Here is a 47229-nt window from a genome sequence, read left to right on the forward strand (position 1 = left end):
GACATCACCGGCGTCGGCCAGACCGAGGCTGCGCAGGATTTGTGCACAAGCCTGCCGGACACGATGCGGGCCCACCACCTGCAGGCGGGAGTGGGCCATTATGGCGTCTTCAACGGCTCGCGCTTCCGAAATGAAATTTTGCCCAAAGTCCGGACCTTTATGCGGGCCCACCAACCGCGAAAGAGCATGCTCAAACGCGTTTTGCAACGCGTTGTCTGAAGCACGGGCGCGCGTTCCCGCCTCTCTCTGTGCTAATCTGGTGCCCTTAGATTCGAGGGGCAATTGGGCCCATTGGCCGGGGACGCCACATGCTGAAGCGCCTGAATCTCGGACGCGTCGGGACGATGGAGGTCCAGATCAACAGTTTGGACGTGCCTCTGGTACTGCGCCGCAGCGCCCGGGCGAGGCGCTTTAGCCTCCAGGTCAGCGAAGCCCGCCGGAGCGCCGTGCTCACCGTGCCGGTCTATTCGAGCTTGGCCGATGCCGAGCAATTTCTGTCGCGCCATATGGACTGGCTCAAAGAGCGGCTCGCGGGGCTGTGCGAGCCGGTACCCTTTTCGGACGGCGCGGTGATCCCTTTGCGGGGCCTGGCCCATCGTCTCCATTATGCCGGTCCGGTCCGCCGCCGCGGGGTCGTCTGGGTCGAGGATTCGGAAGATGCGCCGCTCGCCCCTCTTTGGCCGGAGGGGCTGACCGATGCCGCTGGCCCACTGCCGCAGTTGCGCGTGGCGGGGGAGGCGGACCACGTGCCCCGCCGTCTGCTCGATTGGCTCAAGCGGCAGGCGCAAGCCGATCTCAGGCTGCGCGTGGACATTCACGCCAAGCGGCTCGGCCTCGCGCCCAAGCGGCTCAGTGTGCGCGACCAGACAACCCGATGGGGGTCGTGCTCCTCGACCGGCGCATTGTCCTTTTCTTGGCGTCTGATTCTCGCGCCGGCCTTCGTGCTGGACTATCTCGCCGCCCACGAGGTCGCACATTTGGAAGAAATGAATCACGGGCCGCAATTCTGGGCCCTGGTCGCGCGCACCATGCCGCGCCACGATGAAGCGCGGGACTGGCTCCATACGCACGGATCAAACCTTCATGCTTATGGAGCAGACGTGCCGCCGCGCTCCGAACGCGGGTCTTGAGCGAAGTCGCGATCTTTTGCGCGGTCTAGCCGCCGCCAAAAAAGCTGATCACACGCTTGTAGAAGGGCTGCGAGCTAGCGCCCTTGTTGTGGCCGTTGACGTTGAACGGAAAGTGTCCGGCGATCGCGCCCCGGCCCTGCCACGGCATGGTGGGGCCGCGACGACTCGGCAGCGCGGTCGGCCTTAGGCCCTTATGCGCGATGAGCATGAGGTCGTGCCAGAGTTCGGCGGGAAGCGAGCCGCCCGTCACCTTCCTCATCGGCGTGTTGTTGTCGTTGCCGATCCAGACACCGGCGACATAGTGTGCCGTGTACCCGACGAACCAGGCATCGCGCGAGTTCTGGGTGGTCCCGGTCTTTCCCCCTGCGGGATGCCGGGGAATGGCGGCGCGCCTGCCCGTACCCCGCCGGACCACCGAACTCATCATGTCGTTCATGGCCGCCACATGACGTGGTGCAACGACCTGACCCACGGCCGACCGTTGCCGCGTGTAGAGAACCTTGCCGTCCTCGCTGCGGATTCGGGTGATGACATGGGGCAGTACGCGCGCACCCCCATTGGCGAATGGGGCATAAGCGCCCGTCAGCTCGAGCAGCGTCACTTCGGACGTGCCGAGCGCGAGCGAGGGCCGCGCGTCGAGTTTCGAGCCGATGCCAAGACGTTGTGCGGTTTGCGCGACCCGGCTCGGTCCTAAATTCGCCGTCAGTTTCACGGCTACCGTATTGATGGAATGGGTCAGGGCATAGCGAAGAGAGACCCGGCCCTTATAGGTGTTCGTATAGTTCGACGGCTTCCAGCCGCGGATATTGACGGGTCCATCATTCGCGACCGACGTCGGCGTAAAACCCGCCTCTAGCGCCGCGAGATAGACAAAGGGCTTGAATGCCGAGCCCGGCTGCCGCCGCGCGTTGAGCGCGCGGTCATAAGGGCTGGTCTTGTAGGAGCGCCCGCCGACAAGCGCGCGCACCGCGCCGGACTTGGGGTCGAGCACTACTACAGCACCTTCACCCGCGCGGAGCTTCTGGCCCTTGCCATCGAGCAGCTTGCGCAAGCGCTCCTGCGACAGCCGCTGCAGTTTCGCATCAATCGTGGTTTGCACGACCAGAGCGTCATCGTGACGGCCCACATATTCGGGCAGCATCGCGGCGACCCAATCGACCGCATAAGGATAACCGGTGGCATCGCCCTTGGCCTGCAGTCTCAAAGGCTGCTGACCGGCTTTGCGTGCTTCGGCTGCCGAAATGAACCGCGCATCGACCATATTTTTGAGCACCACCGCGGCTCGGGCGCTCGCCGCCTTGACGCTGCGCGTCGGCGCATACCGTGATGGCGCCTTCAGGAGGCCCGCCAGCACCGCGGCCTGCGCCAGCGTGACGTCGCGGGCCGACCGGCCAAAATAGTGGCGCGCGGCCGCTTCGACGCCAAAAGTGCCGCCACCGAGATAAACCCGGTTCAGATAGAGTTCCAGAATTTCGTCCTTGGTGAAGCGACGTTCGAGCCAGACCGTGTAGATAAGCTCTTCGAGCTTGCGGATCACCGTTCGCTCGGGCTTCAGGAACAGGTTCTTTGCAAGCTGCTGCGTGATGGTCGAGCCGCCTTGCACGACGGTGCCGGCGCGAAAATTGCGATAGCTCGCCCGGATCAACCCGCCAATCGCGACGCCCCAATGGTCGTAGAAGCCGCGGTCTTCGGTCGCAAGAACCGCTTTGATGAGATGGTCGGGGAGCACGTCGACGCGAACATGCCCTCGGCGCAAGCCCCGCTCAGCGAGGACCGAGCCATCGACGGCGAGAACGGTCACATTCGGCGGCCGGTCGTCCAACGTCGCCAGGAGCGGATCGGGCACGCGCGAAATGAAAAAGAACACAGCGGCGGCCAGGATGATCGTACCCCAGAGTGAGGTGAAAAGACCGAAGCGGGCCGTCTTGAAAAGATAGAGATGCCGCTGAGACAGGCGCTTGTAACGCGTCCAAAGGCCCTTGCGCTTACCCCGCGTCCGGCGTGCGGCCGTCTTCGCCCCGGACGGCTTCGTTGCAGACGAACGGGGAAGAGCGCGCCTTTGGCCTGTGGTTCTAGGTTTGGGCCTGCGCTTCGCGCCGCTCATACTCACGCGCACTCCATGCGATGTATGGAAAATCGCCTTGCCGCCGCCACGGGAGGGCCATATGGGCCTTCAACCACGAGGACCCTAGGACACCCACGTTGCCATCCCGTTAAGGAAGATGGCTCGATAGTCGGGCTAAACGTCCAGATTGGCGACTTGGAGCGCGTTTTCCTGGATGAATTCGCGGCGCGGCTCGACCACGTCACCCATGAGCCGGGAGAAGATGTCGTCGGCGTCTTCGCCTTCCTTGATCTTCACCTGCAGAATGGTCCGCGAGTCAACATCGAGCGTCGTTTCCCAGAGCTGTTCCGGGTTCATTTCGCCGAGCCCCTTGTAGCGCTGGAGGGAAAGTCCCTTCTGCCCAGTTTCCATGACGGCGTCGAGGAGATCGGACGGCCCGTGAAGGGTGAGGCTCGTTTCCTTGCGCTTCAACACCGCGGGCTTCGCATAGACCTCCTGGAGATGCTCGGCGAACTGGTCGAGCTTCAGCGCGTCGGCGGAGGCGATGAAGGGCCCGTCGATGAGGTGTGATTCCATCACGCCCCGGAGCTCGCGCCAGAAACGCAGCCCGCCTTCGGCAAGCGCTTCGCCTTCCCAGCCCTGTTCGGTTTCGTCGGACTGAGCGTCCAACCGGCGTGCGATATAGTTGGCAGCCTCCCGAGCCTCTGCCGCATCCTTCAGCAATTTCGGGTTGAGCACCCCGGTGATGGCGGCCTGCTCGATGATGAAACGCGGATAGCGGCTATGCAGACCGCCCAGGATGGTTGTGATCTTGCGGGCCTTCTCGACGATGTCGCGCAGATCCGCGCCGCTTCTTGCTGCATCTTCGCCCGTCATCAGCACGGTATCCGCAAGGCCCTCGCCGATCAGGTAGTCCTGAAGACTGGGCTCGTCCTTGAGATAGCGCTCTTGGCTGCCCCGCTTCACCTTGTAGAGCGGCGGCTGGGCGATGAAGAGATGGCCGGCTTCGATAATCTCCGGCATCTGCCGGTAGAAGAAGGTCAGCAGCAGAGTTCGGATATGCGATCCGTCCACGTCCGCGTCCGTCATGATAATGATCTTGTGGTAGCGAAGCTTCGAGAGGTCGAATTCGTCCGAGATGCCCGTTCCAAGGGCGGTAATCAGTGTGCCGATCTCCGCGCTCGATAGCATCTTGTCGATTCGGGCACGCTCCACGTTCAAGATTTTGCCGCGCAACGGCAACACGGCTTGAAAGCCGCGTTCGCGCGCTTGTTTGGCACTGCCGCCGGCGGAGTCGCCCTCCACGAGGAAGATTTCGGACTTTGCCGGATCGCGCTCCTGACAATCGGCGAGCTTGCCGGGGAGGGACGCCATGTCCAGCGCGCCTTTGCGCCGTGTCAGCTCGCGGGCCTTGCGCGCCGCTTCGCGTGCGGTTGCGGCCTCCACGATCTTCTGCACGATGTTGCGGGCTTCGTTGGGATTTTCCTCGAACCATTGCGACAGCCGCTCGGACATGACGCTTTCCACCACGGGGCGCACTTCGGAGGATACGAGCTTCTCCTTTGTCTGGCTCGAGAATTTCGGATCCGGAACCTTCACCGAGAGCACGCAGGTTAGACCCTCGCGGGCATCGTCGCCCGTAAGCGATACCTTCTCCTTTTTGGCGATGCCGGATTCAGCCGCATAGGTATTGACCGTACGGGTGAGCGCCGCGCGGAAGCCGGCCAGATGTGTGCCGCCGTCGCGCTGAGGAATATTGTTCGTGAAACACAGGACGTTCTCATGGTAGCTGTCGTTCCACCACAGAGCCGCTTCCACGGTCATGCCGTCATGGGTCTTCTCCACCATAATCGGCTCGGTGATGAGGGCATGCTTTGTACGGTCGAGGTATCGAACAAAGGCGCGCAAGCCGCCTTCATAATACAGATCCTCTGACTTCGGCTCGACGCCGCGCAGGTCGGTCAGAACGATGCGCACACCTGAGTTCAGAAATGCGAGCTCGCGCAGGCGATGCTCCAGCGTGGCATAGTCGAAATCCGTCATGGTGAAGGTCTCGACCGACGGCACGAACGTAATCTGCGTGCCGGTCTTGCCGACCGCGTCGCCCGCGACGTCGAGAGGGCCTTGGCGTTCGCCATCGGCGAACCGCATCGAATATTCCTTACCGGCCCGCCAAATGGTCAGGTCCAGCCTGCTGGACAGAGCGTTCACCACGGAGACGCCCACGCCGTGCAGACCGCCGGAGACCTTGTAGGAGTTCTGGTCGAACTTTCCGCCCGCATGTAGCTGGGTCATGATGACCTCGGCAGCCGAGACTCCTTCGTCCTGATGAATCTCCGTGGGGATGCCCCGACCGTTATCGTTGACCGTGACCGACCCGTCGGCGTTGAGCGTCACGTTGATCAGGTCGCAATAACCTGCCAGCGACTCGTCGATCGCGTTGTCCACCACCTCATAGACCATGTGGTGCAAGCCCGATCCGTCATCGGTATCGCCGATATACATGCCCGGCCGCTTGCGCACGGCATCGAGGCCTTTCAGGACTTTGATGGATTCGGCGCCGTAATCGGCCGCGGCTTCAGCCTTGCGTTTGGCAGCTGGTGTCATGGTTCGCGAGGGTACTTTTAGAAGAGGTTTCGAGGGTCGTCGTGAGGCCAGGCTTCGGTGCCGGCGAATGCATCAATTATAGACCTATTATACCCCGATTCTCGTCCAAGATTTGAGCATCTTGTGCCAGGGGCGAAAAAAGTTCCTTGTCCGTTCCAGTCATCCAGGCCTGGACTCCAAGCCTTAAAATCTCGTTGAATAGTGCCCCGCGCCGCATGCTGTCCAAATGGGCGGCCACCTCGTCCAAAAGCACGAGTGGGGCGACCTCTTCCATGGTCTTGATCAGCTCAGCTTTGGCCAGAACGAGGCCCAGTAGCAGTGACTTTTGCTCACCCGACGAGCATATGGCGGCGGGGGCATTTTTCGGTCCATGGACCACGAGCAGGTCGCTCCGGTGAGGCCCCTCGAGGGTGCGGGCCGCCGCGCGGTCCTGCTCCCGGCCTTCTTCCAGAAGGATCCGAAAGGCATCTTCAGCCTCTGTCGCCGAGCGCTCCGCAAGGTCCGCCTCCACAGTGCCATGCAGCGACAGCACCGCGTGCGGGAAGGGCGTCTCGCCTTCCGCGGCAAGCCGGTCCTCGATGAGCGCGGAGAGCCGCTCGACCGCGTCAAGCCGCGCTGCGGCGATGGCGACGCCCGCTTCGGCCATCTGCTCCTCCAGACCCTCGAACAGGCCGGTCCCATACTCGCGCATCTGGAACAGACGATTGCGTTGACGCATGGCCCGGTCGTAGCGATTGAGTGAGGTCCGGATACCTGGCGCGATGGCGCCAACGAGACGGTCCAGAAAGCGGCGCCTGTCCGCGCCACCGCCCGTAAAGAGCCCATCCATGGCCGGGATCAGGAAAACCTGTTTGACATGCTCGCCGAGGGCGCCTGCGCTGCGGTCCTTGCCGGCGATGCGTACGGTCCGGCCCGCGCCTTCCGGGCTCGTGCCTGCGCTATAGCCCGTGCCGATATCCAGCTCGCCATGGCGTGTGCGAACGGTGGCGGCGATGGCAAAGCCGCTCGTGCCGTCCTTACGCGCGAGTTCCATATAGGGCCGGCCGCGCAGTCCGTGGCCCGGCCCCAGAAGCGATACCGCCTCGAGAAGATTGGTCTTGCCCGCCCCGTTCTCGCCGACGAGAACGACCGGGCGCGCGTCTAGGTCAAGACGTGCGGCCGCATAGTTGCGAAAGTCCGTGAGCTTCAGCGTGCGGATCGAAAGCGTCGCTGGGCCGGGCTTGGCCGTCTGTGTCTGGGTGAACTCGATGTCGTGTTCGTTTGTGCTCGCGGTCATACCCGCATCGGCATCAGCACGTAGAGGGTCGATGCATCCTTCATATCACGCACCATGGTCGGTGAGCCGGGATCAGCAAATAGGAACTCGGCCGTCTCGCTATCGAGCTGCTGCGCGATGTCGAGGAGGTAGCGGGCGTTGAAGCCGATCTCGAGCGGATCGGCGTCATAGCTGACCGGTAACTCCTCCGTGGCGCTGCCCGAATCTGGATTATTCACGGACAAGGTCAGCGTATCACCGGAAACGGCGAGCTTCACCGCGCGGCCCTTGTCGTTGGACAGCGTCGAGACCCGGTCCACGGCCTGCTCGAACGTGGTGTTGTCCAGTTCCAGGCGCTTGTCATTGCCTTGCGGGATCACGCGTTCATAGTCCGGGAACGTGCCGTCGATCAGCTTGGATGTCAGCACGACCTGACCCGACGAAACGCGGATCTTGGATGGCGACAGCTCGATACGGATTTCGTCCTCGTCAGTTTCCGTAAGCCGCAGCAGATCGGCTACGGTCTTGCGCGGCACGATCACGCCCGGCATGCCCTTGGCGCCCTCGGGGAGGGGTATCTCGACTTGGGCCAGCCGGTGTCCATCCGTAGCGACCGCGCGAAGGGTCTCCTTGCCGTCCGTTTCGGCCGCGTGCAGATAGATGCCGTTCAGATAATAGCGGGTCTCTTCCGTCGAGATGGCGAAGCGCGTCTTTTCGATGAGGCGCTTGAGGTCCCCCGCCGGCAGCGTGAAGGCATGGTCGAGATCCTCGACGGAAAGCGTCGGGAAATCGTCCGCGGGCAGGGTCTGAAGCGAGAATTGCGCGGGCCCCGACGTGATGGTGAGGCGCTCCTGTTTTTCATCGCGATCGATCCAGACGTCGGCGTCCGGGAGTTTGCGCACGATGTCGTTGAACATATGTGCTGGCACCGTCACGGCGCCCTCGGTCGAGATCGTGCTGTCGACCGTTTCCACGACTTCCATGTCGAGATCGGTGGCCGTCAGCCTCAGCTTGTTCGCGTCCGCTGTCAGCAGGACATTGGATAGAATCGGTATCGTATTCCGTCGCTCGACCACGCTCGCAACATGGGCGAGGGCTTTGGTGAGTTTCGGCTTTTCGATCGTTAGGCGCATGGTTGGAGAGTACCCCGAAAGCTGGCGTCTTTTTCGCTGATTGGTCCCCAATCCAACGCTCTCATTCAGGCTGATGCCTGGCTCCTGCTGGAGCCGCCGCTGTCCTGATGGAGCCTTGGCGAGGCGGGCGAAAAACCCGCTTCAAAAAACCCAACTGAACTTGCAGCGCTGTGGCAGAATTTGCAAGAGTGCCCAGCGCTCAAAGGGCGCCATCGCACCGGCTAACGGCACCGGGCCCGGATGCAGCGTTCTCAGTCGCGCAGGAGCCGCTTCAAGAGCTCGATCTCCTCGCGGAGCTGCGTGTCATCACCCATCAGCTGCTCGACCTTGCGGATCGCGTGCAGCACCGTGGTGTGGTCGCGGTTCCCGAACCGGCGGCCGATCTCAGGCAGCGACCGGGAGGTCAGCAGCTTGGCCAGATACATACCGATCTGCCGGGGCCGTACGATCGAGCGATTCCGCCGTCCAGAGAGAAGATCGCTACGATTGACGCCGTAATGCTTCGACACCGTCCTCAAGATATCGTCGATGCGGACACGGCGGGGCTCGGCGCCGCGCATGAGGTCGCGAACGATCTGTTCAGCTACGGCGATGGTAACCGGCTCGTCGGTGAGCTGATAACTCGCCCGTAGCCGGTGGACGGCTCCTTCTAGTTCGCGCCCGCTTTCCGTCAGGCGCTCCGCAAGGAACGCAATCACGGTGTCGGACACTTCAAGACCGTTCGTCTCCGCGCACGCCTCCTGCGCGCGCTTCTCGAGGATCTGATGGCGCAGGTCGTAGTCCATGGCCTTCATTTCGGCGACGAGCCCGCCGCCGAGGCGGGAACGCATCCGCATATCGAGCTTGTCCAGATGCGTCGGCGCACGATCCGCGGCGACCACGACTTGCCGCCCGCCATCAATTAGTGAGTTCAGCGTGTGGCAGAACTCCTGCTGGATCGTCGGCCCTTGCAGAAACTCCATGTCGTCGATCAGGAGAATGTCGATATTGCGTAACTTCTCCTTGAAGGCGAGGGCATCGCGTGCCCGTAAGGCCTGTACGAAGCCCGACATGAAGCGCTCGGCGGTGAGATACAGAACCTCGGCCTCCGGCTTCTGCCGCTTCACCTCCCAGGCGATTGCGTGCAGAAGATGAGTCTTGCCGAGACCTACATTACCGTGAAGAAACAATGGGTTAAAGGGCGACTGCGGACTCGCCGAGGAGCGCGCGACTTGATGCGCCGCCGCATGAGCCAGCTTGTTCGTGTCGCCGACCACGAAGCTTCCGAAACTTAAGCGGGGATCGAGCGGAGAGCCCTCGAACCCGTCATAGCCTGTGCGCAGCGGCATCGGCAGCGAGGGCCGCTGCGCCGCCAACTGGGGTGAGACCGGGCGCGGGATGGCAACGTCCTTTGGCGGTTCGACTGTGAAGTGCGGCTGCCGCACGGAGAACTCAAGGCGCTCCGTCTTCGGCCACTCGCCCTGCACCTGCCGCAGCACGGTGTCGTAGTAATGAGTCCTCAGCCAGTTGCGCAAGAAGCGCGTCGCCACTGTCAGATGGATGACGCCCCCGGCGATATCGCCCACCTCGACGCCGCGAAACCAGCTAGCATAAACGTCCTCTCCCAGCTCACCGCGTAGCCGGGATTTTACTCGCGTCCAGGCTTCGCCTGGCCCGCATGGATCCTCTTGATGGGCCACATGTTCGTGTGCCCGTGCCTGTGCCTCTGCCACGATTTTGTTCTTTCCCTAATCATTCTTTTGTCGCGCCAACACGCACCGTACGCAGATACCAAAGCGGCCAACAATTTGGACGCGGACCATCCCAAAAAGTCTCTATGACCGGCCCCCTAGCCTTGCAGCCAGGGAAGCCCAATCGCTTTCCAACCACACAGAGACCCGCGATGTCGGTCGTCATCGAGCGGGCCTTCGAAGCCCTCCGTGACGTTGTGACAAGCGCGATACCCTGCGGATGCCATTGCCCTGGCTGCGGCCAGGCTTCGGCTACCCGAACGGCAAATGAAGAAAAGATCGTCGTCTACTTGGACTCCGAGGGCTTGCAGTTCGTTCGCAAGTCGCTCGGCAAACCGCGGATCGACGGACTGGTCGGGAAACGTCTGCCACTCAACGAGGACAGTCCGTTTTCCAAGGGCCCCAAGATCCGGGATACCCACATAGGTCCATTCCGCGCGTGTACGCACATCGACTAATTGCGATCGAGGATTCCCCTGGAGAGCGCTCCAGGCCGACGCCACATCAACCTCTTCGATCGTGTAATTGTCCATGTGCGCGCCCAAAATCGAGCCTCCTCCTCATATTCATGAGCACGGTACAAGAACAGAATTCGTGCCACTCACTAACCGTGGTGATCTTGTGCGGTCTACGCACGCAATATTCACAACTTACGCATAAGCATTCCACAAGATGTTCATGGGCACTCACGCTTAAGACAAAGAAATCCTGTCTCGGCAACGGCCAAGATCAAGGTACTCAATTGTAAGGAGGGGACTTCCCCGTTCGGATAAGCAGACTATACACACGGTTTTCGCGCCGATCAAGCTGACGAGACTCGCGCGCAAACCAGTATTAGTCAGTAGACTTATCATTGATGGGCGCCTGCCAAACCCCTGTGGAGAAAGCCTGAATCAGCCGGGTTTAACTAACCGACGCCGCGCGGCCGGGCGTTCTAGCGCTTTTGAACGCCGAATTTTTTTTTTCGAAGTGCATTCAGTGGAAAAGTGCGGCGCTCGGGCAACAGTTTGGCCCCGCGTCCACATGACCAGGCCGTCAAGCAATTGATATCTCAGTGTCAAGCAATTGAGACATTTGTTCACATGGCGCAATACGCCGTGCACACAACACCTGCCGCTAGCCCAAACGCACCTTGCCGGGCCGAGGTTTCAAGACGTTGACGTGAGAGGTGAGGGACGACGTGCCGGTCTGCGCCTGTGGTTTCAGCGCGTGGACGACCGTGAGCGGGCGCGCACGATCGGGCACACTAGGCCTATCGCGAGCAGGCCGGCCGCCGGGGCCGACGGATCAGTCATTTAGTGAAATTAAGCAGCGGGGCAGCAAAGCAGCCGGGCTTCTACGCACCCATGGCGCCGACGCGCTTGGAGAGGCGCGAAACCTTCCGCGAGGCGGCGCGGCGGTGAAGGATGCCAAGCTGCGCCGTTCGGGCAAGAACCGGCTCGGCGACACGCAAGGCCGCCTGGGCAGCAACCTTATCGCCAGAAGCGATGGCTTCTTCGACCTTGCGCAGATGCGTGCGCATATTGCTCCGCCGCGTCTTATTTGTTTCGGTACGGCGGGTAATCTGGCGAACGGCTTTTTTCGCGGACTTGGTATTGGCCATGTTCAGGATCCTTGACGGCAGCTTTCGGTCCGCGCGCCGCGGCTCTCAAAAAGCGCCATAAATACGAATTTGGCATGCTCTATAGCGACCGGTCCCCAAAGCGTCAACTACGCGGCCTCAACTGGGTGCCCCAACGGGCTGGCCCTCCTCAAGCCTTCGCCTCGCCCCACAGCGTGATGTTGGGTGGTTCGGCCAGCAATTCGCGGGCCACGCCCCGGAAGGCGTCGATGTGGGGCGAGGCAAGGTGGTTGTCTAGATCCGCCTTGGTGGTCCAGTTCTCGTGGAAAACCAGCAGGCTCGGGTCGTCCGCCGAGACATGCAGATCGTAGTTGAGGCAGCCCTGCTCCTTTCGGGTCGGGCCGCACAATGCCAGCAAAGCCTGGCGCAAGGCGTCTTCCTTGCCGGGCTTGGCGCGATGGAATGCGATCACGGTGACTTTTCCAAGCATGGTTCGGCTCCTCCTGCCCCGAAGCTTGGAAGCCCGGGACAGGATTGGCAAGCTGGCGGGTCTATGCTCTGAAGGCGCTTGTATGAGTGCCAGCCGCCGCCAGCGAACCCTCAGCGGTCCTGGAAGTTGGGCTTCCGCTTCTCGATGAACGCGGCCATACCTTCCTTCTGATCTTCGGTGGCGAAGAGCGAGTAGAACTGGTTGCGCTCGAACCGGACGCCCTCGGTGAGCGTCGTGACAAAACCCCTGTTGATCGATTCCTTGATCATCATGACGGTGTGCGTGGGGAATTCGGCGATCTTGCCCGCGGTCTTCATAGCTTCGTCCCGCAGCGACTCGACCGGTACGACGCGGCTGACGAGGTTCGACCGCTCGGCTTCATCGGCGCGCATATGGCGCCCGGTCAAGCACAGCTCCATGGCCTTGGCCTTGCCCACGGCGCGGGTCAAGCGCTGCGTGCCGCCAGCACCCGGCATGATGCCGAGACCGATTTCGGGCTGACCAAAAACGGCGTTATCGGCCGCCAAGATTATGTCGCAGGACATTGCGAGCTCGCAGCCCCCGCCCAGCGCATAGCCCGCCACGGCAGCGATGATCGGCTTGCGCGTTGCGGCGATCGTATCGTAGGGCGCCAGAAACGCGGTGCTGTAGGCTTCCACGGAGGTCTTGCTCTGCATCTCCTTGATATCCGCACCGGCGGCGAACGCCTTCTTGCCGCCCGTAATGACGATGCAGCCGATGTCCGGGTCCTTGTCGAAGGTATTGAGGACTTCGCAGAGTTCGCCCACGAGCTGCGAGTTTAGAGCGTTGAGCGCCTTCGGGCGATTGAGGGTAATCAGCCCCACCTTGCCCTCGCGCGTCACAATGAGCGTTGCGTACTCCTTGTTGACAGGCTCTCCGCCCACGGCGGCCTGATCCATATACATGTGCGTTAGTTCTCCTATTTCTGGCAGATTGGACAGTAAAAGGTCGAGCGGCCGCCTTGAGCGATACGCCCGATCGTGCCGTCGCAGGCGGGCGTCTTGCAGTGCTCCCCGTTGCGGCCATAGGTGCGGAAGCGATGCTGGAAACGGCCCAGCCGCCCATCCGTGTGGCGGTAGTCGCGCAACGACGACCCGCCGGCGCGAATGGCATCGCGCAGTACGGACGTGATGCTTCTCACCAATGTTGCTGTCTTCTCGGTAGGCCGGCCCGACTTCGTCGCAAGCGACCCCGCCCGCCTCGTCGGCGAGAGGCCGGCGCGGTGCAGGGCCTCGCAGACATAGATGTTGCCGAGCCCAGCGATCAGGCGCTGGTCGAGCAGCGCGGCCTTGATCGGTGTGGTCTTGCCTTTCAGCTTCCGGGCCAGCCAGTCCGGCGTGAGGTCGCCCCCGAGGGGCTCGATCCCGAGCCCTTTGAAGAGCGCATGGTCATTCAGGCCCGCGGCCGGCGCCAGGTCCATGATGCCGAAGCGGCGCACATCCGAGTAGCGGACGGCCGAGCCGTCTCCCATATGAAAGACGATATGTTCGTGCTTGGGGAAACCGAATTCGACCGCCGGGCTCTGCCCATGAACGAAGTCGCCGGGGGCGCTCTTCGTGCCATTGGCCTTGTCGATGGCGAAGCGCCCCGTCATGCCGAGATGCATAATCAGCACCTCGCCGTCGTCCAGCCGGGCCAGCAGATATTTCGCGCGCCGGTCCAGGCCCTCGATGGTGCGCCCCTTCAGGCGCTCTCCGAAGCGCTCAGGCAGCGGGAAGCGTAGGTCCGGCCGGCGCTGTTCCACGCATGCGAACGCGTTGCCGACAAGGACCGGCTTCAATCCTCGGCGCACGGTCTCGACTTCAGGCAGTTCTGGCATCGGGCTCTAGAAACCGGGGTTCAAAAACGGCGTTTCGGTACGTTGCAGTGCAAAGCTACCATCATTGCACCGCAACAATAGCCTGATCTCGGGGCTTAGGCTATTGTCCGCTGCCATGCCAGCAGACGTGAAAAATCGGGGCGAATCGGGCAGCGAGGCAAGCTTCGGCTTTGCCCGCGTTTCCGAAAACGCCCGCCAAGGCCTCGTCAACGAGGTCTTCTCCAAGGTCGCCGGCCGCTACGACTTGATGAACGATCTGATGTCGGGCGGGTTGCACCGGCTTTGGAAGGCTGACCTCATCACCGCGCTCTCGCCACCGAAGTCCGGCGCGCCGTTCGCGCTGATCGACGTGGCGGGCGGCACGGGCGATGTCGCCACGCGCTTCCTCGATGCGACGGGGCCCGGCGGCACCGCCACCATCTGCGACATCTCGAAGGAGATGATGGATGAGGGCAAGACGCGCGCCGAGGGATGCTCTATCGGACCCGAGCGATTGACCTTCGTTCAGGGCAATGCGGAAAATCTGCCCTTCGAATCCCAACGGTTTGAGGCCTATACGATCGCCTTCGGGATCCGGAACGTCACCCACATCGATGCCGCGTTGGCGCAGGCGTATCGAGTCTTGAAGCCGGGCGGCCGTTTCCTCTGTCTGGAGTTCTCGAACGTCGAAATGCCGCTTCTCGACCGGCTCTACGACGCTTATTCCTTTAATGCGATCCCCGCGCTCGGGCGCCTTGTGGCCGGCGATGGAGAGTCCTATCGATATCTCGTGGAAAGCATAAGACGCTTTCCCAATCAGGAACGCTTCGCGCAGATGATAAGAGACGCTGGGTTCGAGCGCGTGCGCTACCGGAACCTGACCGGCGGCATCGCCGCCATCCATTCGGGCTGGCGGCTTTAAGTGAGGCGGTAGACGTGAACGCCATCGTGAACATGGCGCGGCTGACAAAGGCGGGAGCGACCCTCGCCTGGAGCGGTGCGCGCGTTTTGCCCGAAGATGTGCGCTTGTCGGGGCCGCTTGCCGTATTCGGCCGGGTGACGGCGCCGCTGCGCAAGAAGCCTGGCACCGAGAATGAGGTGCGGCTGTCCTCCGCGCTGACATCGCTCGGCCCTTCCTATATTAAGCTCGGCCAGTTCCTCGCCACCCGAGACGACATTGTTGGTCAGGAACTGGCGCGCGATCTTTCGACCCTGCAAGACCGATTGCCGCCGTTCTCGCAAGACGAGGCGGTCAAGCTGGTGGAAACCGAGCTGGACGCACCGCTCACCGCGCTCTTTGCTGAATTCAGCCCGCCCGTGGCGGCGGCCTCAATCGCCCAGGTGCACAAGGCCAAGGTTCGGACCGCTGACGGGAATCTCAAAGACGTGGCCGTCAAGGTACTGCGGCCCGGCATTGAGCAGCGCTTCAAGAAGGATCTCGATTCCTACTTCTTCGCCGCGCGGATGATAGAACGCTTTCATGGGCCGTCACGGCGCCTGCGCCCCATCGCCGTCGTCGACACGCTCGCCAAGTCCGTAGCGATCGAAATGGACTTGCGCATGGAGGCTGCCGCAATTTCCGAGATGGCCGACAATATAGAAGGCGACGAAGGCTTCCGGGTTCCGGCCGTGGACTGGCAGCGTAGCGCCCGGCGCGTTCTCACGCTCGAATGGATCGACGGCACGCCTATGGGCGACCTCAAGACTCTCAAGGTCAAAGGCTATGACCTTAAGGCGCTTGGCGCGAGGCTCATGCAGACCTTTCTGCGCCATGCCCTGCGGGACGGGTTTTTCCACGCCGACATGCACCAGGGAAACCTGTTCGTCGATGCGGATGGATGCATCGTCGCGGTCGATTTCGGCATCATGGGGCGTCTTGGTATGAAGGAGCGGCGCTTCCTTGCCGAGATCCTCTACGGGTTCATCACCCGCGACTACCGGCGCGTGGCCGAAGTCCATTTCGACGCAGGCTACGTGCCACGCAAACATTCGGTGGCCCAGTTTGCGCAAGCACTGCGGGCCATCGGCGAGCCGATCATGGACCGCCCCGCCAACGAAATCTCGATGGCCCAGCTGCTGGGGCAGCTCCTCCAATATACCGACGTCTTCGATATGCAGACCCGGCCCGAGCTGATCATGCTCCAGAAGACGATGGTCGTGGTCGAAGGGGTCGGCAGAACCCTGGATCCGGAGTTGAACATGTGGGTCGTGTCTGAGCCGATCGTGAAGGACTGGCTTGAAAGCCAGCTTGGCGCCGGCGTGCGGATCGAACAGGCGGCGGAAGGTGCAGCCTCGGTTGGCCGCTTCGTTGGCGACCTGCCCAAGCTTTTGCGCCAAGCCGAGCACACGGCGGACGCGTTCGGCGCCATGGCCGAAGACGGCCTCAGGCTCGACGATGAGAGCGTGGCGCGGCTCGCGCAGGCCCAGAAATCCCAAGACCGCTGGATGCACATCGGCATCTGGGTCGGTGCGCTCGCGCTCCTTGCCATCGCGGTCACGCAGATCTTCTGAGGTCCAATCTCAGGCCGTCACTATGGTAGACTGTAACCAACGAACCCAAGGACAGACCCTATGCTCCCCGGCAAGCGCATCCTTCTGATCGTTGGCGGCGGCATTGCCGCCTACAAGGCTCTGGAACTCGTTCGCCGACTGCGCGAGCGGCACTCAGCCGTGCGGGTTGTCCTGACGCAAGGCGGCGCGCAATTCGTGACGCCACTCTCCTTCGCCGTTCTGTCCGGCGAGAAGGCTTTCACCGATCTCTTCGATCTCAAGGACGAAGCGGAGATCGGCCATATCCAGCTTTCGCGCGAGGCAGACCTTGTAGTGGTGGCGCCGGCGACGGCGGACCTCCTCGCCAAGATGGCGAACGGGTTTGCGAGCGATTTGGCATCGACCGTGTTGATGGCGACAGACAAGACGGTCCTTGTAGCGCCATCCATGAACGTCCGTATGTGGGAGCATCCCGCGACCATGCGAAACGTCGCAACCCTGCGCGCCGACGGTGTTCGCTTCGTCGGTCCCGACGAGGGCGACATGGCGTGCGGCGAATTCGGTCCGGGCCGTATGGCGGAGCCCGAGGCCATTGCGGATGCGATCGAGCGTGTCCTGCCCAACGTGCATGGCGTTTCGCTCGCGGGCCGGCACGTGCTGATCACCGCCGGGCCGACCTATGAGCCGATCGACCCGGTGCGCTATATCGCCAACCGCTCATCCGGTAAGCAGGGCCATGCGCTGGCACGCGCGGCGAAAGACATGGGAGCCAAGGTCACCCTGATTTCCGGTCCGACGAACCTGCCGGACATGCCGGGCATGACGACGATCAAGGTCGAGACCGCCGCGGATATGCTGGACGCCGCGCTCGCGGCCCTGCCGGTGGATGTCGCGATCTGCGCCGCGGCTGTCGCCGATTGGCGTGTAGCCAATCAAGCTGCGCAGAAGCTGAAAAAGGAAGAAGGCCAGGGCGGGCTCAATCTGGCGCTGGCTCGCAATCCCGATATTCTCGCGACCCTTTCGGCCCCGGGCGGGCGGCGGCCGACCCTGGTCATCGGTTTTGCGGCCGAGACGGAAACCATCATCACTCATGCGCAGGCGAAGCTTAGCCGTAAGGGCGCCGATTGGATCGTCGCCAACGACGTGTCCCCGGATACGGGCATCATGGGCGGGGATCGCACGGAGGTGCATCTCGTCTCCGCCACCGGTGTCGAGGACTGGCCCGCCATGAGCAAGGACGAGATGGCCGCGAGGCTCCTCACCCGAGCCGCCGAAACCCTGCACGCGATGCAGCTAGCGGCTGAGTGAGGGCCTCGATGAAAGTTCAGTTGCGCGTGTTGCGGCTCCCGCATGGGGAGGGGCTGCCACTTCCCGAGTATCAGACGGAACATTCTGCTGGGTTCGACCTTGTCGCTGCCGTCGGCGAAGACGAACCGATCATGCTGAGCGCCGGTGCGCGTGGGGCGGTGCCCACGGGGCTCGTGTTCGAACTTCCGCCCGGCTTCGAAGCCCAGGTGCGGCCGCGTTCGGGGCTGGCGTCGAAGCACGGAGTGACGGTGCTCAACAGTCCGGGCACGATCGATGCGGATTATCGCGGCGAGGTGAAAGTCTTGCTGATCAATCATGGTGACCAAGTGTTCCGCATCGCGCGAGGGGATCGCATCGCTCAAGTCATTATCGCGCGCGTGTGCGCGGCGGAAATTGCCGAGGCGTTGGAGCTGAGCGAGACCGGGCGCGGGCAGGGCGGCTTCGGTTCCACCGGCTGACTGGGCCTGAAGCAGGCCACCTTGGCGCACCATATGCTCAACTCCTAGATGGATATTGCGTAGAACGAGACCATGCTGACAGACGAGGAAATTGCCCGCTATCGCCGCCAGTTGGTCTTAAAGGAGATCGGCGGCGAGGGGCAGCAGCGCTTGAAATCAGCCCGCGTGCTCGTGATCGGCGCGGGCGGCCTCGGCTCCCCCCTGATCCTTTATCTGGCGGCCGCGGGCGTCGGGCAGATCGGCGTCGTCGACGACGATCACGTCAGTCTCGACAATCTCCAGCGCCAGGTGCTGCATGGAACCGAGTTTGTCGGCGAGCCCAAGACGCGAAGCGCCGCCGCAACCGTCTTGAACCTCAACCCCCATGTGGAGGTGCAGCTCTTCACCACGCGGCTCGTCGCAGAAAATGCGCTGAGCATTATTGGGGCCTTTGACATCGTCGCCGACGGCTCCGACAATTTCGCGACTCGCTATCTCGTCAACGATGCGTGCTACATCGCCAAACGGCCGCTGGTCACAGCCGCTGTGGGGCCGTTCGACGGTCAGCTCACCACCTTCCGTGCCTTCGAGACCGATACGGACGGACAGCCCTGCCCGAACTATCGCTGTCTGTTTCCAGCCCCGCCTCCGGATGGAACCGTCCCGGCCTGTTCGGAAGCGGGGATCCTGGGCGCGGTCGCCGGGGTCTTGGGCTGCCTTCAGGCGGTCGAGGTGATCAAGGAGCTCCTCGGCATCGGCGAGAGCCTGGTGGGCCGGCTCATGCTCTACGACGGGCTCCAGGCCCGCTTCTCGACAGTTCGCTACGCATGGGATCCGGAAAACCCGGTCAACGGGAAAAATCCCAGATTCCGGGACCTGTCCCACCACATCGCCTCGGATGCGTGAGGGACCGCGATGCAACACGCGGTAATAGAATTTCTCAATCTTTTGCATCCATGATCTGCTCGTGAAAATCTAGATTGATCTAGGGGTCGTCGATCACGGGATCGCCCGACGTTCGTGCCGGGCGCCCTCACATAGGGCTGCGCGATGTCCGGCGAGGCGAAGCAAGAGACTATCTCCGCCCAGTGCGCGATTGCGGGCGGCGGACCGGCAGGCGTCATGCTGGGCTTCCTGCTTGCCCGGGCAGGCGTGAAAGTCGTCGTCCTCGAAAAGCACGAAGACTTCTTCCGCGATTTCCGCGGCGACACGATTCACCCGTCGACCCTCGAGGTCATGGACGAGTTGGGCTTGCTCGATGCGTTTCTGAACCTACCCCATGAAAAGATGGAGCATCTCAGCGCGGAGATCGGCGATCGCACTGTCAAGATCGCGGACTTCTCTCACCTGCCGACCGTGGCCAAATACATCGCCTTCATGCCGCAATGGGACTTCCTCGATTTCCTAGCAGCGGAAGGAAAGAAAAATCCGAAATTCGATTTGCGCCTAGGCGCCGACGTGGACGAGCTACTGACGGAGGGCGGCAAGATCGTCGGTCTCAAGGCGGCAACCCATGACGGCGACCTTGAAGTTCGCACGGACCTTGTGGTTGGCACCGATGGCCGCCACTCTACGGTGCGGTCGCTGGCCAGGCTCGAGGTCGAGGATATCGGCGCGCCAATGGACGTGCTGTGGATGCGCCTGTCGCGAAAGCCCGAGGACGGCGACGACACGTTCGGCCGCATCGAGCCCGGCCGGTTCTTCATCATGATCAACCGTGGCGATTATTGGCAATGCGCCTATGTCATCCCCAAGGGGGGACTCAATCAGCTGCGGCGCAACGGGCTCGAATCCTTCCGGCTTGCCATAATGGCCTTGAAGCCGTCCCTTGGCGCACGCGTGCGCGAACTCGAATCCTGGGACGATGTGAAACTGCTGTCGGTCAAGGTCGACCGTCTGAAGCAATGGTACCGGCCCGGGCTACTCTGCATCGGCGATGCCGCCCACGCCATGTCGCCGATCGGCGGCGTGGGGGTCAATCTGGCGGTTCAAGACGCCGTCGCGGCCGCGAATATCCTGGCGCTGCCGCTGCTGGAGAGGAACGTCACGGAGGCGAATCTTGCGCAGGTGCAGAAGCGCCGCATCCTGCCCGTCAAGCTCACGCAGCGGATGCAGGTCTTCCTACAGGACCGCGTCATCTCGAACGTCTTGTCGGCGTCTGAGATTACAGAGATTCCGTTCCCGTTGCGGATGCTGAATAACTTTCCCCTGCTCAGGCGCATTCCGGCCCGGATCGTTGGCCTCGGATTCAGGCCCGAGCATGTCGCACTGCCGGAAGTGCCCCGCGCGTAAGCGACGCTTAAGTCCCGTCTAGAACATTGCCGGATGAACGCGGTCGGGCGGCGCATGGCCGTCCAGGAAGGTCTTGATGTTGACGATGACCTTCTCGCCCATGTCGACGCGGCCTTCGAGCGTAGCCGAACTCATATGCGGCAGCACCACGACCTTGTCGTTGCGCAGCAGCTTGGGGTTCACCGCGGGCTCGTGCTCGAACACGTCGAGGCCGGCGCCGGCAAGCTCGTTATTTTCGATCATGCGGGCCAGGGCATTTTCGTCGATCACCTCGCCACGCGCCGTGTTGACGATATAGGCCGAGGGCTTCAGAAGCGCGAGGCGGCGCGCCGACAGCAGGTGATAGGTCGCCGGCGTGTGCGGGCAGTTGATGGAGATGATGTCCATACGCGCCAACATCTGGTCGAGACTGTCCCAATAGGTCGCCTCGAGCGTCTGCTCGATTTCGGCCTGCACCCGGCGCCGGTTGTGATAATGAATTTGAAGGCCAAATGCCCTGGCGCGCCGCGCCACAGCCTGTCCGATCCGGCCCATGCCGACAATGCCCAGGCGCTTGCCGTAGATGCGGTGGCCGAGCATCCAGGTGGGCGACCAGCCTTGCCATTTGTCGCTGCCGGATTTCAGCAGCGCCGCGCCTTCAGTCAGACGCCGCGGCACCGCGAGGATCAGGGCCATGGTCATATCGGCGGTGTCCTCGGTGAGGACGCCGGGCGTGTTGGTCACGAGGACCGCACGATTGCGGGCCGTGTCGAGGTCGATATTGTCCACGCCGGTTCCGAACTGGGCAATCAGCTTGAGTTCCGGCCCGGCCTGGCTCAGCACGGAACGGTCGATCCGATCGGTGACGGTAGGCACAAGCACGTTGGCCTCCTTCACGGCTGCGATCAGTTCGTCCCGCGAAAAGGGCTTGTCGTCGAGGTTCAGCCGCGCGTCGAACAGCTCCCGCAGTCGCGTTTCCACGACATCCGGCAGTTTACGCGTGACGATAACGAGCGGTCTTTCTGAAGCCATAACTATGTCCCGTCAGAAGGCTGGGCGGTCCCGAGCCCGAGTTTTCGTTGAATTGTGCGCCTTGTCTAACAGAAGCGACTCCGTGAGATAAAGCGTCAACTTGGCTCAATTGGGCCGACGGCGCCCCCAGACGCCACCAAGTGCCGTTTGGGCCACGATCCGTTCACTATTCTCCGCCATTCAGAGGGTAAGATTCGGCAGCCAAAGGGGGAAATGATGGGCTTTCGAGGGACTGTACGGCTGAGAACAGCGCTGGCGCTGGCTGGAGGCGCGCTTCTCGCAGGGGTCGTCCTGTTCGCCACTCTGGCGCCTGTCGTGGCGGAAGAGGCCGTCATATCGGTAACCGGGAATGGAAAAAGCTCGGGCCTGCCCGTTCCGCGCTTCGTCAGCCTAAAGTCCAACAAGGTCAATGTGCGGCGCGGTCCCAGTACCGACCAGGCGATCGTCTGGGTATTTTCCCGGGCCGGGCTGCCGGTGGAGGTCATTGCCGAGTTCGAGAATTGGCGGCGCGTAAGGGACAGCGAAGGAGCCGACGGGTGGGTCTTTCACAGCCTCCTCAGCGGACGGCGCACAGTGCTTGTCAGCCCTTGGAGCAAGTCCCAGCAGGGAGGACCCGTGTCGATCCCGCTGCACGACCGCCAGTCGGCTGGGTCCGGCGTCGTGGCGCAGCTTCAGCCGGGCGTCATAGGCGATCTGGTGGAGTGCGACGGCAAATGGTGCGAACTGGCTGTGGGCAGTTACTCGGGCTACGTCCAACAGAAGAAGCTCTGGGGGGTGTATCGCGATGAAAAATTCGAGTAGCCGCATTTTCGGCGACTGGCGGGGCGCAAGAGCCGCGAGCGCCGCTTAGACGTCCTTGTCGACGAGACGGACCAGCACGTCGACCCGCGAAATGACCTTGCCGTCCGGTGCCTCGGGCAGACCCTCGATGCGGATCGAGCTCGTGTCGATGTCCAGTAGGTTCGCACTTTCCTCGCAGAAGAAGTGAAAGTGGTTCGACGTGTTGGTGTCGAAATAGGTCTTCGCACCTTCCACGGCCACCGCGCGCAACAGCCCCACCTCGGTAAATTGGTGAAGCGTGTTGTAGACGGTCGCCAGCGACACTGGCACCTTCGACGCGACAGCTTCCTCGTGCAGATGCTCGGCCGTCACGTGTCGGTCGCCCTCGGCGAATAGAAGCCGGGCAAGGGCGAGCCGTTGACGTGTGGGCCGGAGGCCCGCACTGCGCAGAAGCTTGGCCGCGGTGCCGGCCGGCGCCATTTTCGCATCGTCTGCGGTATAGGTCTTTTCCATGGTCTTAAACGAGTAAGTCATTGATGCTCGGAATATAGTGGGAAGCCGCAGGAACCGCAATGCTATGCCCTGGCGGACAATTTGGCACTTTGACCTGTATCAGGTGAACGGCCGAAAAAGGGGCGGCGGATAGGGCTCGCCAGCCGGGCTTTTTGTGGGACCATCCATGTGTTAGGAAACCAGCCCACCAAATGGATCACATTCCGTATGAAGGACAAATCAGCGTGCAAGAACCACTGGCGCAACGGCAGTCCAGCTTCGACTACGAGGATCTGCTTGCATGTGGTCGGGGCGAGTTGTTTGGCCCTGGCAATGCGCAGCTGCCCCTGCCGCCAATGCTGATGTTCGACCGAATTCCTCTTGTCGAGCCGGATGGCGGCGAATACGGCAAGGGTCGGATCGTGGCCGAGTTGGACTTGAAGCCCGATCTGTGGTTCTTCGCCTGTCACTTTCAGGGCGATCCGGTCATGCCGGGTTGCCTCGGGCTGGATGCGCTCTGGCAAATGCTCGGGTTCTTCCTTGGTTGCACGGGCGCCCCCGGCAAGGGGCGTGCGCTTGGCGTCGGCGAGGTGAAGTTCTCCGGCATGGTGGAGCCGACAGTGAAAAAGCTAGAATATATTGTTGAGCTCCGGCGGGTCATTCGCCGCAAATTCACGCTTGGGACTGGCGATGGCTGGCTCAAGGCGGATGGTGGAACGATTTACACGGCCAAGGACCTCCGGGTCGGGCTTTTCCAGGCGGACGAAGCCGCATCCGCTAGTGCATAGACCATTTGTCACAGCACTGGCCTCAAGGACGTTGAGCCAATGAAACGCGTGGTCGTAACCGGCATCGGCATCGTTTCCTCGATCGGGAACAATGCGCAGGAGGTCGTGGCTTCTCTCCGCGAAGCCAAGTCGGGCATCGTCAAGGCCGACAAATATGCCGAACTTGGTTTCCGCTGCCAGGTACATGGCGCCCCCTCGCTCGATTGGGAGGACGCGATCGACCGCAAAGTGCGCCGTTTTATGGGCGCGGGCGCCGGCTGGAACTATGTGGCCATGGAGCAGGCCATTCAGGATTCTGGTCTTGAGGAAAGTGACATTTCCAACGAGGGCACTGGCCTGATCATGGGCTCGGGCGGCCCGTCGACACATGCCATCGTCAAGGCGGCCGATACGACCCGCGAACGGGGCCCCAAAAAGGTCGGCCCCTTCGAAGTGCCCAAGTCCATGTGTTCGACGAATTCGGCGACGCTGTCGACGCCCTATCATATTAAGGGTGTCAGCTATTCCATCTCCTCGGCCTGTGCCACGAGCGCGCATTGCATTGGCAACGGGGCGGAACTAATCCAGCTCGGCAAGCAGGATGTGGTCTTCGCCGGCGGCGGCGAAGAGCTCGACTGGACGCTTTCCGTATTGTTCGACTCGATGAATGCGATGTCCTCGCACTTCAACGACGACCCCAAGACGGCCAGTCGCGCTTACGATGTGGCGCGCGACGGGTTCGTGATCGCCGGTGGCGCGGGCGTGCTTGTGCTTGAAGAGCTGGAGCACGCCAAGGCGCGCGGCGCGAAGATTTACGCGGAGCTCGTCGGCTACGGGGCGACGTCGGATGGCCATGACATGGTGTTGCCCTCGGGCGAAGGGTCGGTGCGCTGTATGCGCATGGCCCTGCAAAACCTGAACGGCGAGAAAATCGACTATATCAACCCACATGCGACCTCGACGCCTCAGGGCGACATCCTCGAGATCCGGGCCATTCGCGAGGTGTTTGGCGACGATTGCCCGCCGATCAGCGCTACCAAATCGCTCACGGGGCACTCGTTAGGCGCGGCAGGCGTGCACGAGTCGATCTATTCGCTGCTGATGATGAAGAACGGTTTCATTTGTGAATCGGCGAATATCAAGACCTTGGATCCCGAGGTCGCCGACATGCCGATTCTTCGTCAGCGTGAAGACGGTATTGCGCTGAATTCGGTAATGTCGAACAGTTTTGGTTTTGGAGGCACCAACGCCTCCCTCGTTTTCCGCCGGTTGGATGGCTGAGGCCGGTGGCGCGGGACGTTAGGCAACTTTGAGCAGAGCAAGCACGATGGCACCGACGAAAGATATTGCAGAACCTGGACCGCTGATGGCGGGGAAGCGCGGCTTGGTGATGGGCGTCGCCAACGACCGATCGATCGCTTGGGGCATCGCCCGCGTCTTGCACGGGCAAGGCGCCAAGCTAGCATTTAGCTACCAAGGCGGCGCATTCGGCCGCCGGGCCGTTCCTCTGGCCGAATCGATAGGTGCAAAGATCATCGAGGAGGTCGACGTCGAAGATCTCGACAGTGTCGATCGCATGCTCGGCGTGATCCGCAAAGATTGGGGCAAGCTGGACTTCGTGGTTCATGCGCTGGCCTTCTCGGACCGGAACGAGCTCAAGGGGCGCTACTGCGACACGACGCGGAAGAACTTCGAACACACGATGGTCATCTCATGCTTCTCCTTCACGGAGATATGCAACCGGGTGTGCGACATGATGAACGAGGGTGGCTCGCTGCTGACGCTGACTTATGGCGGCTCCACCCGCGTCGTCCCCTGCTACAATGTCATGGGAGTGGCCAAGGCGGCGCTCGAAGCCTCGGTGCGCTATCTGGCCTCCGATCTCGGGCCGCAGGGTGTTCGCGTGAACGCGCTGTCCGCGGGCCCTATGCGGACGCTGGCGGGCGCAGGCATTTCCGATGCGCGCACCTTGCTGCATTACCAGCAAAACCATGCGCCTATGCGCCGCTCCCCGACGCTCGACGAAGTCGGCGGTTCGGCGCTCTACCTTCTGTCCGATCTTTCGGGGGCGGTCACGGGCGAGGTCCACTTCGTGGATTGCGGCTACGCGACGACCTTTATGCCCGATATTGATTCCTTGAAGGAGATCGAGCGGTCAGAGGAACTCGGAAACGCAATGGCCAAGGCCGCGCAGCGAGAAGCTGCGCAGTAGACCGTTAGAAGCTAACTCACAGCATCCGGATTGCTAAGGAGGAGCCGTGTTCGAGATTGTCATGATGGTTTGTCTTGCCGCGACAGGAGAGGAGTGCACGGAATACAAGCTCACTGACGCGCAATATGAGGATGTCGTGTCGTGCATCCGCGAGAGCCACGGCAAAGCCGATACATGGCAGCGCGGCAATGAAAAATTCACGATCATCGGCACACGCTGCAGCAAGGACCTAGAGTCCAAGATCCCGGCAGCGCCGAAGAGCTAAGCACGATGGCAGGCGAGCTTCGTCTAAGCCAGTCTCGCCTAGGGTTGGAAAACCTATTCGCGACATAAGAAAAGGGGCGCCCCCGCGGGCGCCCATTTTCTGCATCTGAATTGGTGCGGAGCTCGGGCTAGCTGGCCTCGGCCGCCTCTTTCTCTTTCCCGGTGTCCTGGTCGACCACCTTCATCGAAAGGCGGACCTTGCCGCGCTCGTCGAAGCCAAGCAGCTTGACCCAGACCTGATCGCCTTCCTTGACCACATCCCCAACCGTTTTGGGCCGGCCCTCGTCGAGCTGAGAAATGTGCACAAGTCCGTCGCGCGGTCCGAAGAAGTTCACGAAGGCGCCGAACTCCATCACCTTCACGACCTTGCCCTGATAGATCTCGCCGACCTCAGGTTCGGCGGCGATCGATTTGATCCGGGCAATGGCCTGGCGGATCGACTCTGCATTGGCAGACGCGATCTTGACTGTACCGTCGTCGGAGATGTCAATCTTGGCACCCGACTCCGCGACGATTTCGCGGATGACGGACCCGCCAGATCCAATGACTTCTCGGATCTTGTCGGTAGGAATCTGGATCGTCTCGATGCGCGGGGCGTATTCGCCGAGCTCGGGACGTGCCTCGTTCAGTGCCTTGTCCATCTCGTTCAAGATATGTAGGCGTCCGCCCTTGGCCTGATCGAGTGCGATCTTCATGATCTCTTCGGTGATGCCGGTGATCTTGATGTCCATCTGCAGTGACGTCACGCCCTCGGACGTGCCGGCCACCTTGAAGTCCATGTCACCGAGATGATCCTCATCGCCCAGAATGTCCGAGAGGATGGCGAACTTTTCGCCCTCCTTGATGAGGCCCATGGCGATACCGGCAACCGGCCGCTTCAGCGGAACGCCCGCGTCCATCAATGCGAGCGACGTGCCACACACCGTGGCCATGGAAGAGGACCCATTCGACTCGGTGATCTCGGAGACCACGCGAAGCGTGTACGGGAACTGCTCGCGATCCGGCAGAATCGGGTGAACCGCGCGCCAGGCAAGCTTGCCATGACCGATTTCGCGGCGTCCCGGGGAGCCCATGCGGCCAGTTTCGCCGACCGAGTAGGGCGGGAAATTGTAGTGCAGCATGAAGGTTTCCTTGTAGGTCCCCTGCAGGGCATCGACGAACTGCTCGTCGTCGCCCGTGCCCAGCGTCGTCACGACGAGGGCCTGCGTCTCGCCACGGGTGAACAGCGCGCTACCATGGGTACGGGGCAGAATGCCGACCTCGCAAACGATCGGCCGCACGGTCACGAGATCGCGGCCGTCAATGCGCTTCTTGGTGTCGAGAATGCTACTGCGCACTACATCCTTCTCGGCCTCTTTGAAGGCATGGGAGACTTTGCCGGCGACCGCGCCGTCATCTTCCTCCAGCACCAGCGTGGAGACCACGGTCTCCTTCACTTTCGAAATGCTGTCGCGCCGCTCCTGCTTGGAGACGATGGCGTAAGCGTCGCGAAGACCGGCATCGGCGATCCCGCTGACTTTGGCGACCATCTCGGAATTGTCGACGGTCTTCAGCTCCCACGGTTCCTTGGCGGCAACCTCGGCGAGCTTCACGATCGCGTCGATTACAGGCTGGGAATGCTCATGGCCGTACATCACGGCACCAAGCATGATATCCTCGGGTAGTTCGCGGGCCTCGGACTCCACCATCAGAACGGCGTCGGTCGTGCCTGCGACGATGAGATCGAGAGACGTCTCGGGCATCTCGTCGACCATCGGATTCAGGACGTAGTTGCCATCGACATAGCCCACGCGCGCGGCGCCGATTGGGCCGAGGAACGGCACCCCCGAAAGGGTCAGTGCCGCGGACGCGGCGACCATGGCCACGATGTCGGGGTCATTCTCCATGTCGTGCGACAGCACGGTGGTGACGACCTGGGTATCGTTCTTGAAGCCCTTGGCGAATAGCGGGCGGATTGGACGGTCGATCAGACGCGAGGTGAGGGTTTCCTTCTCGCTCGGACGGCCTTCGCGCTTAAAAAAACCGCCGGGAATCTTGCCGGCGGCGAACGTTTTCTCTTGGTAATTCACGGTCAGAGGAAAGAAGTCGATCCCCGGCCTTTCCTCTTTGGCGGAAACGACGGTAGCCAAAACGCAAGTCTCGCCATAAGTCGCGAGAACGGCTCCGTCGGCCTGACGCGCCACGCGCCCGGTCTCAAGTTTGAGCGGGCGCTTTGCCCATTCAATTTCTACAGTGTGTTTATCGAACATGTATGTGTCCCATTCGGTAGGGAAAGATAAGGCCGTCCCGCCGCCCGGTGGCGATGGAACGAGCCCGTGCATATGTGAGGAAGCTCCAACGGTTGCCGCAGCGCGCGGCAGCCCTGCTACCGGCGAATTCCGAGCCGGCCAATAAGCTTCTTATACCTTTCTTCGTCTGACGCTTTCACGTAGTCCAGCAGGCGGCGGCGCTGGCTGACCATTTTCAACAGCCCGCGACGCGAATGGTTGTCCTTACCGTGCGTCTTAAAGTGCTCGGTCAGGTTGCTGATGCGCTCGGTGAGGATGGCGACCTGGACTTCCGGGGATCCGGTATCGTCTGTTTTGGTCGCGTATTCCTTGATCAGATCTTGCTTACGTTCAGCACTAATCGACATCGGGTTCTCCTTGATATTTGAGGTGTTTGACAAGGCCGGGCCGGGATGTCGTCCAGCGCGGTCGGATCATGTTGCGAGTAGAGGCGCGAACACCGCGAGGCTCCCACGCAACCGCTGCACTATAGGGATTTTCGTCCCCGAGACCAGCGCTATTTGGGCTTCTATTCAGGCAGGTTAAAGACCCTTGAGGGGTGAAATTCGCCTTGGGCAACCTCCCCGATGGCGACGAGCCCGGCCCGGGAGACCGCATAGACCGGCCCCGTCACGATGGGGGCATCGCGCCCCCGCAAAAGGACCGAACGCCCCTGCCGGAGCCTGGCGGCGTCGACGGGGGTGACGGAGAGCGCCGGAAGGTCGCAAAGCGGCCTGTCCACGGGCTGCAGCAAGCCGAGCACCGCCTCGCGGCTCTCCTCGGCGGCTTGCTTCACAGCTTCCAGGGTGACGGCTTCGTCCTGGACGAAGTCGCCGACCCGTGTCCGGCGCAAGGCGGAAATATGGCCCAGACACTGAAGGGCGCGGCCGAGATCGCGGGCCAATGCCCGGACATAGGTGCCCTTGCCGCAATCGGCCTCCAACACGCAATGATCCGGATCGGGAAGATCGACCACGGCAAGCCGGTCGATGGAAACGATTCGGGGCGCGAGCTCGAACTCCTCCTGGTCGCGGGCCAGATCGTAGGCCCGGGCCCCGTCCACCTTCAGGGCGGAGAAGCGCGGCGGCACCTGCTCTATCTCACCGACGAATTGCGACAGGGCCGCTTCGATATCGGCCCGCGTCGGGCGGATGACGCTGGTCGCGGTCGCCGTGCCTTCGGTGTCGTCCGTGTCCGTTTCGGCCCCGAAACGGACAGTGAAGCGATAGGTCTTGGCGCCGTCGACCGCATATGGGACGGTCTTGGTGGCTTCCCCGAAGGCAATGGGCAGAATCCCGGTGGCGAGTGGATCGAGCGTGCCGGCGTGACCGGCCTTGATCGCATCGAAGAGCCAGCGTGTACGCCCCACCGCTTTGGTGGAGGTCAGCCCCTCTGGCTTGTCCAGAACAAGCCAGCCATTGACCGCTTGGCCTTTGCGCCGCCGTCCCATCCCGTTCGCCCCTTAAGCGTGTTTGCTAGTCGTCGAGGTCTCGCGCGATATCGCGCGCCACCTGGGGCGAGGCCAGAAGTTCGTCGATCCGAGAGGAGGCTTCGAACGTCGTGTCCTCGCGGAACCGGATCTCCGGCATGTGTCTCAGGTTGACCCGCTTCGCGACTTCGCCGCGCAGGAACCGCTTGTGCTGTTCCAAGCGCTTGACGACGTCACCCGCCTCGCCGCCGCCAAGCGGCATTACGTAGCAGGTCGCGACCTTGAGATCGGGCGACATGCGCACCTCAGGCACGGTGAGCGAATGGCGCACTATAACATCGTCCACCACTTCCCCGCGCGAAAAAATCTCGGCAAGGGCATGACGGATGAGTTCGCCCACCTTCAATTGGCGCTGGCTTGGCGCACGTGCGCCTTTGTCTCGCGGTGCCATAAGCTAAGTCTCGTGGATCGGTCTCTCGATGGCGACCCAATTACATGTGGCGCATAGCGTTTTGCTCAGAGCGTGCGCTGAACGTGCTCCACCTGGAAGCATTCGATCACGTCGCCCTCGCGCATGTCCTGATAGCCCTCGAACGCCATGCCGCATTCCTGACCGCCCACCACTTCTTTGACTTCGTCCTTGAATCGCTTGAGCGTGGACAGTTCGCCCTCGTGAATGACGACATTATCCCGGATCAGGCGGACATGCGCACCACGTTCGACCTTACCTTCGGTCACGCGGCAGCCCGCCACCTTGCCAACCTTGGAGATGTTGAACACCTCCAGGATTTCGGCATTGCCGAGGAAGGTCTCGCGCCGGGTCGGAGCCAAGAGGCCCGACATGGCTTGGCGCATATCGTCGACGAGGTCGTAGATCACCGCGTAATAGCGCACCTCGACACCGTCGCGCTCTGCGGCCGAACGGGCCTGCGAATTGGCGCGCACATTAAAGCCAAGCACCACGGCGCCGGACGTGGCAGCCAAGGAGATGTCGGATTCGGTGATGCCACCGACGCCCACATGCACCGGACGGGCCCGGACTTCGTCGGAACCGAGCTGGGCGAGCGCGGCGTTGATAGCCTCGACCGAGCCCTGCACGTCGCCCTTGATGACCAAGGGGAACTCCTTGACGCCGTCTTCCTGGAGCTGATTCATCATCTGCTCGAGGCTGCCGCGCTGGCCGGCGATCGCAAGCCGCTTGCGCCTCTCGCGCTCGCGGTAGTCGGTAATCTCACGCGCGCGCGCCTCGTTCTCCACGACAGCGAACTGATCGCCGGCTTCAGGCGCCGAATCGAAGCCCAGCACCTCGACGGGTACGGACGGCCCGGCAGCCTTCGTGTGCTCGCCAAGATCGTCGATCAGGGCCCGCACACGGCCCCAAGCGGAACCCGCGACGATGATGTCGCCAAGCTTAAGCGTGCCGCGCTGGACCAGCGCCGTCCCGACCGGACCGCGCCCGCGTTCGAGCTTCGCCTCGACGATCACGCCCTCGGCCGCGCGTTCCGGGTTGGCCTTGAGCTCCAGTACCTCCGCCTGCAGCACAATGGCTTCGAGCAGGGTATCGAGATTGGTCTTCTTGAGAGCCGAAACTTCGATTTCCAGCGTGTCGCCGCCCATGCTTTCCACTACGATCTCGTGGCTGAGCAGCTCGGTACGCACTCGCTGCGGATCCGCGCCCGGCTTATCGATCTTGTTGATCGCGATGATGATTGGCACCTCGGCCGCCTTGGCGTGGTTGATCGCCTCGATCGTCTGCGGCTTCACGCCGTCATCGGCGGCCACGACCAGAATAACAATGTCGGTGACCTTGGCGCCGCGGGCACGCATGGCGGTGAACGCCGCATGGCCCGGTGTGTCGATGAAGGTGATCCTCTGACCCGACGGCACGGTGACTTGATAGGCGCCGATATGCTGGGTAATGCCGCCAGCTTCCTGGCTGACGACATTGGCGGCCCGGATGGAGTCCAGCAGCGAGGTCTTGCCGTGATCGACATGGCCCATGATGGTCACGATTGGCGCACGCGGCGCGAGATTTTCATCCTGGTCCACTTCGCCGATAAAGCCTTCTTCCACATCGGCTTCGGAAACGCGGCGCGCCGTGTGGCCAAATTCCTCGGTGATGAGCTGCGCGGTGTCCGAGTCGATCACGTCCGTGATCTTGTGCATCGCGCCGTCTTTCATCAGAAATTTGATGACGTCCACGCCGCGCTCGGCCATGCGGTTGGCTAGTTCCTGGATCGTAATAACGTCCGGAATCGTCACTTCGCGGGCGATCTTCTGCCCGGTCTGCGGGCCGGTGCCCTGCTTTTTCTGCCGCTCGCGGTGACGCTTCAGCGAGGCGAGGCTCCGCTGGCGCTGCTCCTCGTCGAGCGCATTGGTGATAGTAAGGCGTCCGCGAACGCGACGTTCGTCGCCACGGCGCGGCGTGGCAGCGCCTTTCTTGTGGCGGCTGTCGGCCTGGCGCTTCGGCTGCTCTTCCTTTTCGGGCGAAAGCGGCCGGCGCGGCGCATCCGCCGTCTTCGGGGCAGCCTTGGCCTTGGGCTTGGCCTCCGCCTCGGTCTTTGCCTCGGCGGCCTTCGTTGCCTCGTCCTCAAGCCTGCGCGCTTCGGCCTCGGCATCCTCTTTGGCGCGCTGCTCCGCAAGGGCGGCCTCTTTCGCGGCATCCTCAATGGCGCGCTCGCGTTCCTCGGCGTTGCGGACCTTCGCGTCGGCAAGCGCCTTTGCACGGGCGCCTTTTTCTTCCTCGGAGAGCTGCTTTAGAACGACGCCGGGGCGGCGCTGCTGGCTCGGGGCCGGCTTCGGCGCGGCTTCCTTCGCAGGGGCTTTAGCCTGGGGTTTTTCCTGGGCTTCTTCGACGGGCGCGGCGGCTCCACCAGCTCCGATCGAACGGCGCTTCTTCTTCTCGACCAGGACGGACTTAGAGCGTCCATGGCTGAAGCTCTGGCGCACGTGGCCCGATTCCACGGTCCGGCGCAAATTGAGCGTCGCCTTGCGTCCGCCCGCTTTGCCTTCAGTCTCGTTGGTTTCGCTCATTCTTGTTCCGTATCCAATCCGTGTCTGTCTGCGAATGCATAAATGCCCTTACGGTAGCGCTCGACACGCGAGGCCGCCGCCAGGAACTTTTGAGCCGCACCGCCCTGGACGAGGGCAGCATGTATCACATTTGTCCGGCCCGATGCCAAACCCAATTCGTCTGCGGTAAAGACGCAGATCGCCGGAAGGCCTTGCCCGTCCGTGACTGCCTTGGCCTTGCCGTCCAATTTACGGCAGCCGCCCGCCGCCGCATCCGACGCGTGAACCAAGGCGATGGTCCGGCCCTTCTGTAGGGCATCCTCAATCTTGGTGTGGCCGAAAACCACCGCACCCGCCTTGTTGGCCAAGGCAAACGCGCCGAGACCCGCCTCGGTCAGGAGACCGTCGACCTGCTCGGCCAGGCCGTCGGGGGCCTTAGCGTCGGTTTTGAGCGCGCGGCCAAAGGCTTTGCGTTTCGCGGCGTCCGCTATCGTATCATAAGTGGCGGTGAGCCAAACCCCGCGGCCGGGTAGGCGCTCCTTGAGGTCCGGAACGACGGTACCGTCCGGCCCAAGCACAAAGCGGATGAGGTCGGTCTTAGGCCGGTGGGCGCGCGTGAGCGCACAACGCCGCTGGGTGTCCCCAGGGGCCTGCCGCGACTGAGTCTGTCGCGTCTCGTTTTGCACCGCCGTTTCCAACTGCAACCGCCTTGGGTCCTATCCGGCTCATGCCGCAGGTGCGTCTTTGCCGGAAGCTTCATTCTCGCGATCCGGGGCCGCCTCAGTGTCCTCGGAAGCTTCATCCTCGGAGACTTCCTCCTCGGGCTCGTCGGGACCCAGATCGGCCTCGTCGATCCAACCTGCCTTGACCCGCGCGGCCAAGATCAGGTCCTCGCACTGCGGCCGGGTCAGGCCAAACTTGTCGAGGAAGCCGGGATACCGGGTCGTTTCCTTGTCCTGCCGTTCGGTCCAGCCGGCCAGATCGTCGGTGGCGCAATCGGCCACGTCCTCGACCGTCTTCACTTCGTTCTCGCCGAGTGCGACGAGCATCGCCGTGTTAAGGCCGTCGAGCTGAAGCAAGTCGTCCGAAACACCGAGTTCTTTGCGCTTCGCGTCCAGTTCGGCCTCGAGCTTCTCGAGATGCTCCCGCGCGCGAGTTTGAATCTCGCCGGCGGTCTCCTCGTCGAAGCCTTCGATCGATGAAATCTCGTCCGTATCCACAAAAGCCACTTCCTCGACCGAGGAGAAGCCTTCGGAAGCCAGCAACTGGGCGATAACTTCGTCCACGTCCAGCGCTTCCATGAACGTTGCCGAACGCTCGGCGAACTCCGCCTGGCGGCGCTCCGATTCGGAGGCTTCCGTCATGATGTCGATATCCCAGCCCGTCAGCTGAGACGCCAGACGCACGTTCTGTCCCTTCCGGCCGATGGCCAGCGACAATTGCTGGTCCGGAACTACAACCTCGATGCGCTCGGCATCTTCATCGAGCACGACCTTGACCACTTCTGCGGGGGCGAGCGCGTTCACGATGAAAGTCGCGGCATCCGGCGACCACTGGATAATGTCGATCTTCTCGCCCTGGAGTTCGTTCACGACGGCCTGCACGCGGCTGCCGCGCATACCCACACACGCACCCACCGGGTCGATAGAACTGTCCCGCGAGACCACGGCGATCTTCGCGCGGCTGCCGGGATCGCGTGCGACCGACTTGATCGTGACGATGCCCTCGTAGACTTCCGGCACTTCCTGAGCGAACAGCTTGGCCATGAACTCGGGATGGGTGCGCGATAGGAAGATCTGCGGTCCGCGCTGCTCGCGCCGCACGTCGTAGACATAGGCGCGGATGCGGTCGCCATAACGGAAATTTTCGCGGGGCAGCGTTTCGTCGCGGCGCACGACCGCTTCGGCGCGGCCGAGGTCCACGATCACATTGCCGTACTCGACACGCTTGACAATGCCGTTGACGATCTCACCCACGCGGTCCTTGTACTCATCGTGTTGACGCTCACGCTCTGCCTCGCGCACCTTTTGCACGATCACCTGCTTGGCGTTCTGCGCAGCGACGCGGCCGAAATCCAGCGGCGGTAGAGGCTCGGCGATAAAGTCGCCGACTTGCGCTGCTGGATTCTTGCGTCGCGCCTCTACCAGCGCGATCTGCGTCGCCTCGAGCGTCACGTCGTCGACCACTTCCAAAAGACGGGCCAGCGAGATTTCGCCGGTCTTCGGGTCGACCTCCGCCTTGATCTCGTTCTCGCTGCCATAGCGGGACTTAGCCGCCTTCTGGATTGCATCTTCCATGGCGGTGATGACGACTTGGCGGTCGATCGACTTTTCCCGTGCGACCGCGTCGGCGATTTGCAAGAGCTCCAGCCTGTTGGCGCTAACGCCTGCCTGAGACATTCCTCAGCCTCCAAACAAAGTTACGTTCCTACCCGGCAGGTCCACATGGACCGCCGGAAACCATTACGGGGCGGCTTCGCCACCCGAAAGATCGCCGCGCAGAGCGTCAAGGTTCATGGCCAGCTTCGCTTCGCCAATGAGCGAGAAGGGCAGGCCTACAACCACCGGCTCCGAATCTTCATCCAGCTCGATCTTCAAATGCACTTCGTCGTCGACGACGTCCTCAATTCGGCCTTTGAACCGCTTGCGGCCATCAACGGCCTCTGTCAGTTCGACCTTGGCGCAATGCCCTACCCAATTCGCGAAATCGCTTGGGCGAACCAGAGGCCGGTCGACGCCCGGCGAAGAAATCTCCAGTCGGTAAGTCCCGGGCATCGGGTCATAGGCATCAAGCACCGGAGACAAGCGCCGGCTGATCGTCGCGCAATCGTCTATGTTCATCTCGCCGTCCGGCCGCTCGGCCATAATCTGCACCGTGCCACCGTCGCGGCCCGAAATCTTTATTCGCACCAGACGGAAACCAAGCTCGTCCAGGATTGGCTTGGCAACGTCGGCGACCGCTCGCTCCTGCCCGGTTTCCCGGACGAAGCGGCGATCCTCGTCTTGTGCAAGGCTCGACATGATGTCCGCAACTTAAGGGCCTCGACCGGCCAAGGGCACATCCATGAATGAAGCCGGCGACCGAAGCCCATAACAAAAAGGAGCGGGCCGGAGCCCACCCCTGATCAAATCAATCATGAGTTTCTGAGGTTAATATACGGGCTTTTTCCAAGGTTTCAAGCGCGCCGCGGGCCAGAAAAACAAACGGTTTATCAGTCGGTTCCGATTATTCGGGCAGAAGCTGCCGGCCGATACGGGCAGAATCGACCGCTCGCATGGGCGAACTCCAAGGTCAGATGCAGCGAATGGTTAGAGGCGACGAAAGCGCAGATAGGCCGACTTTCGGCCATCGCTCAACGCCTTTCGCTCGTAGCGCGTCTCCGGCCAGTCCGCGGGGCGAACGCGCCAGTCGTCGGCGCGATGCGCGGTCCAGGCGAAGGCTTCGTCTTCGCCGATCACGTGCAACGCGTCGCGGACATACTTCATGTCGTCGCTGGCAAAGCGTAGCTCTGCACCGCGTTGGAGAATGCGGGCGAGCGACCACACAAGCTGTGGCGTGATGAGACGGCGCTTCGCCTGCCGCTTTTTGGGCCAGGGATCGGGAAAGAGAATGAACGCGCGTGACACCGAGTCCGCCGGCAGCCAAGCGATGAGGTCACGCGCATCACCGTCATGAATGCGGATCGTCTCGAGCCTTTCGTCGTCGATGCCCCCGAGCAGACTCGCAACACCATTGATGAAGGGCTCGCAGCCGATCAGGCCGACATCCGGGTTCGCGCGCACCTGCCAAAGGAGATGCTCGCCGCCCCCGAAGCCGATCTCAAGCCAGACTTCCTGCGATGGGCGCGCAAACAAGGTGCGCAGATCGGCGGGGGGCGGCCCCGAAAAGTCGGGGCGAAGCCGCGGAAGCAACTCGGCGATGAGTCTGGCCTTCCGGGCGGTCAGCCGCTTGCCCTTGCGGCGTCCATAGGACCGCAGCGGGCGTGCATCGGGGCCGTCAGGTGTTTCCGTCCTCATGGCGGGCTGCGTGCCAAGCATGGGCACACCTGTCTACCCCAAAATGCACATGGCCGGGATGACGCCCGGCCATGGTCTCAATCTGTTGCGTGGCTTCGGTGCTTAGCTGAGGGCGCCGCGGATCGGGTCGGCTAGGTCCACACGCTCCCAGGAGAAGCCGCCGTCGTTCTCGGGCGTCCGTCCGAAATGGCCATAGGCGGCCGTGCGTTCGTAGATCGGGCGGCTGAGCCCCAGATGTTCGCGGATGCCGCGCGGGCTCAAGTCCATTACGTCGCGCAACGCGTTCTCAAGCTTTTCCTCGTCGACTTTGCCGGTCCCGTGCAGGTCGGCATAGATCGACAGAGGCTGCGAAACGCCAATGGCATAGGCCAGCTGCAAGGTGCACTTGTCGGCAAGCCCCGCGGCAACGACGTTTTTGGCGAGGAAACGGGAAGCATAGGCCGCCGAGCGGTCGACCTTGGTCGGATCCTTGCCCGAGAATGCGCCGCCGCCATGAGGCGCTGCGCCACCATATGTATCGACGATGATTTTACGGCCGGTTAGTCCGGCGTCGCCGTCTGGGCCGCCAATGACGAAACGGCCCGTCGGGTTCACATAGAACTTGGTCTTGGCGTCGGCCCAGCCCTTGGGCAGAACCTCGTCCACGATGCCACGGACGATGTCTTCAATCTGCGCGGAGGTCGCCTTTTCGTCGTGCTGGGTCGAGACCACCACGGAATCGGCCCGGACCGGCACGCCGTTCTCATAGACCAGAGTCACTTGGCTCTTGGCGTCGGGGCCAAGCTCCGGCGTGCGGCCCGCGTGACGGGCTTTGGCCATCTCGTGCAGGATGCGATGGGAATAGAAGATCGGCGCGGGCATAAGCGCGTCCGTTTCGCGGCAGGCATAGCCGAACATGATGCCCTGGTCGCCGGCGCCTTCGTCCTTGTCCTTGTCCGCATCGGCATCCACGCCCATGGCGATATCGACGGACTGCTCATGCAGGAGGTTTTCGAACGAGGCAAGTTCCCAATGGAAGCCTTCCTGCTCGTAGCCGATTTCCCGCACCGCGCGCCGCGCTGCGGCCTCAATGGCGTCCCGGGTCACGCTTTCGGGCCCCCGGACTTCGCCTGCAAGGACGATATGATTGGTTGTGACGAGCGTTTCGCAGGCAACGCGCGCCAAAGGATCCGCGTCCAGGTAAAGATCCACCACAGCATCGGAAATACGGTCGCAAACCTTGTCCGGATGGCCTTCCGATACAGATTCACTCGTAAAGAGGTAGTTTCCTCGAGACACGTGCGTTTCCCTTCGTATGAGACCGTTAGCCCTCGGGCCAACGTGAGGAGCCGGTTCTGACAACGGCGCGAGCGGAGGTCAAGCCCCTTGCTTGAACGCGGGCCCGGGAAATGACTTCGGCAGCTACTTGGCCTTTGCCAACTCGCTCAGCGCGCGGACGAGATCGACGACGCTCTTGCGAACCTTCGCATCGGCAATTTTGGTGAAGCTGCGATTGAGCTCAAGCCCTTCGCGCGTATTCAGAAATTCCAGGATAAAGGCCTCCGACTCGGGCTCGGCCATACCGGGCGTCGCCGATTGCCCCTCGATCCCAGGCGCTTCCTCGAAGAAGAACCCCACGGGCACGTCTAGGATATTGGAAATATGATAAAGACGGCTGGCGCCGATACGGTTGGCGCCTTTCTCGTACTTCTGCACCTGCTGGAACGTCAAACCGATGCTGTTGCCCAGGCGTTCCTGGCTCATGCCGAGAAGCATGCGCCGGAGACGGACGCGGCTGCCGACATGGGCATCGATCGGGTTGGGTTTCTTCCCTGCCATTGTCTTTCTCAAAAGGGGGCTGGTCGCGATGAAGGAGCGCAGACACTACATAGAGCAAAATGTCCCAGCGCCGTCAGATTCATAGGTTGACCGAGGTTAGCCAGTCAAGATCGGAGGCTTGATCCGCATGCGGCAAACCAGCCACCCTAAGAGAGCCGTCCCGAGGGCCAGAAGTTCAATCCAGAACCCCCAAAGGGCGTACACGGTAGTAGGATCGGACGCAGGCATCTCCGCGTCTACAAACTCCTTCGCATCGAGTGGGATCTCGGCGAGGATTCGTCCCCGAGGATCCACAACCGCGGAGATGCCCGTGTTGGCCACCCGAACCAACGGTAGGCCGAGTTCCACCGCACGCACGCGGGCTTGATGAAAGTGTTGGTAGGGGCCCGCGCTAGACCCGAACCACGCATCGTTCGTCACGTTCAAAATCCAGCCGGGCCGCGCGTCGGTGTTTCGCGATCCCGAAGGGGGTCTGACTTCCTGGGGAAAGATGATTTCATAACAGATTAATGGCAAAGCCGGCGGGGCACCGGGAACATTCAGCAGGCGCGGACCCGTCCCCTTGCTGAAACCGCCGCGCACGCCCGTCATTTGCATGACGCCGAGATTTTCGAGGAAGTCTTGGTACGGAAGAAATTCCCCAAACGGCACGAGGTGGATCTTGTCGTAGACGGCAACAACCTGACCCGCGCTATTCACCGTCAGGAGGCTATTATACGCATTCCGGTCGAGAAGGATGCCGCGTTCGTTGCGCTGCTCGGTCCAGCGTGCGCTGCCCAGCAGCAGCACCGTGTTCGCCGGCAACATCGCGCCGATCGCGGCGAGTGCGTCGGGCGCCTTGTCGAGGGAGAACGGCAGGGCCGTTTCCGGCCAGACAACAATGTTGATCGCCTTGAGCCCCGGCTGCCGTGTCATGTCCAGGTACGTATCGAATATCCGTGTCGCATTCTCGGGATGCCATTTGTCCACCTGGTCGATATTGGCCTGCACCAGACGAACGCGCAGTTGCGCAGATGTGTCTCCCCTGCCGGCAAGGCGCCCTTCGCCCCAAAGGAATGACGTCCCGAGTAGCGCCAACATGAGACCGGTAACAAGGAGAGCGCCTCGGCTGCGCGCGCCGGTGCCGTTCCAGATCGCAGCGGGGGCCGCGAAGGCCGCAATCGCGAAGATTGTCAGGGCATAGATGCCAAAAAGCGCTGCGAGCTGCATTAGGGGCAAGTTGGCGAGAAGCCCGTAGCCGATCAGGTTCCAGGGCAATCCGGTGAGAATGTGCCCGCGCGCCAATTCCGAGAGCCCCAGCCCAAGCGCCAAGGCGAAGATGCGCGCCGGGCCCGGACGCCAAAGAGCCATGGCGATTGTGCAGCCCACCGCAAAAAACAGGGCCATGCCGCCGGGCAGCGCCGTCATGACCAGCGGGATCAGCCAACCGTGGCGCCCGGGCTCGACGAGGAACGCCTCGGCGATCCAATACAATCCTGTCAGGAAGAAGCCGAAGCCGAACCAGAGGCCGGTCAGGGCCCCACAAAAAAGGCGTGCAGATGGCGTTGTGCGGGAGCGATAGCAGCCGTCAAGGAGCCAGACGAGTCCGCCAAAACTCACGAACAGGATGGGCCAGATGTGGAAGGGCGCGAAGGCCAGCACTGAGATTGCCCCAAGAAGAACCCCGGCAACCGCGCGTTTTGCGCCGGTCAGTCCGGCGGTCCAGGCCGCGAGCGATGCGGGGGCCGCCATCGCGCGCGTCAAGACGCGCTTCGCGTCGTGCTGTTCTTACCCGTGGTCTCCTCTCGCTCTTTAGGCAAATGGATGCGCAAGCGCTTAATCCGGCGCGGGTCGGCATCCAGCACCTCAAACTCGATGCCGCTGGGGTGACCCACCAATTCACCACGGGCGGGGATCCGGCCGCCGAGCGTAAACACCACACCGCCGAGCGTGTCGATATCTTCTTCCTGCTCCTGGGTAACGAGATTGACGCCGAGATAGTCCTCGAGCTCTTCGATGGGCAGCCTTGCGTCGGCGACGAGTCCAAGCGCCGGATCTTTCTCCAGCATGGGCTCGTCTTCCACGTCATGTTCGTCGGCAATTTCGCCGACGACTTCCTCCACCAGGTCTTCAATCGAGACGAGGCCGTCCGTGCCGCCATACTCGTCGACCACGAGCGCCAGATGAAGCTGCGCGGTCTGCATCTTGAGCAGCAGATCGAGCACGGACATGGAAGGCGGCACATAGATCAATTCGCGCGCGATCTCGATCGAGCCGACCAAGCGCGTAAGGTCGACCTTGCCGAGGTTGATGCTGCTCTCGTCGCTGCCGTTCGCTTCCTCGGTGATCCACGACATGAGATCGCGGATATGGATCATGCCGCGCGGGTCGTCGAGCGTTTCCTGATAGACCGGCACTCGGCTGTGTTCGGACTTGCGGAACACGCGCAGGAGATCCTCGATACTCACACTATCGTCCACGGCGACGATATCCGCGCGCGGAACCATGACGTCTTCCACGGTCAGCGTGCCGAAGCGTAAGATGCGCAACATCATGCTGCGTTCCTGCGGGCTCAGCGCATCACTCTTGCTCGTGATCAGCGCACTTTCGATCAAAGTGCGCAGGTCAGGCCCATCGCTCAGCCCGAAGGTCTGCAACAGCCGCTCGAACCATGTCGAGTCGTCTTCGGACGGCTGTACCGGGTCAATTTCGGTTTCGCGCTCTGGCGCGGGGTTGCTCATTATAAGATCTCCACGAGGCCCGCTTTGCCGTCCGACGCGGGATCGTCGGGCGCCGCGTAAGGATCGGAAATGCTCAGCGAGGCGAGGGCCTGTCGTTCCAAATCTTCCATCTGCTCTGCATCCGTATCGCCCTGATGATTAAGGCCGAGCAAGTGGAGGGCCCCATGCACTACGAGGTGAGACAGGTGGTCAGACAGCAGAATGGCCTTTTCGGCCGCCTCTGCTTCTGTCGTCTCGAACGCGATCACGATGTCCCCAAGCGGCATGCACCCGCCATGGACGGTGTTCGCGTCGGCAGTCTCCGCATCGTAGGGAACATCTCCCGCCGGGAACGAAAGCACGTTGGTCGGCTGGTCCTTGCCGCGCCATTTCCGGTTGAGGTCTGAGATCTCCGCATCGCCGGTAAGAACGATGGTCATCTCATAGAGCCCATCCTTGAGCGGCGGCGCCACGCCAAGCGCGGCACGGGCCGCAAGCTCTACCATAGGATCGCTAATGTTGCTGGCGTTCCACGCCTCGCTATGGCGCAGGATTTCAATGTCCAGCATGGGCGCTAGAACAGGTTGCTCGCCGCCCGGTCTAGGACCATCCTCGCTCATGAGGTTTCCCCAGAGTCTGGAGCATCGGCTTTCGGCTCCGCCGGAGGTTTCGCGCCGGGCCGATCCAAGTTGCCGGCGGCATCGTAGGCCTCGACAATGCGGCCGACGAGCTCACGCCGCACCACATCGGCATTGGCGAACGCGATATGGCCGATCTCGTCGATCCCGCGCAGAATCTCGATGGCTTGGAAAAGCCCCGAATCCTGACCCTTGGGAAGGTCGACCTGGCTCGGATCGCCGGTCACGATCATCTTGCTGCCGTCGCCGAGGCGCGTGAGAAACATCTTCAGCTGAACCGCCGTGCAGTTTTGCGCTTCGTCGAGAATGACTATGGCGTTGGAAAGCGTACGTCCGCGCATGAAAGCGAGCGGGGCGATTTCGATCATGCCTGTCTCGAGCCCACGTTCGACTCGTTCGGAACCAAGTGTGTCGTACAGGGCATCATAAAGCGGGCGCAAATAAGGATCGACCTTTTCGCGCATGTCGCCGGGCAGGAAGCCCAGGCGCTCGCCCGCTTCCACTGCGGGGCGCGACAGGATCAAGCGGTCGCAAAGGCCACCCTCGAGCGCCGCCGCGGCGAACGCTACGGCGAGATAGGTCTTGCCCGTGCCCGCGGGGCCAGTGGCGAAGACGAGGTCGTCGTTCTGCAGGCATTCGAGATAGGCGCTCTGCGCGGGCGTGCGGGCGGTGATGACGCGCTTCCGGGTTTTGATCTGCTGCGCGTTCCGGCCGGGCGCGCCCGCCTCGGCTACACCGGAAGCAGCGGTATGACGGACCGCGCCCGCCACGTCGCCAACACCGATAGTCTCGCCATGGGAGAGCCGGTTGTAGAGATGTTCGAGAATGACCTTGGCGGCGGCGCAAGCCTCGTCCGTGCCCCGCAATGCCACCGCGTTGCCGTTGACCACGGCCTCGATTCCAAGCCGCTCCTCGAGCACAGCAAGGTTCGCGTCGTAATGGCCAAGGAGATCTCGCACAAGGCCGATATCGTCAAAATAGACGACCAGGGGATCTTCCCCCCCGTTTGTTTGCGCCGTATCCAGGCGCTTTGCCGTTGCTACTCGCCCGCGCGTCAAAAGTGCTTTCCGAAGACTGCGTTGCAACTCAAACGGCTGCTTGAATAGGCTCGCGCCATTCAAATCCCGCGTTCATGACACCGGTAAGACTGTTCGGCCCCGCAGCCGAGATGTCAACCTCGGCGATGTAACCTATCAACGTTTCCGGTCCTTCTACGTAGACCGCCTGGAGATAGGGAGAACGCCCGGCGATCTGGTTCGGTTTCCGCCCCTTGCCCTCGAACAGTACCGGAATCCGGCGGCCGACTGTCGCATGATCGAAGCTGCGGCGGCTCTCATCGAGCTGTGCTTGGAGAATCGCGAGCCGTTCTTTTTTGAGGGCCTCTGGGACTTGCCCGTCCAGCGCGGCGCCGGGTGTGCCCGGCCTTGCGCTGTACTTAAACGAATAGGCTTGGGCGAAGCCGACACGCTTGGCCACATCGAGCGTGGCCTGAAAATCGGCGTCCGTCTCTCCAGGAAAACCCACAATGATGTCCGTCGAGAGCGCGATATCGGGCCGGGCAGTGCGGATCCGCTCGACCAGGCGCTCATACTCTTCGGCCGTATGTTTGCGGTTCATGGCCGCAAGGATGTGGTCCGAACCCGCCTGATAGGGCAGATGCAGATAGGGCATCAGCTTTGCCTCATCCCCGAACAGGCCGATGAGATCGTCGTCCATATCCCGCGGATGGCTTGTAGTGAAGCGCATGCGGGCGATGTCGGGAATCTCCGCGAGCCGGCGCAGAAGCCGCGCTAGCGGCCAGGTCGCACCATCCTCGCCGTCGCCGTGATAGGCGTTGACGTTCTGCCCGAGCAGCGTCACCTCGCGCACGCCGGCCCCGGCAAGGCGTTCCACCTCGGCGACGATTGCGTGCGCAGGCCGCGAGTATTCGGCGCCGCGCGTATAGGGCACGACGCAGAACGTACAGAATTTGTCGCAACCTTCCTGCACGGTCACGAAGGCGGACGCTTGGCGTTTGCCGGTTGCGCGTTTGGGCAGCGCGGTGAATTTGTCGTCGGCCGGGAACTCGGTCTCCACCGAGCGTTCACCTGACTCGGCCTTGGCGACGAGGTCGGACAGCCGGTGCAGGCTTTGCGGGCCGACCACGATATCCACCACGGGCGCGCGGGCGATGATCTCCTCGCCTTCCGCCTGCGCTACGCATCCGGCCACCACCACCATGGTGTCCCGCCCCTGTGCCGTGCGGGCCTGTTTGTTCTTACGTACGCGGCCGAGTTGCGAGTAGACCTTTTCGGCAGCCTTCTCGCGGATGTGGCAGGTATTGAGGATCACGAGATCCGCACCGTCCATCGCCTCGGTTGTTTCGTAACCGGCAGGCGCGAGCGCTTCAGCCATGCGCTCGGAATCGTACGCATTCATCTGGCAGCCGAACGTCTTGATGTGGAGCTTTCTGCGGCTCTGGGGCATGCGCTGTTGTGGGCAAACCCCCCAAGTTCGTCAAGAGGTTCAGGCGCCGAGCGTGAACGGAGCAATTATGGCTGCAGCCGGACGGTGACGCTGTCCGCCGCGCCCAGCGCATCGGTCACGGTCAGCCGGACGAAGCCGGGACCTACGGGTGCGAAGAATACCGTTCCGGCGCCCCGCACCGATTGGAGCGGCATACCATCGACCAGGATGTTGAGCGGGGCCGTGCCGCCGGCGATCTTGATGGCAATGGGATCGATGGCTGCTCCGCTGGACTGAAGCGCGACCGCTGCGTCATTGGGCGGGAACAAGATGCGCACGTCCGGTGTGCCTGTCGCCGCCGCTGTATAGCGTCCGGCGAAGTGGCGGAGCGGCGGCGGTAACTGCGCGGTCCGGGCGGTCAGAACACCTTCGGGCGCAGGAGCCAGGGGCTTTGGCTGTCCCGTCAGCCGCGCGAACACGTCGAACAGGATCGGCGCCGCGGCAGTGCGGCCCAACAGGCCGGGAATGGGCGCGCCGTCCGGGCGTCCGGTCCAGACCCCAACGGTGTACTTGCCGTCGAAGCCCACGGCCCAGGCATCGCGATAGCCGTAGCTCGTCCCGGTCTTAAAGGCGATCCGGCCGCCAAGCGCGTTGGGCGGCGGCGGGGCGCCGCGCAGGACATCGCCCACATACCAGGCCGCGACTGGTTCCATCAGCCGCCGCGCGGGACGACGCGGATCGGCTTCCTGCTCGTAGAACGGCGCGACCGTCCCCTGCCGCGCAAGGCCCGCATAGAGCGCGGTAAGATCGACCAGGCGAATACCGATCCCGCCGAGGCCGAGGGCGAGACCCGCCGTCTCGTGGGCAGGCAGTTTCAGCCGTACGCCCGCTTCGCCGAGTCGCGCCAGCAGGCGGCTGGGGCCGACGGCGTCCAGCAGCGAAACGGCCGGCACGTTGAGTGACAATTGCAGCGCCCGGCGCACCGTGACGGTCCCTTGAAAGGTCTGGTCGAAATTTTCCGGCGCGTAGTCGCCGAAACGGATGGGCCGGTCATCGATTAGGGATTGCGGATGAACCAGGCCGTCTTCGAAACCGATCCCGTAAATGAAGGGCTTCAATGTCGAGCCGGGAGAGCGCACGGCACGCGTCAGGTCCACCTGGCCAGCACGATCCACATCGAAATAGTCGGGTGTTCCGACGCGCGCGAGAATCCGGCCCGTCTCATGTTCCACTACGACAATTGCCGCGGACATCACATCGCCAAGCGCCGCCGCGCGGTCGCGGGCCAACCGTTCTAGCCGGCGTTGCAGCCGCGCCCGGATCGTCAGCTTAATGATCGATTGATCGGAGAATGCCGCATTGGCGTCGTCCGCGGCGTGCGGGGCAACCAGCGGCATGGGTTTGCGCTCGCTCGGCACGAGTTCGGCCTTGGCCGCCTCGAGTTCCTGGGCGCTGAAGATCCCGTTGCCGGAGATGCGATCGAGGACGCGATTTCTTGCCGCGCGGGCACGTTCGGGGTGGCGGTCGGGGCGACGATACTCGGGCGATTGGGGCAGGGCGACCAGAAGCGCCGTTTCGCCGAGGGTAAGCCGCCGCGGTTCCTTGCCGAAATAGGCGAAGGAGGCGGCTCGGATGCCTTCCAGGTTTCCGCCATAGGGCGCCAGGGTGAGATAGAGCGAAAGGATATCGTCCTTGCTCAGCGCCCGCTCAAGCTGAACTGCGCGCACCATCTGCCGGTACTTCGCATAAAGGGACCGCTTGCGGCGCGGCTCCAGAAGGCGTGCGACCTGCATGGATATCGTCGAGCCGCCTGAGACGATTTCGCCCCGCGTCAGGAGCTGGTACGCGGCTCGCATCATGGCGACCGGGTCGACGCCGGAGTGGTCGTAAAAACGCTTGTCTTCGTAGGCGAGCAGGGCGTCGAGGAAGCGCGGGTCTACATCTGTCCGCGATGCCGGCAGGCGCCAGCGCCCGTCAGGCGCGAGGTAGGCGCGCAGGAGATGGCCGTCGCCGCCGAGCACGGTCTTGGAATAGCTCAGGCTCTTGCCGAGCGGCGCCGCCCCGAAGGTATCGGCGAGACCCACCAGCGCCCCCGCGACGATGGCCACGCACCACAACAGGCCGATCGCCGCATAGGTCAGGCGGCGGCGCGGTTCGCGTCTGTCTCGCCTTGCCATTAGCGCGCCGATACTGTGACCGCGCCCGTCGCCGTACGCCCGAAGCGGTCGGGGCGGTACATATCTTCGACGTTCGCCTGTGGGAGTACATAGGTTCCCGGCGAGACCGCACGCACGATATAGGCGACGCGGTAGACCACGGGGCTCTTTGCGTTGCGGTCGAAGGCAGCCACAAAGCGATCGTCGCGGAACGCCGTGTGGACCGGGCGCGCCGCGTTGGTGATCCAGGTTAGCCCGCCGGTGTCCGCCGAGGAGACCAGCTTCGGATTGTCGATCTCGAACCCGGCCGGCACATGGTCCGTCAGCGCCACGCGTGCGAATTGAGGCTTCGCTTCCGTCACGCTAAGCAGAACGACATAACGTTCGTTTTGCTTGGCCTCGGTAATGTCGACTGTTCGACCGTCCAGCGTGTGGAACGTGCGCTCCAGGACAAAGCCGCTCTCGGCTGCTGGCTCCGGCGAGGTTGGCGCGCCGGACACGGAGATCACCGCATCGACGGGCATGTCGCCGCGATTGGTCACCGAGACAGGGACGATGCCCAAATCCTCTTCGCTGAATTGCCGATAGAGCGGGCCGCTCTGCGGCACGGGCGCGGCGCTTCCCTTCGTAACTTCAAGCTTGACCCCCTGATTGCCGAGCGCGCGCGCGGCGAGGATCAGCCAGGCGTCTTCCTGGGTCGATGTGTGAATCACTTTGTCGCGTGCAACGCCGATTTGCTGCGTGGCGCTGACAAGGATCGGCTCGGCCGCCCTGCCTTCCGCCGCCAGGGTCACCACCGTGGCGGCGTCGCGTAAGCGCGATCCGAAGTCGACGCGGCCGTTCTTCGTCACTGTCTCGTTCGGGAGCGCGTTGGCGGCGACCTGGAACGCCTTCTCCGCGCGCACC

At 62.6% G+C, this 47229-nt stretch carries 42 protein-coding genes and 1 pseudogene; 13 read left to right on the top strand and 30 right to left on the bottom strand.

Annotated elements, in window-relative coordinates:
* The first annotated feature begins 3 nt into the window (after positions 1–3).
* Positions 4–219, top strand: coding sequence for a hypothetical protein (locus tag WBQ77_RS06840; protein WP_424059534.1), 216 nt, complete (start codon positions 4–6; stop codon positions 217–219).
* An 89-nt stretch (positions 220–308) separates the two neighbouring features.
* Complete coding sequence (locus WBQ77_RS06845; RefSeq protein ID WP_424059500.1) at positions 309–1130, top strand: M48 family metallopeptidase; 822 nt, start codon at positions 309–311, stop codon at positions 1128–1130.
* A 25-nt stretch (positions 1131–1155) separates the two neighbouring features.
* Here WBQ77_RS06845 and WBQ77_RS06850 read toward each other — a convergent pair whose 3' ends face one another.
* The 10 genes from WBQ77_RS06850 to mutM form a co-directional block, all read right to left on the bottom strand.
* Positions 1156–3234: a transglycosylase domain-containing protein gene (locus WBQ77_RS06850; RefSeq protein WP_424059502.1), complete on the bottom strand. Its 2079-nt coding sequence runs from the start codon at positions 3232–3234 to the stop codon at positions 1156–1158.
* 135 nt (positions 3235–3369) lie between these two features.
* Positions 3370–5802 carry a DNA topoisomerase (ATP-hydrolyzing) subunit B gene (gyrB, locus tag WBQ77_RS06855; RefSeq protein ID WP_424059504.1) on the bottom strand — a complete coding sequence of 811 codons (2433 nt, stop codon included), beginning with the start codon at positions 5800–5802 and terminating at the stop codon, positions 3370–3372.
* Positions 5803–5878: 76 nt separating this feature from the next.
* Positions 5879–7078, bottom strand: a complete 1200-nt coding sequence (recF, locus tag WBQ77_RS06860) for a DNA replication/repair protein RecF (protein WP_424059506.1) — start codon at positions 7076–7078, stop codon at positions 5879–5881.
* A complete protein-coding gene (dnaN, locus tag WBQ77_RS06865; protein ID WP_424045166.1) occupies positions 7075–8190 on the bottom strand; it encodes a DNA polymerase III subunit beta in 1116 nt (371 codons plus the stop codon). The genes recF and dnaN overlap by 4 nt, the downstream gene beginning before the upstream one ends.
* 251 nt (positions 8191–8441) lie before the next feature.
* The gene (gene dnaA, locus WBQ77_RS06870) at positions 8442–9869 is read right to left on the bottom strand and encodes a chromosomal replication initiator protein DnaA (RefSeq protein ID WP_424045175.1); all 1428 of its coding nucleotides are present in this window, start codon (positions 9867–9869) and stop codon (positions 8442–8444) included.
* 149 nt (positions 9870–10018) lie between these two features.
* Positions 10019–10453, bottom strand: a complete 435-nt coding sequence (locus tag WBQ77_RS06875) for a rhodanese-like domain-containing protein (protein WP_424045173.1) — start codon at positions 10451–10453, stop codon at positions 10019–10021.
* Positions 10454–11256: 803 nt separating this feature from the next.
* Positions 11257–11523 carry a 30S ribosomal protein S20 gene (gene rpsT / locus WBQ77_RS06880; RefSeq protein WP_424045164.1) on the bottom strand — a complete coding sequence of 89 codons (267 nt, stop codon included), beginning with the start codon at positions 11521–11523 and terminating at the stop codon, positions 11257–11259.
* Between the two features lie 148 nt (positions 11524–11671).
* Complete coding sequence (locus WBQ77_RS06885) at positions 11672–11971, bottom strand: putative quinol monooxygenase (protein ID WP_424045162.1); 300 nt, start codon at positions 11969–11971, stop codon at positions 11672–11674.
* Between the two features lie 110 nt (positions 11972–12081).
* The gene (locus tag WBQ77_RS06890; protein ID WP_424059508.1) at positions 12082–12897 is read right to left on the bottom strand and encodes an enoyl-CoA hydratase; all 816 of its coding nucleotides are present in this window, start codon (positions 12895–12897) and stop codon (positions 12082–12084) included.
* Positions 12898–12911: 14 nt separating this feature from the next.
* Positions 12912–13811, bottom strand: a complete 900-nt coding sequence (gene mutM, locus WBQ77_RS06895) for a bifunctional DNA-formamidopyrimidine glycosylase/DNA-(apurinic or apyrimidinic site) lyase (protein WP_424059510.1) — start codon at positions 13809–13811, stop codon at positions 12912–12914.
* A 115-nt stretch (positions 13812–13926) separates the two neighbouring features.
* Between mutM and ubiE the strand changes: the two genes are divergently transcribed.
* The 6 genes from ubiE (at position 13927) to WBQ77_RS06925 (ending at position 20317) form a co-directional block, all read left to right on the top strand.
* On the top strand, positions 13927–14712 hold the full coding sequence (ubiE, locus tag WBQ77_RS06900; protein ID WP_424059512.1) for a bifunctional demethylmenaquinone methyltransferase/2-methoxy-6-polyprenyl-1,4-benzoquinol methylase UbiE: 786 nt from the start codon (positions 13927–13929) through the stop codon (positions 14710–14712).
* A 14-nt stretch (positions 14713–14726) separates the two neighbouring features.
* Positions 14727–16301 carry a 2-polyprenylphenol 6-hydroxylase gene (gene ubiB / locus WBQ77_RS06905; RefSeq protein ID WP_424045156.1) on the top strand — a complete coding sequence of 525 codons (1575 nt, stop codon included), beginning with the start codon at positions 14727–14729 and terminating at the stop codon, positions 16299–16301.
* A 60-nt stretch (positions 16302–16361) separates the two neighbouring features.
* Positions 16362–17588 carry a bifunctional phosphopantothenoylcysteine decarboxylase/phosphopantothenate--cysteine ligase CoaBC gene (coaBC, locus tag WBQ77_RS06910; protein ID WP_424045155.1) on the top strand — a complete coding sequence of 409 codons (1227 nt, stop codon included), beginning with the start codon at positions 16362–16364 and terminating at the stop codon, positions 17586–17588.
* Between the two features lie 8 nt (positions 17589–17596).
* The gene (gene dut / locus WBQ77_RS06915) at positions 17597–18046 is read left to right on the top strand and encodes a dUTP diphosphatase (RefSeq protein WP_424045154.1); all 450 of its coding nucleotides are present in this window, start codon (positions 17597–17599) and stop codon (positions 18044–18046) included.
* Positions 18047–18118: 72 nt separating this feature from the next.
* Positions 18119–18931, top strand: a complete 813-nt coding sequence (locus WBQ77_RS06920; RefSeq protein ID WP_424045152.1) for a HesA/MoeB/ThiF family protein — start codon at positions 18119–18121, stop codon at positions 18929–18931.
* Between the two features lie 144 nt (positions 18932–19075).
* The gene (locus WBQ77_RS06925) at positions 19076–20317 is read left to right on the top strand and encodes an FAD-dependent oxidoreductase (RefSeq protein ID WP_424059514.1); all 1242 of its coding nucleotides are present in this window, start codon (positions 19076–19078) and stop codon (positions 20315–20317) included.
* Between the two features lie 18 nt (positions 20318–20335).
* On the opposite strand, the gene WBQ77_RS06930 is transcribed toward WBQ77_RS06925, so the two are convergent.
* Positions 20336–21328, bottom strand: coding sequence for a 2-hydroxyacid dehydrogenase (locus tag WBQ77_RS06930; protein WP_424045149.1), 993 nt, complete (start codon positions 21326–21328; stop codon positions 20336–20338).
* A gap of 213 nt (positions 21329–21541) precedes the next feature.
* On the opposite strand from WBQ77_RS06930, the gene WBQ77_RS06935 reads away from it, so the two are divergent.
* The gene (locus WBQ77_RS06935; RefSeq protein WP_424045147.1) at positions 21542–22129 is read left to right on the top strand and encodes an SH3 domain-containing protein; all 588 of its coding nucleotides are present in this window, start codon (positions 21542–21544) and stop codon (positions 22127–22129) included.
* A 45-nt stretch (positions 22130–22174) separates the two neighbouring features.
* Here the strand turns inward: WBQ77_RS06935 and irrA are convergent, their stop codons facing one another.
* Positions 22175–22588: an iron response transcriptional regulator IrrA gene (gene irrA / locus WBQ77_RS06940; protein ID WP_424059536.1), complete on the bottom strand. Its 414-nt coding sequence runs from the start codon at positions 22586–22588 to the stop codon at positions 22175–22177.
* Between the two features lie 269 nt (positions 22589–22857).
* Between irrA and fabA the strand changes: the two genes are divergently transcribed.
* From fabA to WBQ77_RS06960, 4 genes are read left to right on the top strand one after another with little or no spacing between them, the layout of a single operon-like run.
* The gene (gene fabA / locus WBQ77_RS06945) at positions 22858–23388 is read left to right on the top strand and encodes a 3-hydroxyacyl-[acyl-carrier-protein] dehydratase FabA (protein WP_424045170.1); all 531 of its coding nucleotides are present in this window, start codon (positions 22858–22860) and stop codon (positions 23386–23388) included.
* A 39-nt stretch (positions 23389–23427) separates the two neighbouring features.
* Entirely contained in the window at positions 23428–24648 is a 1221-nt protein-coding gene (gene fabB / locus WBQ77_RS06950) for a beta-ketoacyl-ACP synthase I (protein ID WP_424059515.1), read from the top strand.
* Between the two features lie 46 nt (positions 24649–24694).
* On the top strand, positions 24695–25579 hold the full coding sequence (gene fabI / locus WBQ77_RS06955; RefSeq protein WP_424045144.1) for an enoyl-ACP reductase FabI: 885 nt from the start codon (positions 24695–24697) through the stop codon (positions 25577–25579).
* Between the two features lie 46 nt (positions 25580–25625).
* Entirely contained in the window at positions 25626–25844 is a 219-nt protein-coding gene (locus tag WBQ77_RS06960) for a hypothetical protein (protein WP_424045142.1), read from the top strand.
* Between the two features lie 127 nt (positions 25845–25971).
* Here the strand turns inward: WBQ77_RS06960 and pnp are convergent, their stop codons facing one another.
* The 18 genes and pseudogenes from pnp to WBQ77_RS07050 form a co-directional block, all read right to left on the bottom strand.
* Positions 25972–28092, bottom strand: a complete 2121-nt coding sequence (gene pnp, locus WBQ77_RS06965) for a polyribonucleotide nucleotidyltransferase (protein ID WP_424045140.1) — start codon at positions 28090–28092, stop codon at positions 25972–25974.
* Between the two features lie 116 nt (positions 28093–28208).
* Complete coding sequence (rpsO, locus tag WBQ77_RS06970) at positions 28209–28478, bottom strand: 30S ribosomal protein S15 (RefSeq protein WP_424045139.1); 270 nt, start codon at positions 28476–28478, stop codon at positions 28209–28211.
* A gap of 161 nt (positions 28479–28639) precedes the next feature.
* Positions 28640–29560, bottom strand: a complete 921-nt coding sequence (truB, locus tag WBQ77_RS06975) for a tRNA pseudouridine(55) synthase TruB (protein WP_424059518.1) — start codon at positions 29558–29560, stop codon at positions 28640–28642.
* Positions 29561–29585: 25 nt separating this feature from the next.
* Positions 29586–29990: a 30S ribosome-binding factor RbfA gene (gene rbfA, locus WBQ77_RS06980; protein WP_424045135.1), complete on the bottom strand. Its 405-nt coding sequence runs from the start codon at positions 29988–29990 to the stop codon at positions 29586–29588.
* Positions 29991–30055: 65 nt separating this feature from the next.
* Positions 30056–32572 (bottom strand): translation initiation factor IF-2, encoded by a 2517-nt coding sequence (gene infB, locus WBQ77_RS06985; RefSeq protein ID WP_424059521.1) that lies wholly within the window; start codon positions 32570–32572, stop codon positions 30056–30058.
* A complete protein-coding gene (locus tag WBQ77_RS06990; protein WP_424045131.1) occupies positions 32569–33255 on the bottom strand; it encodes an RNA-binding protein in 687 nt (228 codons plus the stop codon). Before WBQ77_RS06990 ends, infB begins: the two co-directional genes overlap by 4 nt.
* 21 nt (positions 33256–33276) lie before the next feature.
* On the bottom strand, positions 33277–34950 hold the full coding sequence (gene nusA / locus WBQ77_RS06995) for a transcription termination factor NusA (protein WP_424045129.1): 1674 nt from the start codon (positions 34948–34950) through the stop codon (positions 33277–33279).
* 63 nt (positions 34951–35013) lie between these two features.
* Positions 35014–35571 (bottom strand): ribosome maturation factor RimP, encoded by a 558-nt coding sequence (gene rimP / locus WBQ77_RS07000; RefSeq protein ID WP_424059523.1) that lies wholly within the window; start codon positions 35569–35571, stop codon positions 35014–35016.
* Positions 35572–35859: 288 nt separating this feature from the next.
* The gene (gene trmB / locus WBQ77_RS07005; protein WP_424059525.1) at positions 35860–36588 is read right to left on the bottom strand and encodes a tRNA (guanine(46)-N(7))-methyltransferase TrmB; all 729 of its coding nucleotides are present in this window, start codon (positions 36586–36588) and stop codon (positions 35860–35862) included.
* Between the two features lie 81 nt (positions 36589–36669).
* Positions 36670–37845 carry a methionine adenosyltransferase gene (gene metK, locus WBQ77_RS07010; RefSeq protein ID WP_424045124.1) on the bottom strand — a complete coding sequence of 392 codons (1176 nt, stop codon included), beginning with the start codon at positions 37843–37845 and terminating at the stop codon, positions 36670–36672.
* A 123-nt stretch (positions 37846–37968) separates the two neighbouring features.
* Positions 37969–38385 carry a helix-turn-helix domain-containing protein gene (locus WBQ77_RS07015; protein WP_424045122.1) on the bottom strand — a complete coding sequence of 139 codons (417 nt, stop codon included), beginning with the start codon at positions 38383–38385 and terminating at the stop codon, positions 37969–37971.
* 96 nt (positions 38386–38481) lie between these two features.
* A complete protein-coding gene (gene lnt, locus WBQ77_RS07020) occupies positions 38482–40116 on the bottom strand; it encodes an apolipoprotein N-acyltransferase (RefSeq protein WP_424045120.1) in 1635 nt (544 codons plus the stop codon).
* 8 nt (positions 40117–40124) lie between these two features.
* Complete coding sequence (locus WBQ77_RS07025) at positions 40125–41105, bottom strand: hemolysin family protein (RefSeq protein ID WP_424059526.1); 981 nt, start codon at positions 41103–41105, stop codon at positions 40125–40127.
* Positions 41105–41704, bottom strand: coding sequence for an rRNA maturation RNase YbeY (gene ybeY / locus WBQ77_RS07030; RefSeq protein ID WP_424059528.1), 600 nt, complete (start codon positions 41702–41704; stop codon positions 41105–41107). The genes WBQ77_RS07025 and ybeY overlap by 1 nt, the downstream gene beginning before the upstream one ends.
* Positions 41701–42747: a PhoH family protein gene (locus WBQ77_RS07035; RefSeq protein ID WP_424045168.1), complete on the bottom strand. Its 1047-nt coding sequence runs from the start codon at positions 42745–42747 to the stop codon at positions 41701–41703. The genes ybeY and WBQ77_RS07035 overlap by 4 nt, the downstream gene beginning before the upstream one ends.
* Positions 42748–42808: 61 nt before the next feature.
* Positions 42809–44188, bottom strand: a complete 1380-nt coding sequence (gene miaB / locus WBQ77_RS07040; protein WP_424059530.1) for a tRNA (N6-isopentenyl adenosine(37)-C2)-methylthiotransferase MiaB — start codon at positions 44186–44188, stop codon at positions 42809–42811.
* Between the two features lie 65 nt (positions 44189–44253).
* Entirely contained in the window at positions 44254–46344 is a 2091-nt protein-coding gene (pbpC, locus tag WBQ77_RS07045; protein ID WP_424059532.1) for a penicillin-binding protein 1C, read from the bottom strand.
* Positions 46344–47229, bottom strand: a pseudogene (locus WBQ77_RS07050) (alpha-2-macroglobulin family protein); the annotation flags it as partial. The gene pbpC and the pseudogene WBQ77_RS07050, both read right to left, overlap by 1 nt.

It is taken from the genome of Methyloceanibacter sp., from assembly GCF_049590335.1.
Classification (GTDB): Bacteria; Pseudomonadota; Alphaproteobacteria; order Rhizobiales; family Methyloligellaceae; genus Methyloceanibacter.

Bases quoted from the DNA above. Each gene is read 5' to 3' on its own strand.
- WBQ77_RS06845 (WP_424059500.1), top strand. From the start codon at position 309: ATGCTGAAGCGCCTGAATCTCGGACGCGTCGGGACGATGGAGGTCCAG.
- WBQ77_RS06850 (WP_424059502.1), bottom strand. From the start codon at position 3,234: ATGAGCGGCGCGAAGCGCAGGCCCAAACCTAGAACCACAGGCCAAAGG.
- gyrB (WP_424059504.1), bottom strand. From the start codon at position 5,802: ATGACACCAGCTGCCAAACGCAAGGCTGAAGCCGCGGCCGATTACGGC.
- recF (WP_424059506.1), bottom strand. From the start codon at position 7,078: ATGACCGCGAGCACAAACGAACACGACATCGAGTTCACCCAGACACAG.
- dnaN (WP_424045166.1), bottom strand. From the start codon at position 8,190: ATGCGCCTAACGATCGAAAAGCCGAAACTCACCAAAGCCCTCGCCCAT.
- WBQ77_RS06875 (WP_424045173.1), bottom strand. From the start codon at position 10,453: ATGGACAATTACACGATCGAAGAGGTTGATGTGGCGTCGGCCTGGAGC.
- rpsT (WP_424045164.1), bottom strand. From the start codon at position 11,523: ATGGCCAATACCAAGTCCGCGAAAAAAGCCGTTCGCCAGATTACCCGC.
- WBQ77_RS06885 (WP_424045162.1), bottom strand. From the start codon at position 11,971: ATGCTTGGAAAAGTCACCGTGATCGCATTCCATCGCGCCAAGCCCGGC.
- WBQ77_RS06890 (WP_424059508.1), bottom strand. From the start codon at position 12,897: ATGTATATGGATCAGGCCGCCGTGGGCGGAGAGCCTGTCAACAAGGAG.
- mutM (WP_424059510.1), bottom strand. From the start codon at position 13,811: ATGCCAGAACTGCCTGAAGTCGAGACCGTGCGCCGAGGATTGAAGCCG.
- ubiE (WP_424059512.1), top strand. From the start codon at position 13,927: ATGCCAGCAGACGTGAAAAATCGGGGCGAATCGGGCAGCGAGGCAAGC.
- coaBC (WP_424045155.1), top strand. From the start codon at position 16,362: ATGCTCCCCGGCAAGCGCATCCTTCTGATCGTTGGCGGCGGCATTGCC.
- dut (WP_424045154.1), top strand. From the start codon at position 17,597: ATGAAAGTTCAGTTGCGCGTGTTGCGGCTCCCGCATGGGGAGGGGCTG.
- WBQ77_RS06920 (WP_424045152.1), top strand. From the start codon at position 18,119: ATGCTGACAGACGAGGAAATTGCCCGCTATCGCCGCCAGTTGGTCTTA.
- WBQ77_RS06925 (WP_424059514.1), top strand. From the start codon at position 19,076: ATGTCCGGCGAGGCGAAGCAAGAGACTATCTCCGCCCAGTGCGCGATT.
- WBQ77_RS06930 (WP_424045149.1), bottom strand. From the start codon at position 21,328: ATGGCTTCAGAAAGACCGCTCGTTATCGTCACGCGTAAACTGCCGGAT.
- WBQ77_RS06935 (WP_424045147.1), top strand. From the start codon at position 21,542: ATGATGGGCTTTCGAGGGACTGTACGGCTGAGAACAGCGCTGGCGCTG.
- irrA (WP_424059536.1), bottom strand. From the start codon at position 22,588: ATGGCGCCGGCCGGCACCGCGGCCAAGCTTCTGCGCAGTGCGGGCCTC.
- fabB (WP_424059515.1), top strand. From the start codon at position 23,428: ATGAAACGCGTGGTCGTAACCGGCATCGGCATCGTTTCCTCGATCGGG.
- fabI (WP_424045144.1), top strand. From the start codon at position 24,695: ATGGCACCGACGAAAGATATTGCAGAACCTGGACCGCTGATGGCGGGG.
- pnp (WP_424045140.1), bottom strand. From the start codon at position 28,092: ATGTTCGATAAACACACTGTAGAAATTGAATGGGCAAAGCGCCCGCTC.
- rpsO (WP_424045139.1), bottom strand. From the start codon at position 28,478: ATGTCGATTAGTGCTGAACGTAAGCAAGATCTGATCAAGGAATACGCG.
- truB (WP_424059518.1), bottom strand. From the start codon at position 29,560: ATGGGACGGCGGCGCAAAGGCCAAGCGGTCAATGGCTGGCTTGTTCTG.
- rbfA (WP_424045135.1), bottom strand. From the start codon at position 29,990: ATGGCACCGCGAGACAAAGGCGCACGTGCGCCAAGCCAGCGCCAATTG.
- infB (WP_424059521.1), bottom strand. From the start codon at position 32,572: ATGAGCGAAACCAACGAGACTGAAGGCAAAGCGGGCGGACGCAAGGCG.
- nusA (WP_424045129.1), bottom strand. From the start codon at position 34,950: ATGTCTCAGGCAGGCGTTAGCGCCAACAGGCTGGAGCTCTTGCAAATC.
- rimP (WP_424059523.1), bottom strand. From the start codon at position 35,571: ATGTCGAGCCTTGCACAAGACGAGGATCGCCGCTTCGTCCGGGAAACC.
- trmB (WP_424059525.1), bottom strand. From the start codon at position 36,588: ATGCTTGGCACGCAGCCCGCCATGAGGACGGAAACACCTGACGGCCCC.
- WBQ77_RS07015 (WP_424045122.1), bottom strand. From the start codon at position 38,385: ATGGCAGGGAAGAAACCCAACCCGATCGATGCCCATGTCGGCAGCCGC.
- lnt (WP_424045120.1), bottom strand. From the start codon at position 40,116: ATGGCGGCCCCCGCATCGCTCGCGGCCTGGACCGCCGGACTGACCGGC.
- WBQ77_RS07025 (WP_424059526.1), bottom strand. From the start codon at position 41,105: ATGAGCAACCCCGCGCCAGAGCGCGAAACCGAAATTGACCCGGTACAG.
- ybeY (WP_424059528.1), bottom strand. From the start codon at position 41,704: ATGAGCGAGGATGGTCCTAGACCGGGCGGCGAGCAACCTGTTCTAGCG.
- miaB (WP_424059530.1), bottom strand. From the start codon at position 44,188: ATGCCCCAGAGCCGCAGAAAGCTCCACATCAAGACGTTCGGCTGCCAG.
- pbpC (WP_424059532.1), bottom strand. From the start codon at position 46,344: ATGGCAAGGCGAGACAGACGCGAACCGCGCCGCCGCCTGACCTATGCG.